This is a genomic window from Blautia sp. HCP3S3_G3, from assembly GCF_052063365.1.
GTDB lineage: Bacteria > Bacillota > Clostridia > Lachnospirales > Lachnospiraceae > Blautia_A.
Window position 1 is genome coordinate 1 of sequence record NZ_JBQHXR010000014.1, and the last position, 57,671, is coordinate 57,671.

The window sequence follows — 57,671 nt, forward strand, 5'->3', positions numbered from 1 at the left end:
AGATACAGAGAAATGTCCATTCCTATGGCTCCTTCTTCTGAGATATTTATTGATGATATATTGAAAAAATCCTTGATATTCAAGGAAAAAAGACTTGACTTAATAGGGAGGGTTGTTTTATGTCCAAATATACAGGCACCAAAACCAAACAGAACCTGAAAGCTGCATTCGCAGGAGAATCCGAAGCAAGAAACAAATATACATACTATGCTTCCGCAGCGAAAAAAGCCGGTTATGAACAGCTCGCAGCTCTTTATCTGGAAACCGCAGATCAGGAAAAAGAGCATGCAAAAATGTGGTTCAAAGAATTCCACGGCATCCATGATATCGCTGAGAATCTGGAAGATGCCGCTGCAGGTGAAAACTATGAGTGGACTGATATGTATGCCCGCATGGCACGTGAAGCCAGAGAAGAAGGCTTTGAGGCACTGGCACGTAAGTTTGAAGGCGTTGCCAGAGTAGAAGCAGCTCACGAGAAACGCTACAGAAAACTTCTGGAATCCTACAAAGCAGACAAAACCTTCAGGGGCGATGCTCCTCTCGGCTGGAAATGCCGCAACTGCGGATACATCCATATGGATGAAGAAGCACCGGAAGTTTGCCCGGTATGCGCACATCCGAAGGCTTATTTTGAAAGAAAAGTGGAAAATTATTAATTACTGCTGTTATGTCAAAATGCCTGAGAGTTTTTCTCTCAGGCATTTTTGTCGGTCAGTGCCTGCGCAGCTTCTCCCAGTCGGTTATATATTGTCACAGCATCCTGTACATGAAGCGGTTCTCCCGTATTACCCGGTGCTCCGGCCGTCACCAGTATATACTCTCTTCCTCCGATTTCCGCAAAGCTTGCAAGACACAGTCCGGCTTCATTGGTATAGCCTGTTTTACCGCCTAGGATTTTTCCTTCGGTAACTGTCGGATCATTCAGATTCTTAAACATGGTACTGTAATAGGTGATCCCGTCCGGATGTATATTGGTCACTCCCGTGGAATGCCTCGGAGTCTCTATAATCTCACGAAACGTATCATTTCGGATTGCGTATTTCAGAAGTACTGCCATGTCATAGGCCGTACTGTAATGGTTCGGGTCATGGAGGCCTGTCGTATCACAGAAGTGCGTATTTTCCATTCCGATTTTCTGCGCCTTCTTATTCATCAGCTCCACAAAGGCATCCTCTGAACCGGCAATTGCATCTGCAAGGCCAATACAGCATTCTGCTCCCGAGGGAAGGATAGCACCATATAGCAGATCTATGGCGCGGACGGCTTCTCCTGCCTGAAATCCCGCCTGCGTAGCATCTCCCGCATACAGTTCCGGAAAAATATCCGCATCCAGCATGATCTTTTCCTCCAGATCATCCAGCTCTTCAATAGCGACAATCACCGTCATGATTTTCGTCAGCGATGCCGGATATATTTGCTCTTCTCCGTTGATCTCCCCAATCACCTTGCCGCCATTGGCCGACATCAGCACAACATGAGAGCTGTTCACACCGCCGACATCCAGTTCTTTTACAACCGGCGTGGTGACTTCCTTCAGCCAGTCTTCCACTCCATAATCCCATCCGATGATAACCAGCAGAACCAGAACAACTATGATCTCCACCATCAGGCAGAGAAGCATTTTTGTCTTACTTGTTCTTTTCTTCTTTTTTCTTTTTCGTGCCGCCAATTTACATCCCTCATTTCCATTTGTGAATACACTATTTAATTCTGTTTGTTTCCTCATCCCGGCTAATACTCATTCATTATATCACGTATGCCGATAAATATTTTAATATCTTATATATCACAGGAAAGCTTTCGAATCTTTCACTCGTTAATCCTCACGCATGCCCGGCACACAAACTAAACGGACATGTCTGCTTACGCAGACATCACACATTTATGAAAGCCGATTGCTGGCGCAATCGTAATAAAAAAGGACATTCCGCTAAGAATGTCCTTTTCTCACAATCTATTAAGCCAGTTTCATCGGGTTGATCTTCACACCAGGTCCCATTGTCGGAGCAATTACTACGCTCTTCAGGAACTGACCCTTTAAGGTGCTTGGTCTTGCCTTCAGAATAGCTTCGATAAGCGTCTGGAAGTTGTCGCTTAACTGTTCCTCAGTAAAGGAAGCTTTACCGATCGGAACATGGATAATGTTGGTTTTGTCAAGACGGTATTCAATCTTACCTGCTTTGATATCATGAACCGCTTTTGTAACATCCATTGTTACAGTACCGGCTTTCGGGTTTGGCATTAATCCTTTCGGTCCAAGTACACGACCCAGACGACCTACAACACCCATCATATCAGGAGTTGCAACAACAACGTCGAAATCAAGCCATCCTTCATTCTGGATTCTCGGAATCAGCTCCTCTGCTCCTACGAATTCAGCGCCAGCTGCTTTTGCTTCTTCTGCTTTTGCATCTTTTGCGAATACTAAAACGCGAACCTGTTTACCAGTTCCATGAGGCAGTACAACTGCACCACGGATCTGCTGATCTGCATGACGTCCATCGCAGCCTGTACGGATATGAGCTTCGATAGTCTCATCAAATTTAGCAACTGCAGTTTTCTTAACTAAGCTGATAGCTTCTGCGGTATCATATAATGTTGCGCGGTCTACTGCCTTTGCAGCTTCCACGTATTTTTTTCCTCGTTTCATTTCTATAACCTCCTGTGGTATTGGCGGGGATTTCCCTCCCACTTCCTATTTGTATTAGTCTACTACTTCGATTCCCATACTTCTTGCAGTTCCTGCGATCATGCTCATAGCTGCTTCGATGGATGCTGCATTCAGGTCTTTCATTTTCAGTTCTGCAATTTCCTGAACCTGAGCCTTTGTCACTTTTGCAACTTTGGTCTTGTTCGGAACACCGGAACCGGATTTGATATTAGCGGCTTTCTTCAGAAGAACGGCTGCTGGCGGAGTCTTGGTTATGAAGCTGAAACTTCTGTCTGCATAAACAGTGATCACAACCGGGATAATCATACCATCCTGATCTGCTGTTCTTGCGTTGAACTCTTTTGTAAACTGAACAATGTTTACACCATGCTGTCCAAGAGCCGGACCAACTGGTGGTGCTGGAGTTGCTTTACCAGCCGGAATCTGTAATTTGATATATCCTGTTACTTTCTTTGCCATTTTCGGCACCTCCTATGTGGTATTGGCGGGGGTATTTCCCTCCCACTATAATGATAACCTGTTATAATTTCTTGACTTCTGCGAAACTTATTTCTACCGGTGTTTCGCGACCGAAAAGCTCAACATTCATGGTAACAACCTGTTTCTGCATGTTGATAGATTCGATAACGCCCACAGTATCTTTCCATACACCGCCTGTTACAACGATCTGATCGCCCTCTGCAAAATCCACATTCACTGCCTCGCTCTTGATGCCCATACGGAGCATTTCCTCTTCTTCAAGAGCTACCGGCTTGGAACCCGGTCCTACAAAGCCTGTAACACCTCGAGTGTTGCGGACAACGTACCATGTGTCGTCATTCATAATCATGTTGAGCAGCACATATCCCGGAAACAATTTTTTCTGTACCTGCTTGGCCACTCCGTTCCTCATCTCAATTTCTTCCAGAAGAGGAACTCTGACTTCCAGGATCTGATCTTCCAGGTGTCGGTTTTCGATTGTCTTTTCAATGTTGGCTTTTACTTTGTTCTCATACCCGGAATAGGTATGTACAACATACCATTTTGCTTCTGACATACAATCACCTTTTCCTTATTTCATTAAAAGATTAATGATTTCCAGAATACCGGCATCCATAACGCTGATGAGAACGCCCAGAATCACAGTAATCACTACTACTGCAACTGTCTGTTTCACCAGAGTATCGCGGTCTGTCCATACAATCTTTTTGAATTCTGATTGAAGTCCACGAAACCAACTGTTCTTCTGGCCTTTGCCAGCAGATTTTTCCTTTTCTTGCATAGCGTGACCTCACAATTCATGTGAGTAACTATCTGTCATAGTTACTTTGTGATTATTTTGTTTCCTTGTGCATTGTGTGTCTGTGACAGAACTTACAATATTTCTTGGTTTCCAATCTCTCAGGATGGTTCTTTTTCTCCTTAGTCATATTGTAGTTACGCTGCTTGCACTCAGTACATGCTAATGTAATCTTAACGCGCACAACTTCCACCTCCAGTGTTTTCATTTGCACAGTCTGTTCTTCTGCCGGGAAATGTATCCGTCTCATTTTCGGGCATAAAAAAAAGACCTAACTTCCATGTCGCCTGTCAATTTTAACACAGGATATACAGGTAAGTCAAGCCTTTTCCCTTTTATTTTTTATTTCTCGCCTTGCCAAGATATGCGGCTTTCACCGATTCATTCTCTGCAAGTTCCTGACCGGTGCCGGAAAGGGTAATGGAACCGACTTCCATTACATAGCCATGGTGAGCGGCATGAAGCGCCATATTTGCATTCTGTTCTACAAGAAGAATGGTTTTTCCCTGCTTATTGATCTCGCGGATAATATCGAACACGCCCTGTACCACGATTGGCGCAAGGCCCAGTGACGGCTCGTCCATCATAATGACTTCCGGGCGGCTCATAAGAGCGCGGGCAATAGCCAGCATCTGCTGCTCACCGCCGGATAACGTTCCGGCAAGCTGCCAGTGGCGCTCTTTCAGTCTCGGAAACAGATCATAACACCAGTTAATATCATCTTCCAGATTATCCTTGCGCATGTAGGCACCGATTTTCAGATTCTCCAGTACCGTCAGATCCGCAAAAACTCTTCGTCCTTCCGGTACAAGAGTGATTCCCTGAGCAACGATCTGCTCTGTACTTTTTCCGGAAATTTCCTTTCCGTTCATAAGAATCTTTCCTGCAGACGGTTTTACAAGACCTACGATCGAACGAAGCGTGGAGCTCTTTCCTGCACCATTGGCACCGATCAGCGTCACCACTTCCCCTTTCGGGACTTCAAAACTGATATTTTTTACGGCTTTGATACCGCCATAGGATACACATAAATTTTTTACTTCCAGAATATTACTCATCTGCGGCACCTCCCAGATATGCTTCGATAACCCTTGGATTGTTCTGAATTTCTTCCGGAACTCCCGATGCGATCATTTTACCGAAATCCAGTACATAAATCCTGTCAGAAATCTCCATAACCAGATCCATATGATGCTCAATCATAAAAATCGTCAGCCCGAATTCATCACGGATTCTTCCAATAAAGGCTGTCAGCTCGTCTGTTTCCTGCGGATTCATACCGGCTGCCGGTTCATCCAGCAGAAGCAGACTCGGTTCTGTCGCAAGTGCTCTGGCTATTTCCAGACGTCTCTGCTTACCGTAAGGAAGCGATGTTGCCAGTTCATCCTTGACATTTTCCAGTTCCAGAATCTTCAGAAGCTTTTCGGTCTCCTCACGCATCTGCGCTTCTTCCTTTCCATTCAGATGGAAAGTCGCGGTAAAAAGATTGCTGGTACGTCTGCAATGCTTGGCAATCAGAATATTTTCAAATACAGTCTGACTCTTAAACAGACGAATATTCTGGAATGTTCTTGCGATTCCAAGCTTCGTGATCTTATCCGGAGTCGGAGCAAGAGAAGTATGATACTTTCCGTTATTTTCTCCCCTGTAGAGCTTTTTCATCTTGCCCTGCGGATGATTTTCGATAATTTTGTTTTCATTGAAATATACGGCCCCGTTCGTAGGTGCATAAACGCCGGTAATGACGTTAAATGCAGTGGTTTTGCCCGCACCATTGGGTCCGATCAGGGATACGATCTCCCCTTTATTTACTTCCAGATTCAGGTTGTCCACAGCTACGACACCGCCGAACTGCATGGTGACATTTTCAACTTTTAATACATTACTCATTGGAGTCACCTCCCTGTACAGCATTCTTTCTCTGTGCTCTCTTCTTAAAGAAGTTATAAATTCCCCTTACAGAAAATTCTTTCGTACCCATAATACCTTTTCGGAAGAACAGCACGATGACCATAATAATGATTGAAAATACAACTTTTCGGAAACCAGCACGCAGAAGCGGCACTTTGAAATCTCCGATATACATTTCGCTGTCCAGAAAACGCAGCAGCCATTCAGACAGGATGATAAACAGGAAGGAACTGATACAGCTTCCCGTGATAGAACCGATTCCGCCGATTACCACGATCAGAAGGATTTCATAAGTCATGGCAGACTTAAACATGGATGCCTGAATCGTTGTCTGGTACATAGCCAGAAGTGCACCGGAAATACCTGCGAAGAAAGAACTGATGACAAACGCCAGTCTCTTATGGTGAGCAAGATTGATACCCATGGCTTCCGCCGCAACCTCATCATCACGGATTGCTTTAAACGCACGTCCATAGGTAGAATTGATCAGCATGACAATAATGGCAATACAGATTCCGGATACCACAAAAGGAAAAATCACACTTCTGAAAGTCGGATAGCTTTTCAGCAGGTTGGAGCCGTTGGTGACAGGACCAAGTTTATCCCACTGGAAAACTGCACGGATAATTTCCGCAAATCCCAGTGTGGCAATCGCCAGATAATCGCTTTTCAGACGGAGCACGGGAAGACCGATGAGATACGCAAAAAAAGCCGCAACCGCGCCAGCTGCAACAAGTGCTACAACCACCGGCACCGAAAAATGAATAATTCCGCCGTCATAATACATATATACAAATTCCCTCTGTTCCACAGGAATCGTCAGGATACCGTATGTATAAGCTCCAAGAAGCATAAAACCTGCCTGTCCGAGAGAAAATAATCCGGTAAAACCATTCAGCAGGTTCATGGAAACTGCTACAAGTGCATAAATGGCACCTTTTTTCAATACAGTAAAGATCATTGCTGTGGAAGGCAGTGTATGTTCCATTACATACAGTACCGCCAGCAGCGCCACAATCAGGGAAACGTTTATGATGGTTTCTTTTTTCTTTGTCATAATCACGCCTCCTTCTCAGACTTTATCCGTTGCCTTTTCACCGAAAAGACCTGTCGGTTTAAAGATCAGTACAATAATCAAAAGGGCAAATGTAAATGCATCGGAGAAAGTGGTCCATCCCATACCCTTGATAATGTTCTCACAGATACCAATGATAAATGCTCCGATCACAGCCCCCGGAATGGAACCGATTCCGCCAAATACAGCGGCAACAAAAGCTTTCAGACCCGGCATGGCTCCAACGGTAGGGGTAACGCCTGTATAGTTTGTAAAAAACAGAAGACTGCCCACTGCCGCAAGGAAAGAACCGATGATAAAGGTCATACTGATTACGGAATTGATTTTGATACCCATTAACTGAGAAGTTTCAAAATCCTTGGATGCTGCACGCATAGCCATACCAATCTTGGTATATTTGATCAGAACAACCAGTGCGATCACCAGAATAATTGTCAGAAACGGGGTAATGACTGTCACACGCTTGGTACTTGCACCAAACACACTCACCACATCGCTGATCCACGGTATTGCCGGATACTGCTGGGAAAGTCCGCCTGTGATATACAGAGCCAGATTCTGCAGCAAATACGAAACACCGATCGCAGAGATCATAATAGACATTCTGGGTGCCTGACGAAGAGGTTTGTATGCCACGCGCTCCACAAGAAAGCCAAGAACCACCGTTGCCACCAGAACAATCGGAATCGCAATGTAAACCGGCATAGTTGCCGATAAATATACCATCATCAGGCCCGCGACCATAAAAATATCTCCGTGGGCAAAGTTGATCAAACGCAAAATGCCATATACCATGGTGTATCCAATCGCAATCAGAGCATACTGACCGCCTACAGAAACACCCGCCAGCAGATATGGCAGATTTTTACTGAACCATTCCATGGAAATCCTCCCTTAACCTAAAATGTCGAGGCGGGATAGAACCCGCCCCGATCTGTATTTTTGCATTTCTTTTTGTTTCTTATTCTTCTACCTTCTGAGCTCCTACCAGATCCCATGCGCCGGTCTCTGTATTTGCACTCTTTACAAAAGCAGTATCTCTGACTGCGTCACCGTTTTCTTTGTCAAATACAACTTTTCCGCAGACACCGTCATATTCTACGTTCCACAGTGCTTCGTTCACTGCTGCCGGATCCGGAGAACCTGCTGCTTTCAGCGCTTCAAGAGCTACATAATACGCATCATATCCCATTGCGGATACAGCTGCAACGATGTCATCACCGCCGTTGTTTGCTTTTGCAGTAGAATCGGAATTGATATAGGCCTTGATACCTTCGTCAAATTCCGGATTTCCGCCTTCCTGATAGAAGGTTGTTACATAAATCTGAACGTTTTTGCCTTTTGCTGTGTTCAGGACAACGTTGGAATCCCATGTATCACTTGCAAGAAGAGGCATTTCCAGTCCCTGGGCTGCTGCCTGCTCGATGATCAGAGCTGCTGCTTCAATGGAAACCGGTGCGAAGAATACGTCAGCTTCTGCATTTTTTGCAGATGCGATATAGGAAGTAAAATCGCTGTTTCCTTCCTGGAAGGTTTCTGCTACAACTTCACCGCCGAGTGCTTCAAATGCCTTTGTGAAATAGAAGCCAACGCCTGTGGAGTAATCATCACCAAGTTTGGTAAGAACGTATGCTTTCTTTGCCTCAAAGTTTTCGTTTGCAAAATTTGCAAGTACGGTTCCCTGGAACGGATCAAGGAAGCAGATCCGGAAATAATGGGTATTTCCCTGAGTTACCTGCGGGTTCGTACAGGTAACGCCCATAGCCGGAACTCCGCCCTCTTTGAAAATATCAGATGCTGCGATGGATACACCGGAACCATAGGAACCAAGTACGATGGATACACCATCACTGACAAGCTGCGCTGCTGCGGATGGTCCTTTATCATTGGAAGACTCGTTATCTACGATATCCAGTTCTACATTGTATTCTGTTCCGCCGATCTCTACAGTTGGAGTAAGGCTGTTTGCATACTGGATACCAAGTGTCTCCTGCTTGCCGCCTGCGCCATTATCACCGGATGCCGGTTCGTAAACACCAATCTTAATGGTATCTGCTGCAAATGCCGGTACTGCTGTGACTGCAACCATGGCTGCTGCCATTAAAACAGATAATAATTTTTTCTTCATCTTTCTCTCCTCCTTGTTCTTGGGTCAAAGACATTTGTATTCATCTCTAAAACATGTCACAAATTATACCACGCTTAAACGCTTTAGGCAAGTAAAATTTCACAGTTTTTTCATATTATTTTCTTAAAATACGCAATATTTCCAACAGGCAAGACTGATCTTTTCGCATTGTTATCCAAAAAAGCATGTACCTTTTTCTTCGGTACATGCTTTTTCAAACACGCTCTAAAAGTAATCATATCCCCCATGGATATCCACGACGCTTCCATTCATATATCCATTCGTGAGGATACAGTACGCAAGGTCTGCCACATCTTTGATCTCGCCAAACCGGTGAAGGGCAATTTTTTTATTGATACGGTCATAGCTTTCCTGGCTGCGTGATTCATGCCAGGGAGTCTGGATAAATCCCGGCGCAATGGCATTGACTGTGATTCCTTTCGGCTCAAATTCCTTCACCAGAGATTTGGTAAGGAAATGAATAGCAGCCTTTGTCACACCATAAACCAGCGAGGAGGAATACGCCTGCACTCCTGCATAAGATCCCATAAAAAGAACCTTTCCCCCTTCCATCATCATGGGGCGGAGTTCTTTCACCAGAAATACCGGCACAGACAAATTCGTGTTGACGATTTTCGTCCATTCTTCAAAGGTATAATCCTCATATTTCGCATACGTACTGATACCGGCATTACTGATCAGCCAGTCTACATGACCGGCTTTTTCTCTGATTTCCTGTACAAAAGACAGCATAGCCTCATAGGATGACATATCTGCCTGTACCAGAATCACTTTTTGCTGGTCCTCTTCCGAAAGGCTGTGAAGAAACTCTTCCGCTCTCTCTCGATTGCTGGCATAATTTACAAAAATCCGGTCATCTTCCGCAGAATTGGCAAGAATCTTCTCCACGATTCCCCTGCCGATTCCGGAAGTCCCTCCGGTTACCACCGATACTCTGTTCATGTTTTTATCATTCCTTTCGCTTCACCCGAACATAAACAAGTTTTTATATTACAGGAAAATGCAAAACACTTTCCTGTAATATAAATCTTTGCTTTTCATTCTTACTCCTTATCACCATTTCCCTGCACTTCCTTACAACGCCAGCAGACGCTCATAGATTTCCTTCGGAATATAAGGCTGCTGATTGTGGATCGGTTCTCCGAGACAGGTCTTGGGATAGGCGAAGGTTCCATGTTCCATCAGAATCTCCAGAAGCATCGGTCCATCCTTTTCCAGAAATTCCGGTGCCAGCTCCGCTGTATCATCATAAGGAATACGAAGCGCCTTCACGCCATAGGCTTCTGCAACTTTACTGAAATCGCAGGAGGAAAATCCGCAGCCCTCCGTCGTTCCTGCAAAAAGGCAGTCAAAATAGTCTCTCTGTAAATGCCGGATCATTCCAAGTGCCCCATTATTCATCACAATCATTTTGATTGGAATATTTTCTCTTCTCACCCACTGCAGTTCCTGGATATTCATCTGAAAAGCACCGTCACCGCAAAGACACGCGACCGGTTTACCTGTGGCATAATACGCACCAATAGCTGCAGGCAAAGCAAATCCCATGGCTCCATGTCCGCCGGAAAACAACAGATTCTGCCCGCGTCTGTTTCTGAAGGACTGATAACTCCAGACCATGTGCTGTCCCACATCCACTGCAACAGCCGAAGTGCCCGAAAGGCAGTCACTCAAAGAAGCAATCATCCGGTTGGGATAACGCTCCGGTGTCTGATTATCGACAGCCTCCAGATTTTCTTTCATCTCTGTACAGATTACCGGCCATTCCTCTTCCTTGCCGATTTCCGGCAGTTTTGCTTTTTTGAGGAGTTTGATCACTTCCGCAGTATCGGCACAGAAGGTTTCTTCATTCTCTCCATTTTCGTGAATCTCTCTTTTTAGACTGAATGGGTCTATATCCACCCGGATTATTCTGGCGTTTTTGGCAAATTCATGCACTTTGACGCCGATCTGGCGGGTACAGAGAGAAATCCCAAAACAAAGCAGAAGATCACTCTTGACATTGGCGATCATATTGGCATAACGGTGGCCATAAGCTCCGCCGATACATCCGAAATTCAGCGGATGGTCATACGGAATCACTGATTTTGCAAGAACACTGGTGATCACAGGAATCTGATATGTTTCTGCAAATTTCAGAAGTCCGGTCTGGCTTTCCCGGCTATCCACACCATGCCCCATCAGAATAACCGGACGCCGGGCTTCTTTCAGCGCATCGCAGATTGTCCGAAAGGCCTCCTGCGCATTCTGCTCCAGGGATTCTTTTGTTCCCGCATCCTCTCCGTCTTCCGGAAACTCCATATCAAAAACCGGATGTTCCACTTCACTTCTCTGTATATTCATGGGAAGGTCCAGGAGAACCGGACCTTTCCGTCCTGTTGTCGCAATGTGATAAGCTTTGTTCAATTCTTCTACGATCTGCTCCGGTTCACGGATCTGTACACAGTATTTCGTAACCGGCTTTGCCATGGAAATAATATCAATTTCCTGAAATCCCTGCTGACGCAGTCCAGGAATCCCCTCATATTCATACGTATTCAGCTGCCCTGTGAGAAATACCACCGGTAGAGAATCAAAATAAGCATTCGCCACTCCCGAAAGCAGATTGACCGCTCCCGGTCCGCTCGTAGCATATGCACAGGCACAGCCGTCCTTTGCCTGCGCATAACCGCATGCTGCAAAAGATGCCCCCTGTTCATTGTAACAGGAATGATTATTTGCCTGCGGATTCTTCTCTACAGAATCCACAAAATGCGCGATCATGGTTCCCTGATATCCAAAGAAATCATGAATTCCCTTCCTCTGTAAAAATTCTACAATATAATCTGTCAGTTTCATGGAAACCTCCTGTTCATTTCCTGTAAGTCCGTATTTTTTCCAGAGTTTTCAAAGCACCTGTTTCTTCCAGATATCCAAGATAGATATCCAGAATTTCCGGATCCGGTTCAAAAATCTCCTCTGCATCCAGACAGCGGTTCATCATCTTCTTATATGGCTGGAATGCCTTTTCCAGACGCGCCAGATCCCGGTTCTCCCACAGGTTTCTGATATATTCCTTCTTGCCTGTATAATCCGCAGTCAGTTCTTTCCTGTCCGCACAGAGTCTTGCGTATTCCCAGCACCAGTTAAAATACTCTTTCGAACGATCCGCATAATTATCTGCAAGGAACTGTCTTCTTCTCGCCTTCACAAGTTTTTTCAGAGGACCGGCCTCCCTGAGAAAGTCCTCACAGCTGATTCTGGCACTGATCATCGTGGTCAGAGGGGACGGCTCATCACGAAAACTGCGGTTTTTATAATTTTTGCCAAATGTTGTCTTCAGGTAAGCATCTTCCTCACCGGGAATCAGAAATGTTTCTCCTTCCAGCATTGCGTCTTTTGCAGTTTCAAAAACAGCAGCCGGATAGGAGTAAGACATCCTTCTGCTCCAGCGGAGTTCATATTTTTTTACCTCTTCGGAAGCCTGACTCACACATAACCGGTCGTAAATTCTTTTTCCAAGACTGCAGCGGCCGAAAATCCCCAGCAGCCGCACCATCCAGCCACAGACAAAGCGATACAGATCCATTTCATACCGGTCATTGTCGCAGGTCTGCACCCAGCCGGTTTCCAGACGCTGATCCCAGGCACGCGTTCTTTTGGATGCATTTTTTACGCGAAGAGGAAGGATATTGATTCCGATTCCCGGATACTGATAATTCCGTCCTTCATATAACCGGTAACAAAGGGTATTTTTGTTCTCGTACCGCAGAAAAAATCCGGGAAAACGCGGATTGTTTTTCATGGACTCCAGCGCCCTTCCTTCCGGAAGTTCCGCTTCTGCTGCCTTTCGGAACCGTTCCATCTCAGAAACCTTCATCAGAATATTTCCGGATAACGGGTTGGACGGAAACGGCTTCCCCTCTGTGGCACACAGTGTCAGTCTGGGAGAAAGAAAATAAGTAATCTGATTTTTTCTGCAGACTGCATCAATTTCTTTCAGAAGTGCCAGCACTTCCTGTTGTTCTCTGTTTAATTGTTTCTGCTCCATTTATTCTGCCACTCCGTAATGATTCAATGTCCTGATAAAAAGTCCCTGCAGCGTTTCCAGATTTTCGTATTTCCCAAGCCAGTGATCCAGATACTCCATTGCATCTTTTTTCCGGGCAAGTGCTGCTGCTTTCTTTCCGCCTTTATACAGGTCCTCCAGTATCACATCCGCCAGTTCACCGCGGATTCCAACTGGAAGTTCTCCTTCCAGTGCCTTCCGGTAACAGGCAAATGCCTGTGCGGTACATCCCATTTTGTACTGAATATCGCCTGCCAGTTTATAACGGACAGCTTCCTTTTTCTCATCGTTATCAAATTCCAGTACCTGCACACAAAGCTCATCCAGAATTTTCTGGTCAGCGGTCAGGAACATCTGTATTTTCTTTTTTGCATATTCCTTCGGATAGCCGGTACGGCAAAGAAAAGCTTCCATTGCTTCACACCATACGCTGCTGTCTTCTCCGGACATCTTCTCCGGCTTTTCTTCATATTCTGCCATCTTTGCATACAGCAGTTTTTCCAGTTCGCTCAACTGTTCAGAATCTGTCTCAAATGTACTTCTTACCAGACACGCATATCCTCTGATGGTCTCATCTTCCGGAAGAAGACGTTCCCAGAGACTTGCCCAGGAAAGTGCCTCTTCCTTTTTCTCACGGTTAAGCAGTTCCCGGCAGTTTCGGATCGCTTCCTCTTTCTCTGTCTTCAGATATTTGTCAATTTCCAGATGCGTAATTCCGTTGTTGGTCTTTTCCCTTGCTTCTGCATAAAGAGGAAGGGCCTGAGCTTTTCCTTCTTTTTTCAGCACCAGGTCTGCCTTGTATTTGAGGAAATAACCGTCATCCGGATAGATATCCAGTGTATGGGCAACCAATGTTTCTGCCTGTGAGGTGTCTCCGCTTTCTGAAGCACGCTCCATCACCAGACGGCAGAGAAGCTTCAAAACTCCGGGATTCTCCGGATATCGTCCGAGAAGTTCCCGGCAAATTGCCCCGGCCTCATCCTTTTCTTTCATTTCATAATGGCAGGCAGCTTTCCGAAACAGGACAATATCATCTGCCATCTGCTGCATCTTCGGTGTCAGATGATCCAGTTTTTCCTTAAGCTGAAGCATCCGATGCGCTTTGGCTACTCTTTCCGTACAGATCAGTGTCATCATTGCCGCTTCAAATGCTTCATCAGAAATACTCAGAAGTACAGGATGATAAAACGGATAAATATTTCCAAAATCTTCTCTACCGATAAATTCTTTGCTGAGCTGGATCTGATAATACTGGCTGAAAATCTCATTCAGCGCGGCAAATTCCCGTTTCTCCACCATCGATTCCAGAGATTCCGGATTTTCCCGGATACGTGCTTCCAGATCCAGTTCCACAGCTTTTGCCTTCAGAAGATTACGTTTCCTCGACAGACGATGACGGCCCTTGGCAGTCAGCAGATGGTACATCTTGCGAAATACAGAGTTTCTGCGGATTTTTCCCGGATTCACTCTCTTCATATATTCTTCCCGCAGTTCCTCATAAGTGCTGTCTTCCAGAGTAATTGCTTCATGGGAAGAGCGTTCCTCATGAGGCGGGATATAAGACCACTCATCCCCATAATGCCAGATCAAATAATCGCTGACCCGGTTTGGCACCATCACCTGAAGCCCTTCAAATTCCATATATTTTACCGGAAACATCATGTCCTTATCAAACAGGAACGGGCAGCCGCCCCATCGCATGGCATAGCGGTCACACTCCTCTTCTTTATAGGAAAACATGATTTTTTCCAGTTTTTTCAGTGTTTTATCTCTTCCAAAAATCTTTTCATACAAAAGATATTTCAGATACATGCCTGCCGGAATTTCCCAGCGGCTTCCGTAAACAAATGCCACATTCACCAGCTCGGAATAAATCATCATGTGCGTTCTGTATTTCTCATACTCCCGGTCATCCGCAGGAATAGGGTCCAGAGTCAGTACATCCACGATTTCTCCTGCCTTATCTTTTCCTATGAGCTGATGTTTATGGATCGCACAACTTGCTGTATCCGCATATCTGGGAAAGGTATTCGTAAACTCCCTGTCCACATCCACAGCCTGTACCGCACGGTCCGGCGGCAGTTCCGTCCGGGCAATCTCCACAAATTTATCCCAGTCATCTCTCGGCATATAAATATCCACATCATCATCCCATGGAATAAATCCCTCGTTGCGGACAACTCCGATCAGGCTTCCGCCCGCCATTACATAACGCAGATGATGCTTTTTGCAGATTTCATCAATTTCCCGCAGAAGCTGCAGCAAATGTTCCTGTTTTTCCGTCATAATAATCCTTTCCTGTATCTGTCCAGAAATTCTGTCTGTTACATTTTTCTCTATCCGTCCGTTTTCCCGACTATCCCGTCACTTCATACCGGCAATTATTGTTTGCCGGTAATTGCCCGGAGAATATCCACAATTGCTTCCGATTCTTCATAAAACAGTCGGGTACATTCTGTTCTTTTGTCGCTGATCATAATCAGCAGTTCCTGAAGCAGATAGCGGAATCCGTTTCCTTCAAAATTAAAGCTGAACCGTTTCAGGAATTCACTGCCTTCCACCTTGGCTTCAAAATATCCGGTATTCCACCAGTCATTGGGAATCGTCACTCTTCCTTTTGTACCCAGAATCACCAGTTCGTTTTCCATATCTACCGCGGAACCGATCTCAATGGTTCCCAGCGCATCGGGATATTTCATTGTAATCACATCATACACATATTTTCCCGCATCGTTCTTCACTGCATTGCTGGATACCTCAGCACCGTCTTTCCCGAGTATTTTCAAAATCGCACAGATTGCATGAACTACTGTTTCATAAAAGCTTTTGCCGCCCTCAAAATCATCCTGGGAAATGGCACATTTCACACTGAGTACTTTTCCGATCATATCCCCGTGAGTCAGCCACACAAGCTGATTAAATGCCCGAAGATAAACAAGCATCAATTTTTCTACAAGAACCACTCCCTGCTGGCGTGCCTTGTAAAAAAGTCTCTTCAATGTATCCGGATCCAGGGTCAACGGCGAATCACTGATCACATATTTCCCCTGTTCTATCGCCCGTTCAATATAATCCACACGATGCTTCAGCCCGCACCGGACATATACAATATCGACTCCGGACAAAAATTTCTCATAATCCGTTTCACAGGAATTCAATTCATATTTTTCACAGAATTTCTCTGCGGTCTGCTGTTCCTGCGCAAAAACGCTTTCCACGTGAATACCGCTGACATACCGGGTTTCTTCCACGATTCCACCATCCTGATCATCTTCGGCCACAACTCCAACCCGGTAAATCGTCCCCTGATCCCGAATCTGTGTACTGGAAATATTCTTGGTTCTTGGAAGATATCTCACTTCACAATAGTTCTTCAGATAATCGAATTTCCCTTTCCAGTCAGAACCGATCACCAGAATGTCAATATCATATTTAATAATATCGTTGACCTTCTGTCCCTGATATTCCTCAATAATAATCTCGTCTGCCAGCCCTGTCCTGCGCACATTCTCGATTCTCTTCAGCAGGCTGTCCTGTACATTCAGTTTTCCCCGCTCAATATCATAACTCTCACTGGTCACACCAACGATCAGATAATCGCCCAGTTCTTTTGCCCGTTTGATAATATTGTAATGACCCTGATGAAAAAGATCAAAGGTCCCATAAGTAATGACTTTTTTCATGATTTCCCCTTTTTGCACGAACTTCTGATTCCACAAACCTCTTTTCGTATTATCTCCCGAATCACCCATACTATAACAAATCCCCCTACAACAGAAGATACCATCCTTCCATTGTAAGGGGATGTTCACCGCTTTTGTAAGTGACACCGGAACGTGTCTGAATATCCTCTATTCTTCGGATCGTTCCGGCTCATCAGGTATCTCAGGTGACTTCTCAAGCGATTTTTCAAAAGGCGCCTCTGATGATTCCTCAAGTGATTCTCTTGAAAGATTTCTCCGGATTTCTCTGGATTCTCCTGAATTATCCTGTGATGGTTTCTGCATGACATCCTGTGCAGGATCACCATTTGTTTCCGTCTCCAGAGTTGCCGCCAGTTCTTCTATCGCCTTGCGTCTCTGCTTCAGAACAAGTTCATACTGCAGTTCGTCATCACTGTCATATTCATCTTCCAGTCCTTCGTCCTTGATTTCTTTTTCTCTCTTAAAGAGACAGAGGGTCAGAATCTTCAATACTACATTATACAGAAAATCCACCGGCGGGCTTCCAAGAACCAGCACAAATATCAGGGAAAGTCCCAGCACTGCCCATATGGTACCAAGCTGAGGGATCTTAAAGATCAAAAGGCCGCTCATAACGATCATGACCGGATAATGGAAGAAATAAATCCCCATCGTATTTCTTCCGATAAACGTCAGCGGAAGTTTCCGATCCGGTAAAATTGCCAGAAAAGTCAGAATCAGCACAAAGGAAATCAGATACATCAGCAGTCTCATGATAATTCCCATCTCATCCGTCAGTCCGCACATGAGATAACTGTGATTCCCACGGAAAATATCCACCGGAATGCCGCTCGAAATCATATAATGAGGCACCGCAAACAAAAGTCCCACAGAAACCGGAAGCAGTACCCATTTGCCCTTAAATCTGCGCACAGCCTGTGTATGTCTGCTGTCCCAGAGATAACCCGCAACAAAAAACGGGAAAAATACTACGATTCTGGATGCCGACAAATAAGTAGAAAATTCCGGTCTGGTTCCTGCCCAGAGAGCAAACAGAATGCTCAGCGGCACCGCAAAACGAACCTTGCCAAGACCTTCAATGGTAAGGCGGTACATAAATAATGCCAGCAGATACCACATAGCACTTCCGGAAGGTCTCAGCAGTTCATAATCCATAGAATTGCCGCACCAGATATAGGCATACCAGGTCAGACTGTAACCCAGAATATATGGAATCAGCAGATTTTTCACATTCTTCAGTACGTTCTGCGGTTTCTTACACAGGTAGCCTGAAACAAAAACAAATGCCGGCATATGGAAGATCGTGATAGCATACCATACATGACGCACTGCCATATCATCCTTCACCAGCTGGAATGCGATCATGTGATTGAATACCACCAGATAAATAAGCAAAACTTTAATATTATCTACCAGATAGGAATACGGCAGTGCCGGTCCCTGATTTTTTTCTTTCATATGTTCCCCTTTTAATAAAATTATGAATAAATAATAACATACTTTTTGCTTTTTTGGAACAAAAATTTAAAAAGAATTGTAAAACAAATGTCATATCCTCCTGTTTTTTTCTCCGGAAATGCCGCAAAATATTTATCCAGAAAGTTTTTCCTTGCCATTCGTTTTGGCTTAGTGTATGATGATAGGGATTATTCAGACAATACGCCAGATATATTACAAACAGGAGATGAGATCATGTTTCAAAGATTTAAGGCGGATATGAAAAAATACTGGAAATATTCCATTTATGCCGCCAAGTCCCAATTGAAATCCGAAGTTGCCAATTCTTATCTGAACTGGCTGTGGTGGATTCTGGAGCCATTTTGCTATATGCTGATCTATGCTTTTATTTTTGGTGAAGTATTCGGAGCTAAGGAGCTTTATTTTCCTATCTTTATTTTCCTCGGAAATACGATATGGATCTTTTTCAGCAAGACCATGACCCAGAGTGTCCGCCTTGTGAAGCAGAATAAGCCGATCGTTTCCAAGGTTTACCTTCCGAAATACATCCTGCTTATCGATAGAATGATGGTCAATGCATTCAAAATGGGAATTTCCGCACTGATTGTTGTGGGTATGCTCTTCTTTTATAAGGTGCCGATGACCACAAATATTATTTACTTTTTCCCGCTGCTGATCGATCTGTTTCTGATCGTATTCGGTGTAGGATGCTACCTTCTGCATTATGGAGTCTACATTGAAGACCTTCAGAATGTAATCAACATTGTCCTCAGGCTTCTGCTCTATATGACCGGTATTTTCTGGGATATTATGAAGCGTCTGCCTGCACCTTATAATTCTTATGTCTGCAAATGCAATCCAATCGCATTCATCATTTCTTCAATGCGTGATTGTGTTATTTACGGCAAAACACCGCACAGAAAACTGATCCTTGTATGGTTTGTCATCGGGCTCGTCATCAGTATCCTCGGTGTGCGTAAGATTTATAAAAATGAAAACAGTTATGTAAAGGTGATCTGATATGGAAGAAAAACACGCAATCGAAGTCAAAGATCTGGTCATCAGCTACCGCAACCTGAAAAAGACTTCCATCAAACAGCTTCTTCTGCCTTCCAAACGTCAGAAGACAGATAATTTTGTTGCAGTCAAGGGGGTTTCCTTCTATGTAAGAGAAGGGGAGATTCTTGGTATTATCGGCAAGAACGGCAGCGGCAAGTCTACCACTCTGAATGCTCTGGCCGGAATTTTTTCACCAGACTCCGGCAGCATTGATCTGAAGGGACACAGCATTTCCCTTCTTTCCATCGGTGTAGGATTTCAGCGGGAAATGACAGGCCGTGAAAATATCGTTCTTTCCGGAATGCTCCTGGGCTTCAGCGAAGAACAGGTAAAAGCCAAGGAAGAAGAAATCATAAAATTCGCAGAGCTTGGCGACTTCATCGACATGCCGGTCCGCACTTATTCCAGCGGTATGTATTCCAAGCTTGCATTCTCCATCACAGCGATTCTGGAGACAGATATCATGCTGATCGATGAAGTCCTGAGCGTAGGCGACCAGAAATTCAAGAAAAAAAGCTATAACAAAATGAAACAGCTGATTTCCAACAAAGACCGTACCGTGGTAATCGTTTCACATAATATCAGTACGCTCAAAGAGCTCTGTGATACGATTATGTGGATGCATGACGGGGAAATCCGTAAAATCGGCAAACCCCAGGAAGTATTAGATGAATATGTGGACTTTATGGAAAAGAACTGATTACAAAGTCCCTGCCACCATGCAGAGCACTTTCTTATAACAAAAACACACCCTGGTCTGATTCTTCAAACCCGGGTGTATTTTATTTTTCTTCCTGTTTTTTTATTCTTTTCAGAACACGGCGGCAAATACTGCCGCAGCAGGGCTCTCTCACTTCATTTAACAGTGCATTCACTCTTCCGCGTTCCTTTTTCCACGGATCATTCTCCTTCAGACCTTCTTTAATACATTCGAAAAATTCCTCCATCGTCTCCGGCTTCGGTCCAGGCGTTACATCATCATAATCAAAATTCATTCCCCGCTCATCCAGATAAGCATCCCGATCATATGGAAGAAAAATAATCGGATGGTCTGTCAGCAGATAATCCACATAAATGCTGGAGTAATCTGTAACCAGGCAGTCAAATGCATTCAAAAAACCGGTCACATCCTCTGCCTGTTCATTTCCAAGATACCTTATACGTTCACCCAGATACCTGTTGACCTCTTCTTTTTCACTAATATGCGTCCTGAGAAACAGAATGATTTTTTCCTGCTCCAAAAAATCCTGCAGTTTCTCATACTCGTAATCTTCAAAAGGAAACAGCTTTACCCCGTTATAATCCCGGAATGTCGGCGCATACAGAATCGTTTTTTGATATTTGGGGAGCTCTCCAAATATTTCTCTAAGCCATACCGTTCTGTCCAATCTTCTGAAAAGCCCGTCATTTCTTGGCTGGCCCCAGATTTTCACCTTACTTTCCGGTACATCAAAACTCCTGGCCATAACAGGAACCAGAATACTGGAAGTCGTCAGAATACAAGAATAATTTTTTGAAAAAATCATTCTAAAATAGAGTCTTGCTGTTCTTCCGAGATTTGGATCAAGAAGAGCAATTTTTTTCAGAGGAACGCCGTGCCATAGATTAATAATCAAACGCCCCTTTTCCAGGCCGATTCCATAAACCGGAAGCCCTGCCGAAGTAAACCATACTCCCGCTTCCAAAACCTTGAGGACTCCTTCAATACTCTCTGTTTCAATAAAATATTTTTCTCCGTACTCCTCAGAAAGTTTCTGTCTCCGCTCAGGATTGTTAATCACAAAGTACGGTGTCACTTCCGGAATATGTTCCTTTACATATTCAAATAAGTATCTGGAATTATAATTATAATAGCAATTATCAACAGAAGAAAATATCCATGTATATGGATCCGTTTTCCCTCTTACCATGTGTTTCAGAACCTGCGTCATCAACAGACATTTTAACTTTCTCATTTCCCCCATATTTCTGACCTTCTTATAAACATATATGACTGTCTGGACAGATATCCTCATCAGCCATCACAGCAACATACAAGTTATCTGTCGCAATTATTTCGCCCTCTCTGTACCGCTCAAATCCACTGAACAGCTTCAGCGATATTTCCAGATGCCATGAATCACATAAGACCCAAAAAACAAAATGCTCTCTGCCATATTATATCCCATATAACGGTAAACCTTATACGTCATCAGGGCTGATTTCCATTTATTTCTGGATTTTCCGTCTTCACTCAGACGATATTTCAGATACGGTTCATTAATCCCTGCCCCGAATCCGAATTTCCGCAGTACCTTCAGCCATGTAAGATAATCCTCATGACTGTCATCATGTTCCATTGGAAATTCCAGAGCAGCTTCTTTTCTGATGAGAACAGAAGAACAGTTGATACTATTGTGTTTCAGAAGCTCTCTGTATGATATTTTTTGTTTTACAGGAATGTATTTACCGGTAGAAGTACCATCCGGATTCATCAGCTCCCGCCCTGTAGAGCACAAAACTGCTCCTGAATCTTTCAGAACCCGCAGCTGATGTTTCAGTTTTCCATCCGTCCACCAGTCATCTGCATCCAGAAATGCCACATATTCCCCTCTCGCTTCTCTAACACCTCGATTACGCGAAGCAGCCGCTCCTGTATTGTTTTTATTCCGCAGATAATGAAAATCATCTCTTCCCAGATATTCCTTTAAAATTTCCTCCGTATCATCCGAAGAACCATCGTCGACTACGATTAATTCCAGGGGAACATCCTGTCGAAATACAGACTCTACGGCCTGTCTGATATATTGTGCGCCATTGTAAACAGGCATAACCACAGATACCACCGGCTGATTTGTCATATTCTTATCCTCTGATCATTTAACAGTTTTTATTCTTCTTTGTTTTCAGAATCCGGGCTTACAGAATCTTTCAGAGCATTTTTCTGTCTGTCATCCACGCCCTCTGAAACTTCTTTCTGGAAAAAAATCTTAACTGTCATAAATAACAGTTTAATATCCAGAAGGAAGGAATAGTTCTCAATATAAAACAGATCCAGCTTTAATTTGTCATAAGGTGTTGTATTATATTTCCCATATACCTGTGCATATCCTGTAAGACCTGCTTTTACCTTCAGACGGTAATCAAATTCAGGAAGTTCCTTCTGATATTCACACATGATACATTCCCGCTCCGGTCTTGGTCCTACCATAGACATATCGCCAGCCAGGACATTGAACAGCTGCGGCAGTTCATCCAAATGAAGATTCCGAAGCACTTTGCCTACCGGTGTAATTCGCGAGTCATGCTTGGATGCAAGCCGGGCACCATTTTTTTCGGAATCTACACACATACTTCTGAATTTACAGATACGGAAGGTCTTTCCATTCAGAGTCAGTCGATCCTGGAAATAAAACACCGGTCCTCTGTCATACGCCTTGATCAGAACAGCAATCAAAATCATAAGAGGGGATGTTGCAATAATTCCCAATCCGGAAATCACAATGTCCAAAAGCCTCTTGGCTGCTCTCTGATCGATCGTAAGCCCCATATTTCTGGCAACCATAAGCGGCGTATCAAACAAATGAATACGCTCACTGCCCGTTACCAGCACATCTGAGATTTTCGGACTGAAATAGCACCTGATCGAATGGGAGAAACAATATTTCAGGTAAGAATTGCGGATCTGTGAAGGCAGCTCCCAGATTACCACACCATCGTATTCTTCCATCATTCTGTGAATCGTCTCTTCACCAACATTGACATGCACTTTCCCGCTGATCTGATATTTATCTTTTCTGGTGTTCATCTTCGCAATCAGCTCATCCGGATTATGATCCCACTCATCTCCATATATCACCAGAAGACGTCTTGCATGATAAATTCTGGAATAGATCCATCTGGAAAGCCATATCCAGACAATAATGATCACGATCTGGACAGCCGTCATTTCCAGCATAGGCAATACTGATAAAAACCAGCGGTTGATCAGCGTAATCTGAAAATACGCAACAATATTTGTACAGATTGTAGCAAGCGTCAGCGAATAAAACACATCAATTCTTTTCAGATAGCCGACCTTAAGTCCTCCGTAAAGCTGAGAAAACAAAGTATCGATCAATGCATACAATGCGATCAGCACCCAGTTTCCCTTTCTCCAGAAGGGTTCAAATATCAGCCCTCTGTAATAATCATACCAGACAAACGCAAATACCAGTGCCTGTGCCACAATCACCAGACTGGCAAGGCAAAATACAATCAGTCGTTTGTAATCTTCTCTTTTACTCATAAAATCCCTCTTATCACAATTTTCCAGCGAAAAGCTGTTCGCACTTCTTCCGTGATACCTGATTCATCAACTCATAATTCACATGAAGGACATGCACGTTTCCGCATCGATACTCCTCCATTGCATTCAAAAGTCCTTCCATGGAGCTTTCAACGATTAATCCGCCATATTCTCTCAGGAATCCTCTCGGCCCCGGTGCATCACAGGCAGCCACAGGAACCCCCAGCGTATCTGCTTCCAAAAGTACCAGACCCAATCCTTCATAATAGGAGGAAAGCAAAAACAAATCACATTTTTTCAAAACAGGCATCGGATTGCTCATACTTTTGATGATAATCATACGATCCGAAGATTTCTTTGTCCCGGCAAGCTTCCTCATATCCTCATACAAAGAACCGGTTCCGCCAATCATGAAGAGATATGCATTGCCATATTTCTCCCAGTACCGGTCAAATGCTTCGATCAGACGCTCCTGTCCCTTCTCCGGGGAAAACCTTCCAATATTGATAAACTTATCCGCATCACTCTCAAGGATTTCCTGCACCTTTTCCAGAGAAACATTTGACACAGTACTGTTATCAAAAGTCACCGGCGCTTCTGCCCGCTTTATAACCTCCTGATACTCATGAAAATTTCCAATCACCAGAACATTATCTTTTCTTCCGCTGATCCGGTATATTCCATCCAGGATATCTTCACTGACCGCAACCACATGGTCATACGTCTGATATGCCAGATGCAAAAGAGGCCCGCTCTGGTTCTGTTTTGTCCGGATCTCCTGCGGCATATCATTGTGAACCCAGATGGTTTTTTCACACGGTGCCTTCTGAAGCAGAAAAGTCATATACCGCTCATAACCATTGTAGTGAACCACATGACTAAAATCACAGCCGCCAAAATGCTTCCTCCATTCCCTGTCAAACAGTCGATCCAACAGTCTTTTTATACAGGGTATATTCCATCCGAATTTCATCCATAAAGCATAAGCGCTCATAGATAAAAAATCCATATTCATTTCGCTGGCAAGCGGATAAAAATCAACTTTGTCCGGAATCCTGTTCAGCCGCTCCGGGGCATCTTTCAGACAAGAAGACCGGAAAGAAACAAAATAATGATATTTTTCCCTGTCCAGTTCTCTCAGCATTGCACCAAGCGCTGTAGTAATACCATTAAGTGCCAGGTCACCTCCATAAATCAGGATATTTTTTTTGCCGTCTCCTTTATAAAGATGCTTTCTGCAGCAGGATTCTTTTCCAAAAACTTCCCGGCAGATGCGGGATGCACTGTTTCCATCTTCATATGTGGAATATCTCTGCATAAACAGCTCATCAGGCTCACCGCCCGGTCGTGAAAGACATTCCACAACCTCCCCGGCTGTATGAGCCATCTGAAACGGATAGACGGTAATATCATCGTAAATCCCTCTGCTGCCCATATAATCATCCAGATCATATGTATAAAGGATAATTTTCTTCCTGCTGTTGGCATAATCATACATCACACTGGAATAATCCGTAATCAAAACATCACATGCATTGAGCCCCTCATTGGTATCCCACTCTTCCGGAAATACCCGAATATGAGAATATTCACGAAAATCAATTTCCGCGCGAACAAAGGGATGAAGCTTTACCAAGATCAGATCCTGCTCCTGTAAATTACGGTCCCATGTTTCCAGGCTTTGCTTCAGAACATGAATAAATTCCTTTTCTTCAACCTGATTAAAATTCCCCCGAAATGTAGGGAGATATGCAATCAGGCGTTTATCTTCCAGACCTGACCTTTTTTTCAGCGCCGCGCCTTTCTCCGGATACTGAAAAATATCGTTCCGCGGATAGCCTTCCTGAAGAACTGTTCCTCTGTACAGTTCCTGCAGCATATAGGCACCTGCCATCTTTTCTTCCATATACTCATTGGGAAAAACAAGATAATCTGCACACAAAAGATTCCGCATCACATTTCCCATGGAAATAATCTCTGAGCGATTATCACGTCCCATCTTCTTCAGAGGTGTCCCATGCCAGGTATTTAAATAAACCTGTCCCTCTTTTTTTATAAAACGTCCCGGAAAAGTAGTATCATTTACCAGATAACCAGCTCTGCTCAGATAATAATAGTAACAGTGAGTTCCTGTATAAATCATCTTATCCACATGAATACCGTAATACTGCAATTTCTTTCTTATGGATTTTTCTGCCTGCTTACGTACAGATAAAATAATCTGAAAATGCTTATAACGGTCCTGATTCAGTTCTCTCAAAACAGCCAGAATATTACTCTCCAGTGCGCTTCCACTTCGTGATTCCAGCAAAATCATTCTGTCATTCAACGATACATGTTCGTAAAAGAAATTATAAAATGGATACCAGTTGCTAAGCTTTATCAATTTTTTTATCTTTGCTGCAAACTGCATTCTCGTTTTCCCTTCTAATATATGAATTTCCTGATGCTATACAATAAAATCCCAGTTATCATACTGTTAAAATACAGCTAATTATAACGCAAAGCCGGACAAGAGTCCAGTTTTTCACAAAAGCATCATAAAATGAACACAATTTTATTTCAATCTGTCATTTCTGACATCATCTGATTTTTCTTTTTTCTCTTCCCCGGAAACCTGCATCTGTTCCTTTACATTCTTTACAGATTCCGCAAGCTGCTCTTTACTGTTCTTCACGGATTCCGCAAGCTGCTCTTTACTGTTCTTCACAGACTCCACAAGCTGCTCTTTTCCGTTCTTCACAGATTCTGCAAGCTGCTCCTGGGCATTTCTCATGGTTTCTGCCAGCTGCTCCTGACCCTGCTGCACGGCCTCGACAATTTTCCTCTCATGCTCCTGCGCTGCAAGACGCAGTTTCTCCTGACGTTTTTTGAGATTGGCAAGAACTACTTCCGGACTGACTTTCAGGTTCGGATAGGAATCACCGATACGGCGCAGCAGTGTGGATTTGCTCCGAAGCAGTGCCCTGACACGAAGACTGACCTCTTCAGAATTATCCGCGTCCACTCCGTCAATTTCCTGTCTGACCATGTGAAACAGAACATGTGAAGCCACATAATCCAAAACCATAAGCACTATGATCAGTACCGCTGCCGTATAAAGCACTCTGAGCGGCCAGCGTCTCAGAATACCAAACAGCACCGGGTCCATCCATTTGACGATCAGTACCCCACCAAGGCCAAACAATATCAGATTTCCGATCCAGATACGCCCGCGAATATTCAGAGGCTTTCCGGTATAATCCCACCATCTGGCATGGAACATTTTTTCCATATACCAGCTTACCGCATATTCCAGTGCCCCGCAGACCACAAAAGCTGTAAGAAAAGTTTCCAGATAACCGCCATCCGCTCCTACGGTTCCCCCGATCACGACCGTGATCACCACAGCACCGCTTCCATAAATCGGACAATATGGTCCGATCAGAAATCCTCTGTTTATAAAACGATGAAACTGGCGGTATTTCAAAATAACCTCCATACACCATCCGGCAACAGAATATGCAAAAAATAAAATAATCAATTCTGCAGTCAAAATAAGCATTTCCTGATTCATCTTCTCCTCTTTCCTGACGCACTTGCTGCGTCAATAATGGTAGATTTGGAAGTTCACTTCCAAACTTATTCCCTTTCCATTTATTACCACTCTCGCCCGGATATCTGCCCTATGACTTTTTAATTACAGGAAAACGGGAGGCATTTCCCGTAAAAGAAATATACTGATTTATCATATCATATCTTTATTCTTATTAAAAGACCGGCCTTTTCTGAATATAAAAATCTCTCTTTGCCAAATATAATTTCCTCTTCTGCAAATACAAATCTCTCTCCTGAATAAAATCTCCGATTACGTTGATATTCCCAATAATTACCATTATTTTTTACATATTTTACACAAATTCTGTCGAATCTCGTCAAATAATTTTATATTTTTTTGCACAAAAATATGGAAAAATTAAAAAAATAATTGTATAATATATGCATATAAAAGGAAAGTGAGGGTTCACCATGAAACAAAACAATATGTTAGCAATGATTTTGGCCGGTGGCCGGGGAAGTCGTCTGCATGATCTTACCAATAAAGTGGCAAAACCTGCAGTTTCATACGGCGGTAAATATCGTATCGTCGATTTCCCTCTCAGCAACTGCGCCAACAGTGGAATTGATGTTGTAGGCGTACTTACCCAGTATGAATCTGTCCTCCTGAACAGCTATGTTGCAGCCGGACGCCGCTGGGGTCTTGATACCAAAGACAGCGGAGTATATGTACTCCCGCCGCGTGAAAAAGCAGATGCGAATCTGGACGTTTACCGCGGAACCGCAGATGCGATTTCCCAGAATATCGATTTCATTGACAACTATGACCCGGAATATCTCCTCGTTCTTTCCGGTGACCATATTTACAAAATGAATTATGCAAAGATGCTGGAATACCACAAAGAACACAATGCTGACGCTACCATCGCAGTTATTGGCGTTCCTATGAAAGAAGCAAGCCGTTTCGGTATCATGAACACCGATGAAACAGGCCGTATCGTGGAATTCGAAGAAAAACCGGCTCAGCCGAAGAGTAATCTGGCTTCCATGGGTATTTATATTTTCAACTGGAAACTTCTCCGCAAACTGCTTCTGGCAGATATGAAGAATCCGGATTCCAACCATGACTTTGGTAAAGACATCATCCCGACCCTTCTGAACGACGGCAAGACCCTTGTTGCATGGCAGTTCGAAGGCTACTGGAAAGATGTAGGAACCATCGATTCCTTATGGGAAGCAAACATGGACCTTCTTGATGGAAAAAATGAACTGGATCTCCATGACAATACCTGGAAAATTTATACAGAAGATGTTACCGCTCTTCCGCAGTACATCGGACCGGATGCATCCATTGATCGTGCATTCATCACACAGGGATGCCACATTGAAGGCGATGTTAAGAGTTCCGTTCTCTTTACAGGCGCAACCGTAGGTGCCGGTGCCAAAGTCATCGATACCGTTCTTATGCCTGGTTCCGTGGTAGAAGAGGGTGCCGTTGTTACGCGCGCTCTGGTTGCTGATGGTGTCAAAATCGGCAAGGGTGCAGTGGTAGGAAGCGCAGACAGCGAAAACATCCTGCTTGTTGCCAAAAATGTGAAGGGGGTAGAATAACATGAGTAGAGCATTTGGTATCGTAACTTCATCCGCAAACCATATTAAAGTCGAAGGAATGCAGGATTACCGTCCGATCGGTGCTTTTTCCTTCCTTGGAAGATATCGCGTTATCGACTTCCCGATTTCCAACATGAGCAACAGCGGCATTGACCGTATTCAGGTTTATACAAGACGTAATCCCCGTTCTCTGGCAGAACATCTGGGAACAGGACGTCATTACAACATCAACTCCAAACGCGGCAAGCTGCAGCTTCTTTTCTCTGAGAACAGCTCCGCAAATGATTTTTACAATACTGACATCAACGCATTCTGGGAAAATATCGAGATCATCGAAAGAATGCATCAGCCATATGTGGTAATCGCACCAAATTATATGGTTTATACCCAGAATTTTGAGACTCTTCTTCAGGCACATATTGATTCCGGCGCTGATATTACTCTGTTATATCACAAAGTAAACAACGCAAGAGAAGCATACCTGAACTGCGATGTTCTCAACCTGAACAAACAGAAGGGTGTAGAGTCCATTGAGAAAAACCGCGGCAACACAAAAGAGAGAAACATTTTCATGGACACTTATGTAATGTCCAAAGATCTCTTTATCAGCCTGATCAGAGAAGCGAAAAAATTATCCTCCATGTACACTCTGCCGCAGATCGTAAACATCAAAGCTTCTGAGCTCGATGTACGCGGCATTGCACATCGCGGATACTTTGCAACCATTACCGACTTCAAGAGCTATTTCGATGCCAACCTTGCACTGATCGATTACAAACAGGCAACAGATCTGTTCGATCCGGAATGGCCGATCTATACAAGAACTACAGATTCCTGCCCGACTCAGTATTTTGAGGGAGCATCTGTGAAAAATTCCGTAGTTTCCAACGGCTGCCTGATCGAAGGTACAGTTGAAAACTCCGTTATCGGCCGTGGCTGTGAAATCAAAAAAGGGGCTGTTGTCAAAAACAGCGTTATTCTCGCAAACTCTGTAATCGGAAAAGACGTACATATCGAAAATCAGGTAATTGATAAATGGGCACAGGTTATCCATGCCAAAGAAATCATCGCTGATCCGGAAAAACCGGGATATGTAAAACGTGACGATACCGTTTAAGCAAGAACCAAAATCTTTCCTGAAATAAAAAATCCCCTGCTGGCAGGCAGGGGGGTTTTTATTTCGATTTTTTATTTCACAGAAAAGCTTTCTTCCTGATCATAGAAATATGCGAGAGTACTCTTCTGTGTTTGTACTGGAATGTATTTGAAAATTCATCCTAAATTTGTATGATATTCAATCCTCCCATGGACGGATCCGGTAGGTAACGCCCAGTTCTTCACAAATCTGCGCACATTTTTTTTCTTCCTCTTCTGTCAGAGTTGTAGCTACCGTTGTCATAACCACATGGGGAACGTATTCTGTACATTTCTTTGCAAAATCAAGCATTGCCTGATAAGAAATCTCACCGAATTTCGGGCGTACCAGTTTCTGATATTCGTCTGCATCCGGAGTATTCAGACTGATGGATACGGTATCCACAAGACCTTTCAGAAGCGGTGCCACTTCCTTTTTGTTCACAAGATCTCCCAGTCCATTCGTATTGATTCTGACCGGTTTGTGATAGTTTTCTTTCACAAAGCGTGCTGTTTCCAGAAGATTATCCAGAGCCTCTGTCGGTTCTCCAAAGCCACAGAAAACCACCTCTTCATACTTGTCCATATCAAACTTTTCAAATTCTGCAAGCACCTCTTCCAGTGACGGAGTATGTTCCAGCCACAGAGATCCTGAATTTTCCATATGATCTCTGGTCTGGCGAAGACAGAAGGTGCATGCGCAGGGACATTTGTTGGTTAAATTTACATACAGATTATGATGAACCTCATATAAAATCGTATTCATAAACTTGTCTGTTCCTTTCTGATTAAATTTCTCTCTTGGAATTTTGGTTTCTATTGATATGATTCCTATTGATACGATTCCTGTTGCTTACCGTTCAGACGCTTTTTATTGATATTCCCATTTCTGAACTTTTCTTATCTATTATCTTTTCTTTCTTTTATATCTTGTCTTTCATATTGTCTTTCTTTTGAATCCTTCCGGCATCCGTTTTCACTTCAATGTCGCCAGAAGTTCCTCAAAACAAACCCCATCTGTCAGAGGCAGATCCATTTCAATGGATTTCATAATACATTTCTTCACAAATCGGGATGCTTTGCGTACAGACTCCTGAAAATCCACACCATTTACCGCATCAGCCGCAATAATGGCAGCAAACACATCGCCGGTACCGGAACGGGACGTTCCTACTTTGTGCGTGCGGAGGAATTTGGGTTCCCTGTCTTTCTCATAACAGAGGTTTGCAATAAACTCACCCTGCGGAATTCCGGTAATGACGATTTTGCCCGGACCTTTCTCTGCAAGCTTCTGCGCAAGTGTAATAATTTCCGCCTGTTTCCATTTGTCCTCATGATAAGGTGTGTCTGTAAGAATACAGGCTTCTGTCAGATTCGGAGTGATAATGTCTGCATGAGTCACCAGTTTCTTCATCTCCGTACACATTTCCGGTGTGTATGTAGGATATGTTTTGCCATAATCACCCATAACCGGGTCGATCACAACCACATTATCCTCTGTCCCAAAATCCTTCAGAAAACGAAGTACGATCTGAATCTGTTCTTTGGAACCGAGAAAGCCGGTACTGATTCCGCTGAAGGACAGGCCCAGTTTTTTCCATTCGTCAATATATGGCTGCATACGGTCTGTATAATCCTCGAAGAAAAAGCTCTCAAATCCGGTATGATTGGAAAATATTGAAGTAGGTACCGGACAGCACTGAATCTTCATAACAGAAATAATAGGAATAGCCACTGCCAGTGAGCAGCGGCCAAATCCGGACATATCATTAATAACTGCAATTTTTTTCTGATGATTATGATTGGGCAGCATTTACAAAATCCTTTCTTTCAAAACAACAGGTACTTTTGCTTTTTCCAGTGCAAAGCCAATCGCGTAAAAAATCACCATTCCCAGAACACCTTCCAGAGTCAGTCCCGGAATTTGGGTAGCGCCTGTATAAATACTTCCATACAAAATGGATCCCCCGATAAAGTATCCAAAAATCATAACCGCAATTCCGGCAAGACTTCCAAGAAATGTATGGACAGAAGTCATTCTCATGGTTCTTCCTTTGCCGCTGATGATCCAGCCGATCACAAATCCCATAATCCCTTTAATAATCAGAGTCGGCAGCACCCACTGGGTATAACCGGTCAGAAGATCTGCCAGTGCGGAACCGATCCCTCCTGCAAGAAGCCCTGATACCGGGCCGAACATTTCCCCGGCCAGCAGGATACAGGTATTTCCAAGATGCATATAGCCCAACGGGATAGGAATCTGAATGACCATCGTAGATACACATACCAGCGCGATCAGCAGAGCGTTCACTGTGATAAATATTACCTTGTTTTCTTTCATAATGCAATCTCCTCTTTTTCTGCTTTGATTTTTCTTATCATATATCACAACTGGTCATTTATAAATATCCAATTACCATTATATTTAAAGGGACAGTTTTTTCGCTTATGACTCCACACACGATTTTCATCCCGGAATTGCCGGAAGTCTGTGTCTCAAAAATATCATAAAAATGGCTCCATATCACATATCCTCAGATATATCATATGAAGCCATATTCTTTCATGCTATTTCCAAACACCGGTTACCTGTTATTCACTGTCCCGCCATTCATCGCCCGGTCAATATTCCGCGCAATCTTCGCGGCAACTGACGCAAGAACTTTCACCTCTTCCTCAGTCACTCCCTCAAAAACAATGCGGCTCATTTCGTTCCAGACTCCCGTAATATCCCTGCTTACCTGTTCCGCCTTTTGTGTGAGGCACAGATGCACACATCTGCGGTCGTTTTCATCCGGAATAAAGGTAAGAAGCTCCATCTTCTGCAGCCGGTCGACCGACTGAGAGATATGGCCCTTGGTAATTTTCGTATCATTTTTGATATCCTTGGACGTGTTCCGTTCTCCGCATCCGGACAGATAATAAAGGATTTCCACATCCACCTTTCTCAGGCCATACTGTTCCCGGATCTGTGAGATCCGGTCTTCCATAAGCTGCTTGAACTGTGATCCGTGCAGTAAATTGTCTATTTGTCTTTCCATGTTTTTCCCCTCAGTTTGGACGGTTTTTCCGTTCAGTTTTAAACAAATATACCACCGGGGGCAGAATTTTGCAACTGATTTTCCTGATTTTCTTATTCTTTATGCCATGCCCAGAAGCAGACCAATGATATGTACGACCCACGCACAGATCCAGGCAACCACGCACTGTCCGACTGCAACACCAATCGCCCATTTTCCGCCAAGTTCTCTTTTCACAGAAGCAATAGCTGCAACACAGGGTGTATACAGAAGGCAGAATACCAGAAGCGATGCAGCTGTCAGCGGGGTCAGAACAGCCGCCAGTTCTGCCATGCTTCCAAAAAGAATCGTCAGTGTAGAAACTACACTCTCCTTTGCCATGAATCCTGTGATCAGTGCCGTGGAAACCCTCCAGTCTCCAAATCCAAGAGGCTTGAAAATCGGAGCAAGTACACCGGACAACACTGCCAGAATACTGTCTTTGGAATCTGTAACCATACTCAGATGCAGGCTGAAGGTCTGCAAAAACCAGATGATAATGGTCGCCGCAAAAATAACGGTAAATGCTCTCTGCAGGAAATCCTTGGCTTTTTCCCACAAAAGCTGAGCCACATTTTTAAGACCAGGCATACGGTAATTCGGCAGTTCCATCACGAATGGCACAGCCTCACCTTTGAACATGGTACTCTTAAATATCAGTGCAACAAGAATTCCTATCACAATCCCAAGTACATACAGTCCAATCATCACCAGCCCGCCATATTTCGGAAAAAATGCCGCGGTAAAGAATGCGTAAATCGGAAGCTTTGCGGAGCAACTCATAAATGGTGTCAGAAGAATTGTCATCTTACGGTCACGCGCCGACGGCAGCGTCCGGCTTGCCATAACACCGGGAACCGTACATCCGAATCCGATCAGCATAGGTACGATGCTTCGTCCGGAAAGCCCGATCTTACGTAGAAGTTTATCCATTACAAAAGCCACTCTGGCCATATATCCGGTATCTTCCAGCAGTGACAGGAAGAAAAACAACGTCACAATGATCGGCAGGAAACTCAGCACACTTCCCACACCATTGAAAATTCCATCGATTACAAGCGAGTGAATGGCACTGTTCACATTCCAGGAGGTCATCGTGGCATCCACAATTTCTGTCAGCCACCCGATTCCCATTTCCAGAATTCCCTGCAGCCACGCACCGATCACATTAAATGTCAGCCAGAATACCAGTCCCATAATCCCGATAAATACAGGAATCGCTGTATATTTTCCGGTCAGAACCTTATCGATTTTGCGGCTTCTGGCATGTTCTTTACTCTCTTTCGGCTTCACTACCGTAGCATCAACCAGTTTCTGGATAAAATCAAAACGCATATCTGCAATTGCGGCAGCCCTGTCAAGTCCGCGTTCTTCTTCCATCTGGCAGATGATGTGTTCCATCATTTGCTGCTCGTTTTCCGAAAGCTTCAGACGTTCCAGAATGACCCGATCTCCTTCTACAAGCTTTGTCGCCGCAAAACGCACCGGAATTCCGGCAGCTACCGCATGATCCTCAATCAGATGCATAATCCCATGGAGACACCGGTGCACGGAACCATCATGCTCATCTTTATCACAGAAATCCGTTCTGCCGGGACGTTCCTGATATTTTGCAACATGGAGTGCATGGCGGATCAGCTCATCAACTCCTTCATTCCTGGCTGCAGAAATGGGAACCACCGGAATGCCAAGCATTTCCTCCATCTCATTAATGCGAATGGAACCGCCGTTTCCACGCACCTCATCCATCATATTCAAAGCCAGTACCATCGGAACATCCAGTTCCATCAGCTGCATGGTCAGATAAAGATTACGTTCAATATTTGTAGCATCTACGATATTGATAATACCCTTAGGTTTTTCATCAATAATAAACCGCCGGGTCACAATCTCTTCACAGCTGTACGGGGACATGGAATAAATCCCCGGAAGGTCTGTAATCTCTGTATTGTCATTTCCCTTAATCACACCGCTTTTTCTGTCTACGGTCACACCCGGAAAATTTCCCACATGCTGATTGGATCCCGTCAGCTGATTAAACAGTGTTGTCTTGCCGCAGTTCTGATTGCCTGCCAGGGCAAAGGTCAGAAGTTCCCCTTCCGGCAGAGGGTTTTCGTCCGCTTTTACATGATATTTGCCGCCCTCACCAAGACCGGGATGTTCTGCCTTATGCATTTCGCCGCTTTCCTCAAGTCCCCAGTCTTTTTCCTTTGCGGCAGAAACAGGTCTGATCTGTATTTTTTCCGCATCTGCCAGACGCAGAGTCAGTTCATACCCATGAATACGAAGTTCCATCGGGTCTCCCATAGGTGCAAATTTCACAAGTGTCACTTCCGCACCGGGAATCACTCCCATATCCAGAAAATGCTGACGCAGCGCACCTTCGCCGCCCACAGCAGTCACCACAGCCGTTTTTCCAATATCCAGTTGTTTCAGATTCATGGCTGTTCCTCCTTATCACAACCTCAGTTTTATCTTTTTGATAATTTTTTCATCAAAGTTAGTATAAGCTTACTTAATATAGATGTCAAGATATCCCAGGCAAAAAAAGTTTGTCTCGTTTTACTTTTTATTGGTCTGTTTAACAATCTAAATATGTGATACCGTTATTACAAAATTACTATTGATTTTTCTGAAAAAATCTGTTTAACTAATGGTGAATAAAATTCTAAAATATAAAGACTGGAGCAAGCCATATGAGTACTGAAGTAATGAAACCGATCAAAGAAGGTAAAGTCCGTGAAATTTATGACAACGGAGACAGCCTGATCATGGTTGCAACAGACCGCATCAGCTGTTTTGATGTCATCCTGAAAAACATCGTAACCAAAAAGGGAACTGTACTTACTCAGATGTCCAAATTCTGGTTTGATCTGACACAGGATATTCTTCCCAACCATATGATTTCCGTAGATGTAAAAGACATGCCGGAGTTCTTCCAGCAGCCTCAGTTCGACGGCAACAGCATGATGTGCAAGAAACTGGAAATGCTTCCGATCGAGTGTATTGTCCGCGGTTATATTACAGGAAGCGGCTGGGCAAGTTATCAGAAAGACGGCACTGTATGCGGCATCACCCTTCCGGAAGGTCTGAAGGAATCCGACAAGCTGCCTGAGCCGATCTATACACCGTCCACTAAAGCAGAAATTGGTGATCATGATGAAAATATTTCCTTTGAACAGAGTATTGCTCATCTGGAAAAATATTTCCCCGGCAAAGGTGAAGAGTATGCAACCAAGCTTCGTGACTGCACGATCGCTCTGTACAAGAAATGTGCAGATTATGCATTAAGCCGCGGCATTATTATTGCGGATACCAAGTTCGAATTCGGTCTGGATGAAAACGGAAATATTGTGATCGGAGATGAAATGCTGACACCGGACAGCTCCCGTTTCTGGCCGGCTGAAGGCTATGAACCAGGTCACGGTCAGCCTTCCTTTGACAAACAGTTTGCCCGCGACTGGCTCAAAGCAAATCCGGACAATGACTGGACTCTTCCTGAGGAAATCGTGGAGAAGACGATTGACAAATACCTCCAGGCATACGAAATGCTGACTGGTAAGGCGCTGTAAGACTGCAGAATTTTCCCAGATTTCCGCAGCATGATAACAAATGACTAAAATAACAAAACGGCTTTTACACTAAAGCGTAAAAGCCGTTTTGTTATTTTCTTCTATTTTCACACTGCATCAAAGCCGTTTCATCCAGTCACAGGCCAGCTGCATCCAGGACTGGCATTCTTCCTGCAGGCCATATCCATTTTCGCAGCTTGTTTCCTCATTGGCCAGTCCAAGTCCATGACCTCCTACCGGATAAATGTGCATTTCCACCGGAATATCCAATGCGTGAAGAGCCTGGAAAAACAGCAGAGAATTTTCTACAGGTACCACATCGTCCGGTGCGGTATGCCACAGAAATGTCTTCGGTGTATCTTTGGTAACGCAGAGTTCCAGAGACATGCTTTTTCTTTTTTCCTCGTCATTGTATTCCTCACCGAGAAGATTCTGGAAAGAACCCACATGAGCTTTTTCTCCGGAAGAAATCACCGGATAACTCAAAATCATCCCATTCGGGCGCAGCATTTCAGACTTCGTATTCAGACGTTCTGCAAGAAATGGTTTCTTCCAGAAGACACCCATGCTGGCTGCGAGATGTCCTCCTGCGGAAGAACCCTGAACCACTATTTTCTCTGTATCAATATGATATTTCTCCGCATTTTCGCGAAGGAACAAAATCGTCTGTGCCAGCTGAAGGAGTGCTTCCGGATATCGTGCCGGTGCCACACTGTAGCGAAGAACCACTGCATGAAATCCTCTGGCCAGAAACTGAACCGCAATTGCTTCTGCCTCTCTGTCTGAAGTCATTTCATATCCGCCGCCCGGACAGATCACAATTACCGGACGTTTTCTGTGAGGATGCATTTCCACAGAATTATCCAGAAAATACGTATACAAATCTGCTTTCCACTCAGAACCCGGCACCTGAATCTGTAATTTTTCGTGTACCATAACCTGTTATACCTCCCTGTAATTTTCCAGCAAACAGATGATTATTCAGTAAAATCGATACAAGTACATTTTTTAATGTACTATATAACGGACTGGTATCTGTATCGTTATGAACAAAAGTCTGTATACTTATTCTTTTTTAATCTGCCTTTAAAATCATTTCCAGCACTCGTCCTGCGCATCTCTCCAGGTCTGCTCTGGTAATCAGGCCTTTTTCCAGTGCCATCATGACGCGTTCCGGATAACCGGTTCCCATTTTGATATCATTTCCGGCTTTCAGTTCTTTATAATGCTCGCCCTTGGTCCACCAGTCGGTTGTAACCACACCCTGGAAGCCCCATTCTCCGCGGAGAATGTCTTCCAGAAGGTCTTTATTCTCGGAAGCACGGCAGCCATTGATCATATTATAGGAACTCATCAGAACCCATGGCTGGGATTTTTTCACGATGATTTCAAATGCTTTCAGGTAAATCTCGCGGAGCGCACGCTCAGATACACGGGAATCACTGTCTTTGCGGTTGGTTTCTTTGTTATTGCAGGCAAAATGTTTCACAGTAGCTCCGATTTTCTGTGACTGGATACCGGTTACCATAGCTGCTGCCATTTCTCCGGCCAGGAACGGGTCTTCGGAATAATACTCGAAGTTTCTTCCGCACAGAGGGCTTCTGTGAATGTTTACTGCAGGAGTCAGCCAGATGGAAATATTGTTTTCTTTGACTTCTTTTGCTGCGGCACATCCTACTTTTTCCACAATCTCACGGTTCCAGGTGCATGCCAGCATGGTAGAGCATGGCCATGCCGTCGTACAAACGCCGCACTCCGGCTTAATACGAAGACCCGCAGGACCATCTGCGGTCATCAGATTCGGCACGCCATATTCCGGAAGATTTCCAAAGCCAAACGTATTTGCCACCCCGACATTCGGCTGACCTCCCAGAAGCTCTGCCAGATCCCGGTCTGACATCTGTTCCATAAATTCTGCAAGTGTATGTCTGCCTTCTGCGACATCGATCAGTTTTATTTCGGCACCGTATGTATCCGGCCACAGATAATATCCGTTGATCTGACGGACAGAAGGAGCAAGACCTTCGGTTTCCTCTTTGCTCCAGCCGAGGCCGTTTTCCATATGGTCATTCGGTGTGCGTGCCGGAAGTTCCTCAAAGCTTCCATCAGCAAGCATACGATGTCTAAGAAGGGACGGTGCACCTTTTTCGGTAAGCTGCTCTGTAACGATATCCTCTTTTGCCTCCCAGACAAATGCCAGCTCTTCCGTATCTCTTACAGAATTTCCCACGAAGAAGCGATAGGTGCCTTTTTCCAGAACATAAGCGGATTTTGCCACTTTGCCCAGATCATCATAGGAAGCCATGGATGCAGCCGGGAAAGTCAGTGTCAGAACCTGTACTTCGCCCGGTTTCAGTTCTCTTGTTTTTTCAAAAGCAGCCAGTACTCTTGCCGGCTTGCCCAGAAGTCCCTGCGGAGCAGAATAGTAAACCTGGACAACTTCTTTTCCGGAAAAATCTCCGGTATTTTCCACCTGGACACCAATGGAAATCAGGCCGTCTTTTTCTCCTGCCCAGAGTGTCTCTATCTGAAAATCCGTATAGGAAAGTCCGAAGCCAAACGGATAATTTACTTTGTTTTTCGCAGCCTCGATCGTCTCAAAATAACGGTATCCCACATAAATATCTTCCGTATAATCCACATAATCCGGTGATTCATGGAAATTATAAGTAGACGGATAATCATCCAGACCGGATGCAAAGGTATCGGAAAGTTTACCGGAAGGGCTGACTTCTCCCAGAAGCACATCAGCTGTAGCAAGTCCGCCTTCCATACCGCCCTGCCATGCCATCAGAACAGAGGAAATTCTGTCATTATGAACAAACCAGGTGCTGTCCACCATACCGCCCACATTCAGGACAACGATTACTTTTGCGAAATTTTCGCTGACAGTATCTACCATTTTCTGCTCACATGCAGTCAGGTAATAATCGCTGTTTTCAAAAATACGATTGCTTTTCTCTACCATCTCAACGTCACTGGAAGACTGTCCTTCATAGGTTAAACTCTTTCTGTCCCAGCCTTCTCCGGAAAAACGGCTGATTACGATAATCGCTGTATCGGTAAACTGCTTCGCACCTTCCAGAAGTTCTGCCGGAATTTCCGGTTCTACGGTCATCCCCGGAACGGCTCCCTCACTGTACTGTTTTTCCACATTTTCTCTGTAGAAATCCACCAGCGGGGTAAACAGCTTCGGTGCATCTTCTCTCATGGTCAGTCCATCGTATAAATTCCGCACATGAGAAACGGTTACATCGCCGCTTCCGCCGCCGCCTTTTACATAATCAAATACACCTTTGCCGAAAAGTGCAAGGCTGGTTCCCTTCTTCACAGGAAGAACCCGGTTCTCATTTTTCAGGAGTACCATTCCCTCATGTCCGGCTTCCCGTGCCAGAGCAAGATGCTCCGGTGATGCTGTCACCTTTCTCTGATTTTCTCCTTCTCCCAATGGAAGATTCGGCTGATAAATTGATCTTGTCCACTTCTTCATTTTGTATGCCCTCCAATGTAAATTTATCGCGTCAAAAACGATTCACAAATATTTGGCTGCTGTTATCATATCATATTTGAGCGCAGATACCTAGAGTTATTATTATCCGGATTTTATCCGATATTGATATTATGTATTGACATGCAGAAAGCCGGCTGAAACTCCCAGCCGGCTTTCCTGCATTTTATTTTTTGTTTACTGCCTGTCCGATAAAGTAACATACAGCAGCTACCACCATACCATTGATGGAAGCAATGCCCCAGTTTACCAGATTTGCAACCACTGCGCCCAGTACTACGCCCAGTACGGCAAACCAGTCTACAACCTTCGTATTTTTGACTCCATCCACATAATCTTCCTTGTGCATAAAATAGCCAAAAACCAGAATAATTCCAACCGGCGGAAGTGTACAGTTGAGGATATTCAGCCAGTTACAGAAGTTGTAATAAAGCCATACAGAAGCAACCGTACCTACAACACCGGAAATCAAAACCATCGGTTTTTTCTTCTGGTGAAAAATGTTTGCCAAACCAAGACCTGCAGAATAAAGTGCATTGTCGTTGGTCGTCCAGATATTCAGGCCCAGTACCAGAACTGCCAGATAAAACAGGTTCAAATTGATCATAACTTCGAAGATATCATTTCCCCCTACAAAAATGGAAGAAACAGCTCCGAAGAAAAACATCAGGGAGTTTCCGATAAAAAATGCCACTACTGTAGTCACTGCACCAACCGTTCCGTTTTTCGCAAAACGGGTAAAATTCGGAGTAGCTGAACCGCCGGATACAAAAGAACCTACAACCAGTCCTGCGCCTCCGATAACAGTCAGAGAACCGCTGGATTTCGCAAACTGTTCAACAATCGTTCCGTCTCCTCTCTTTACAGCCAGAACCATGGCCGCTGTTCCAAGAACCGCAACCAACGGCACTGCAATATAACTGATGATCGTCAGTGACTTAATACCGAAATATGCAGATGCCGTCATGCAGATTCCGGCGATAATTACCAGTACCCACTCTGCGGTGGTGCTTCCTCCCAGAAGTTCATTGGCTACAGGAATCGCAAACATGGCGATGCCGACTCCGAACCATCCGATCTGTGTCAGGCTGATCATTGCAGACGGAAGATAAGAACCCTTTGTTCCGAAAGCTTTCTGTGCCAGAAGATCAAGACTGAGACCGGTTTTTCCACCGACATATCCCAGAAGTCCGGTATACAGTCCAAGAATCACGCCGCCAAGAATCAGCGCACCGATAAATCCGCCAAAATCCAGCCCGTCTGCCAGCTCCTGACCAACCCACATACTCGCCGAGAAAAATGTGAATCCCAGCATGATCATAAACATCGTCACAATACTTCTTCTGCTTTCCTTTGGCACCGCACACTCTGCATAATCTGCATCCGTTACGGCCGCCTTGTTTTGTGTCTCACTCATTTCCTTTTCCCCTTTTCTGTTTAGATAATATATTTCCGAAGCGCGGTCTTGAATTCCTGAATTCTCTGCTCACAGATTTCCCGGAGAGTCACTTCCTTCATACTCTCGATATATCCCTGCTCCTGTTTGTACAGCCATCTGGTCTGTACTTCCGGCAATTTCTCATAATGATTACATTTCAGCCAGTCTTCATAACTGATCGGTGTCGGATATCCCAGTTTTTCATCCAGAAGTTCCTTCATGTCGATCTGATCAGCACGCGCAAGGATTCCTTCCCAGAACTCCAGCACTTCTTTCACATGCTCATGAATTTCATATCTTCTGGCACCTCCGTCGTAAATAATACATTTTTCAAAAAGCGGATCACGCATGGACAGTGTCTGTCTGCGGAATTCAGGTGCAATAATACCGTTTTTCCAATAGAAATCCACATCCGGAAGATTAATTCCGGACACACCCTTATCCTGATAGGTGCTGAAAATCCCTTCATAATAAACAGTGATAAAACCTTCAAACTCCGGCCAGAATTCCCGGATTTCTCCAGTCAGACGCTCCAGTACTTCAATACCTGTCGTTCCCCCAATGGTAAAAATGATAATATTACGAAGTTTCGCGCCATTGCTGCGGTAAAAATCCGTCACATAACGCAAGCAATGAATCAGGGTCTCACCGGATGCAATAATATCTCCAATCAGAAGTGTACTGTCCGGCACCATGGTCAGCTTGCTGTATTTGATCTCCAATCCGGCAATTTCGTCATGGTCAAAAACTCTCTCACTGGACAGAAAACTGATATCATGTACCCGGATATGCTCCCGATAACAGCTCTCCTCCAGGGGATAATTCAGAGCACCTCGTAAAATAGACAGAATATTGGCAGTTGTCACTTTCTTCTGTTCCTTGAAATAATACATCATCTGTGCAGTTGCCGGAATCAGGCAGTGATATACTTCGTATCCCACAACTTCCGGTGTATTCAGAAGCTTCCGTGTTTCTGCCTCTGATACGACATAATATTCATTCTGATAATCCCCGCCCTCCAGGCGATAACAGTCCACACCCTGCTCGGAAAACTCCGGTACCAGGTACACCTCATTCCATTTCTCCATCTTTTTTCCCTCTCTTTGTGATTCATGTTCTTTTACCGTGTTCTCTGCGCCATCAAAAATGTCTGTCTACAGACAAAAATCGACATTCGCAAACAAAAAAAGAAGCCGGTCTCTCCAAAGGAAAGACCGACCGTCTCATTTACTGACTCTGCCTGTATTTCTCTGAAAAAAGGACATCATCTGTTATTGTTTCGCAAATCATATTTATACAAAATAATAAGATGAACTGCCCCTGTTGTCAAGGATTTTATCTGTAATTTTCGCTGGATTTTGTCAGCAGCTTTTACAGGATTATACAATGAATTTCTCAATTCCTCTGTGTGTACGAAATGCCGAAAAACCTGTCAGATGTCTATAGCTTTTACACTGAGATATTTCGGGTCCACATAATCTGTCAGCCATACGTCATTATCCGACAGATAAAACACCACACCATCCTCCGCCATTTGTCCTGCCTCTAACTGGAGAATCACCGGCATTCCCAGTTCTTTTCTTTTTCCTCTTCCTGCCACACTGCGTGCAGTCGATACATCTGCGGACAAATGCACTTTCTGCCTGCTCATAGGTTTGAGTCCTTCTTTCAAAATCGATGACAGGTATGCAGAGACTGTTCCGTGATACAGAATTTCCGGCGGAGTTTCCATACGATAATCCATCTCCAGCCAGGGAATGGAATGTCCCTGACGACACCGGAGCATCAGCACATCTCCCTCCCATTTCAATCCATAACGCTGTTTATTGTCCGTCCGTACCAGTTCCATAAGCACCGGAAGATTAAGAAAATACTTTCCCCCATATACCTGATTAAATTTTTCGATAAATTCTTCTGCACTGACCCAGGCCTGCTTATCCATAGCCACACCGATGGCTTCCGGATCATGCCGCAGTACCCCGCACATTCTGCTGCTCATCCGTGTTCCCTGTCTTTTCAGCATTTTCCGGTCCTCATCCGTCAGATTGTATAATGCGCCTGTTTCTTCAATGATTTTTGTGTTATCCAGCATATTTGTTCTCTCCTCTTTATATACGATATACGCAATTTAAAATAATTTATCCTGCCAGCACATTGAAATATACACCAGAGCGTGTTTGAATAGCATCTCCGTCATGTACGCTCCCCTCTTTGCTGTATATTGATCCCGCACTCGCTCAACCTCATCCTTATTGTCCCCCATATATCATCCGGTTTCCGCAAGATCGCATGTACGAATGCTCAGTTTTTTATATTTCATCCATTTTCGCACAAATTCCTGTGCCTTGCGATCAAGATGTCTGTTAGCAAAAGCTTTTGCCTGTATCAATTCATTTCTTCTGCTCACTTCAATCGTTCCAAACGATTTTTCCGGTTCATCTTTTTTTCGCAGAAAGACAATCCGTGTACTTCCTTTGCATACTGCATTGATATAAGTCCGCACACAATTATGCATCTGCTGTGATTCCAGAACCAGATCTCTGCTGTCTTTTGGCAGTATGATAACATATTCATCTTTCTCAAAAAAGTGTTTATCGGCATCTTCCTGGTCCGTCGCAAGCCTCTGGTATTCTTTCATCTGAAGCTTCTGGATAAACTGTTTCTGCATCATTTCATCTTTTTTATCTCTGAACAATCCCATAATCAGGTTGTGCGCATCATATACGTCATCAGGGGTCAGGCCGTCTGTGTACATATGCATCTGTCCGCACATATCCAGATAATCTCTGTAAAAACTGTAATTCAGATTCTGCTTTTCTCTCAGGTAGCGGAGAATTTTGAGAATCTCTCTGCTGCCCAGTTCTGAAATTCCTGTAATCCGGCACTCTCCTTCCTCACTGTAAAGATTACTGTCCAGATAAAATCGAATCATTTCTTCCGTAAAGTAATCAAAATCCACAAATGCCGGATTATGTTTCCGTAATCTTCTCAAAACTTCCAGAACCTGCGGTTCCATCATATCCTCGTCAAGCTTCCTCAAAAAAGATACCGGCAGACCGAATGCCTCCTTCAGATTTTTATAAACAAGCGGATCCTTCTCAAATACCGGAAGACGCCCCATATTGGCTACAACATTTAAAAGTCCGGCCTTTACTGCCTGTTCCACAAGTACATGATAATTTCCCGAAAGCAAAAGTATCAGAATATTTCCATTCCTGTTTTCTTCCATAAATGGACGAATCTGAAATTCCGGATATCTGTCTGCAAATATCATCAGCTTCTTCCGATCTTCCTCTCTGTACCATACATCGGTCTGGAAAATTTCATACAGTTCTGCCGGTTCCTGCGTATACACATAATCCCTGGAAAACAGAAATCCCCTTACGCCAAGAGGAGTTTCTTCCAGCACTTTTAAGATACAGGTATGTTCTTCATCCTTCAGATAATACAGTGAAATTTCCACCGGATAACGGTACTTCCGCCGGACATCGGGCATCCTGTAATCTTCAATCCTGTATCTGTCATTAACAAAATCATTTCCAAATCTCCTGCAGATACCGGTTTCTGCAATCACCCTTTTGCTCAGTGACTGCTCCTGAAGCAGTCCAAGAATTTTGTCTGCTGTTTTCTTCGGCAGAATCTTCCGGTACGTGTATCCTTTGGTTCGATAAATATGAACAAACATCTGGAGACTATGGATATCGATTACCGCGGGAAACACACCGTGAATGATCGATCTGTCTGATTCCCGGTGTATTTTTACCACTTTTTCTGCCCGGATCAGCGCCAGCCACGTATCAAGAGGAATATCTGTCTTCCGGCATGTTACCTCAATTTCTTTTGTATCACTGGCAAAAACAGCCTGAAAAACCACAGACCATCCTCCTCCGGAAAACTTATCCCGAAAGCCACGGATCGGTATCAGTTCCGGTTTACAGATAGAAAAAACAAGAGAATTCTCATCTTTATGAAGCCGGTATCCGTAACTATCCATCCTGACAGGATGAAAATTATCATTTTTTGCAAAACCACACTTCTCACCATGCAGTTTATAATTATAAGAATCCTGCATTACACGCTTTCCGCATTTTGAACAAAAACATCCCGGCACTTTGTCTGATATAATAAAAAAATTCCTGTCCATGGTACTCCTCCGTCTTCTGTACATCGGTTCATAAATCGCTCTATCAGGTACAATCATTGTAAATAGTGATATCCGTATATCGACTCACAAATAATTTGTTACTATCCACTCTATCCTCGGTAACGCAAATTTCTTCCGTGTCTCATACAGTTTACCATTGGTAACAGAAATTATTTTAATCTTTCAAACATATCCATTACTTTTTATATTACAGGAAAATGCAACGCACTTTTCTATAATATGAAAAAACTCCCGGTTTTTCTTTCGGGAGTTTCTTCAAACATATTTAGGAAAACTCAAGAGTTTATTCATTTTTCAGAAAATCCTGCAGATATACCTCCACCGATCGTGTCATTTCCCGGGAAAAATCCGACTGATATTTCCGGTTACAGAATGCCTGCATCCACTCTTCATAAGTTTTCACGCCCTTTTTGACCTGGAACATTTCTTCCAGTTCCTGCGCATCCATCTGGCGATATGTATTCTCATGGACAATGTGTTTCATGGAAACACGCTCCGGTTTTTTCCTCCGTTTCTGCTGCTCAGTTGGATATCCGAACACCAGCATCACGGCCGGGAACACATACTCCGGAAGCCCCAGAATCTCCCGCTGCTGCTCGCAGTTCTCCATAATATCTCCAATATAACAGGAACCGATTCCCAGACTTTCTGCAGCTGTCACGGCATTCTGCGCAGCGATTGCCGTATCTGTCACTGCCAGCATCAGATCACCCGCACCCGGCAGCCTCGGCTCACACCCGCAGGCAGAAAAAGCATCATACCACTTCCTGCAGTCTGCGCAAAATACAAGAACCATTTTCGCAGAAGCAATAAACGGCTGATGATCACAGGTTTCTGACAGGCGTTCCTTTTTGCTCTGATCTGTGATATCCAGAATCGTATAAAGCTGCTGATTTCCTGCCGTTGGCGCCATTACAGCAGCCTGAAGAATCGCCGCTTTATCCTCTGCTGAAATTTCTCTTTCTTCAAAAACTCTTACTGATTTTCTGTCATTTAACTGCTGTAAAACTTCGTTCATTCTGACTCTCCTTTATAGATTTTCTTCTCTGCGGAATCGGTTTCTTTATACGTCTCCTGTCGTTTTTTTTACAGTATAAAGATTATAAAGTGCTGTAACATAACGGAGCTCATCATCAGTCACCGGAACGTCAAAATATTCGCTTGCTTTCATGGCCGGATCCCGCATTCCGAACTGCATCCAGGTACCGATTTTGTTATGGCTGATATACAGATCTTCCTCTGTCAGTCTCTGCTTTAGTTCTTCTCTGGTAAAGACTCTTCCCATCGTCTCACGCACATGATTTTCAAGCACCCGGTATCCATATTCGCTGTCGTCAATCTCCACAATATCATCCAGCAGCACCTGAAGCCGATCATATCTTTCATTCACATGATAATGTCCTGCAAACCATGCGGTATATGCAGTCATCTCTTGAATATTCTGCAAAACTGCACAGATATTGAGGTACTTTTTTTCATAATTTCCCATGATACGCGGACTCACACCATGAAATCCCATTCTCATATTATACTTCAGAGGGACATCATGAGTAATCAGATAATCGACTCTGAACTCATGCGCTGCAAGCTGATCCAGCGCATGATCATACTCACTCTGCACCGGAAGCTCTTCCATAAACCAGTCATAATCTTTCGTACGAGATTCTCTGTCATGGCTGAATGCACCGCCAAAAAAGAAATATGTTCTTCCATCCAGTTCCATAATTTCTCCGCGCTTGATATGATAAAGAGAATCCGAGATTTTGTGAGCTTTTGCTCCATAAAAATCCACCTCTTCATACTCCTCAAACAGCGGAAATCCTTCATGATTGCCATCGCAATATACTGTTGTAAAAGGCCGGCTGCTAATCCACTGAATCTTTCTCCTGTCAGCCGCTGCTCCTGCCCAGACCAACCCGGCATCCCCACAGATCATTACAATATCTTCTTTCGTAAGTGTATTTCCTTCAGGAAAATTATCCGAATTCAATTTGTCAATATCATGCCATCCATGAGTATCTCCGGTAATAAATACTCTGTGCTTTTTCATATGTTTCCTGCTCCCTTCTAACTGGCAAATCCTTATCACTTTTTATCTGGTAAATCACCTTTTATCTGGCAAATTACCTTCTGATTAGTCTCATTCTGTGCATTACCATCATACTCTTATGTGATCTTTATTTTTTAATTTTCCGGATTATTTCGTTAGTGGTGTTGGTGCCTGTCTCTCTAAGGTGTTGGTGCCTGTCTCTCTAAAACTCGGTTTCTTAATTATTTATTCTACTTTCATTAAGTTTCCGCTCTGTTTTGGCTGGCAGGCACCAATGTTTGTGATTTTCAAAATGCTTTCTCGCATTTTGCCCTCCTCAAAGATGAAATTGTCGTTAATTCTTCGTGCAAAGTATTGTGTTTTTCGTGCAGATAGAATATACTATAGCTACCAGCACGAAAGGAGATGGTTATATGGCTGGCTCTACCACAAATATCAGTATCCGCATGGATTCGGATTTGAAAGCACAGGCCGATGCCCTCTTTGGAGAACTCGGCATGAACCTTTCTACGGCGTTCAATATCTTTGTCCGCCAGTCGCTCCGCGAGGGCAGGATTCCGTTTGAGATTTCCCTGAATCAGCCCAACAAGGAAACGATTGCCGCCATGTTGGAAGCGGAAAGGATTGCGAAAGACCCGTCCGTGAAAGGGTACACCGACCTGGATGAGCTGTTCGCAGACCTAAAAACATGAGAAAAACAAAATACACGGTCAAGCCCACGACACAATTCAAAAAAGATTACAAACTGGCGCTGAAGCGCGGGCTGAAAATCAAATTGTTAGAGGATGTGGTTTCAGCCCTTGCAATGGGCGAACCGCTCCCGGATAAGAACAAGGACCATGCCCTGACTGGGAATTGGATTGGACACCGCGAGTGCCATATCCAGCCGGATTGGTTATTGGTCTACCGCATTGAAGACGATGTGCTGGTGCTGACGTTAGCTCGCACCGGAACGCACAGCGACCTGTTCGGCAAATAGCATACTGGCAGCCGTATGGAAGAAATTTCTGTACGGCGGTCTTTACGGTAAGGCCATTGGTGCCTGTCTCTCTAAAAATCGGTTTCTTAATTATTTATTCTATTTTCATTAAGTTTCCGCTTTGTTTTGACTGACAGGCACCAATATCGCTGCTGCTTCGTGGGATATCCGAACACCAGCATCACAGCCGGAAAAACATATTCCGGAAGGCACAGGATTTCCCTTTGCTGCTCACAGTTCTCCATAATATCCCCGATATAACAGGAGCCGATTCCCAGACTCCAGGCTGCAGCAACCGCATTCTGGGCTGCAATCGCGGTATCCGTTACTGCCAGCATCAGATCTCCTGCTCCGGGAGTACGGGGTTCGCATCCGCAGGCCTTAAATGCTTCATACCACTTCCGGCAGTCTGCACAAAATACCAGGACCATCTTTGCAGCTGCAATAAACGGCTGATGATCGCAGGTTTCTGCCAGCCGCTCTTTTTTCTCCGGATCTGTAATATCAAGGATCGTGTACAGCTGCTGATTTCCCGCAGTAGGTGCCATTACTGCAGCCCGAAGAATTGCGTCCCTATCCCCTGCAGAAATCTCTCTGTCCTCAAAAACCCTTACGGATTTTCTGTCATACAATTGCTGTAAAACTTCATTCATATTGATGCTCCTTCATTCTTCTGCTATTTGTTTCATACGTAAGCGTATTTCCAACAGGAAAATTATCTGTATTCAGTTTATCAATATCATGCCCTCCGTGAACATCACCGGTAACAAATCCTCCGCGGTTTTGCTTTTTTAATTGCGCTGTCATTTATAACGGATATTTTTCTTCGCGTTCCGATTCATTTTCCTGTTTGATACACAGCAATGGAGGCAGCCGGAAAAGGCACTCTTCATGATCATTGATGATCTTTCCTTATCACTGATTCACAATATCCAGAATTCCATCAAACGCATCTTCCAGCGCATCCAGTACATCTGTGAGGACATCCATGGTCTCTTCATCTGCATCTTCACTTTCATACTCATCCACGATTTCCACAAATTCATGCTTCAGTTCCTCCAGATACTCCAGAATCTCTTCCAGCTTATCTTCTTTATCCGCAAACGGAGAAATATTAATTAGTTCTGACATTTGTTTTCCTCCCTGATACCATACTGTATTTCTGCATATGAGACTGAAGCCGGAAGATGTTTTGCCCCGGCTCCATCTATATAATAGCACGCTGTCAGCAGGAAAACCATTCCAATTTTCAGTTCTAATGTTTCATATAAAAAAGACTTTCGTTCAGTTTCTGTCACCAAACAAAAGTCCTTTTCTGTTCATATTCTGTTTGCTATATAATCGCCAGTGCTTTAGCAGCAATAATCATTAAAACACCCATCAGCCAGAGATATTTAAAAGAAAATTTTACATTCTCATTCATCGAAATTCCAGCCAGTCCTACCGTCATGTAAGGAACAGGACCGACAAACGAAACACTGGCCGCCATACTGCTGGTAATAATTATTGAACAGGCAGCCTGCATCATACCCCCGCCATAATACGTGCTGATCGTACCAAGCAGTGGTGCTAACACACTGTAACAGCAATCGCTTCCAATCAACATAGAAACCGGCACACCAATCAGACCATAAATAAAAGTAACCAGATGCCCCTTTCCTTTAGGAATCAGGTTCATCAAAGACCTTGCAATCGCATCAATGGCACCCGTGCCCTGCATAATTCCAAGCATAACACCAATTGCCAGTATCGTCAGGACCAACGGATATGCCGTTTTACTGAATTTTTTGATTACTTCATCCTGTTCTTTAATCGTAGGATAGTTTACCACAAGAATCACGCCCAAACCTACCATAAATCCAACCGTGGTTGTAACCATCCCCCTGAGAAGCAAAGCTATTAGGGCAAACGTAAAACACACATCAAAAAGTGCTGTTTTCTTTGACACTTTCAGTTCCACCGGTTTAGACATTTCAGAGCGCATTTTTTCAAATTCGCCATTTGCAATACCTGCCCCCCGCCTCTTTTCCAGTATACCAATCAATGCGGTTACCATAATCCCAAAGAAAAACGTCACGCCCTGTACAGGCAGCAGATTCTTCCATATCTCCTGTGCATCCAGACCTGTTCCGGCAGACACACGAAGCATAGCAGAACACCACGGGAGCATATTCATAACACCTGCACCCATTGCACATTCACACACAAGTACTTCCCTGCGTATCTTCATACAATCATACAACGGAAGCATCATTGGTATTGTAATCAACATTGTCATTGCACCAGAACCATCCATCTGAATCACCGTTGCCATGACATAAGTAATCAACAACAATATAAAAATGTTATTTCCCATATGTCTTACAAGAAACCTTGCTAATACATTAAAAATGCCGATTTCTCCAAGAATACTAAAATATAAGATTGAAAAAGCAAACAGTATTGCTGTGTTTAATACAGAATTAATTCCTGATGCAACAAAATCACAAATATTACTCAGCGAAAAGCCGCAGACCAGTGCTCCTGCCACAGGAACCAAAATAAATATTGGGGGAAGTGATGCTTTCTCTTTTATCAGAAGAAAGACAATCAAAGCAATCATTCCGTATCCGACAACCGTCAAAAGCATCCTTTTATCCCTCCCTTAATGTTTTTTTATTACTTTTGCTCTATGAATCACGCCTTCTCCCAATGGGTCAACATCATTAAAAACTTTTGTTGCCACAATTCCATCCGATACTCTTTCAAAACTTATTTTTGCACTGTAGCAGGTTTCCAGCCAGCGAACCGATAATACCAGTTTTTCTTTATCAAATGCAGCTGTTGCATACATTTTATCGCATGGATAAGGCGGTGTTGATATGTGATTTAATCTGGGCAGCCCATCCATACCGGCTTCTATTTCATGCCATCCGACAGAATTATGTATTCTTAACTTTACACTGTCCTCTGTGAAACTTATTGAAATTTCATCCACTTTATGAACAGGAAAAAGTACTTGCATAATACCGCCGCTTGTCACATCAAAATCAAGTTCTCCTTCTGCCACCTGCCAGTTTCCCAGAAAAGCATCTCTATTTCCATAAGGCTGACATATGTCTGCAGGCAAAGAAAGCGAAGCAAGTTTCTTACACAGGAATTCTGTATCCTGAGGCGTTCCCAGATCCCTGTCTACACCTGTGTCAAGAAATTCCCAGAATTTTCCCAGTAAAGTGTCTGAAGCAGCCTGTTTTGCATCATTTGTTCTTCCGCTAAAAGATATAACAATATCTTCATCAGGACACATATACGTATATTGGCCCCATGCCCCACACATTCCATAGGTATGATGATGCATTCCCATCCACATCTGGAACCCATATCCCATAGCTCCATCTGCCGGAATACAATCTTCTCTGGAATTGTCTATTTGCTTTTCAGATGCCAGTTTACAGAATTCGCGATTAATAATCTGTCTTCCTTCCCAGGCACCGCCATTCATATATAAAAGACCAAGTTTCGTGTTATTTTCAAGTGTGGAATAAAGTCCACTGCCGCCAATTTCCAAACCATCCGGCAGACAAAGCCATTTTATCCCTTCCGGATCCATTCCAATCTGTCCGTAAAGGTTTTTCTCAAGGTATTCATCCAGAGTATCCCCTGTCTTACGCCGTATGATTTCTCCCAGAAGAGTAGATCCTACACTATTGTAAAAAAACATAGTTCCTGGCTTATCTATGATAGGATTATTCAGAAAATTCTCAACCCAGTTTCCTTCGAATCCAGACATCTTTCGCATTCCAGTGCTCATAGACAATACATGTCTCACTGTCAGTTCAGGAAGATATTCCTGAGAGGCCTTACCGGCCTCATCAGGAAAAATGTCTATAATTTTTTCATCAAGTTCTATTATTCCCTGCTCTATCGCAATCCCGATAGCTGTTGCAGCATATGTTTTTGTCAAAGACTGCATCCCGTGTATCATGCCTTTGGCATAAGGTTTCCAATAGCCTTCCGCAATTACTTTTCCGTGTCTGGTGATCAGTATACCATGCGGCTCTGTAATACTGTGTTCCAACTTATCAATTAATTGAAGCAGCGCCTTACTGGAAACACCCACTTTTTCTGGAATTGTATATTCCAAATGTCTATACATTTATGTCACCTATTTCCATGTCCATTTATTAATCAGAGGATAATCCTGACATTTCCATTCTACATTCAAATCTGCACTATAAGCATTCAAACGACATTCATCATAAAGACCAAAAATAGGAAGCATTTCATACATATCTGTCATTAATACATCCATCTTTTCAGCCACTTCCTCTTCTGATGCAGACATTGCCTCTCCAATATCTCCCATAATTACTGCGGATTCATCTTCCGGTAAATGCGGATAATCACTTCCAATAAAAGTATTTAATGTAGCCAATCCACTCTGCGCAGGATAATTGGTCCAGCTCCAGAGAGTGAAGTCCCAATCCTCCGGCTGATTTGGTGTCACAATATTCTGCGTATCCGGATAATATAAAATTTCAACATTTAATCCAAGCTCTGAAAGCGCAGCCTGAATTACCTGTCCTGCAACATCAAATCCCGGCTGATTTCCAATTAAAAGTCTCAAAGTTGTACCTTCCGCAACTCCCGAAGCTTCAAAACATTCTTTTGCCTTCTCCATGTCAAATGCATAATTGTTCGTATCAGAAGCAATTTCCACATAACTATCGCTGTAATCCGAGAAATTTCTGGAAGTACAACAGGAGCTTATCTCTCCAAATCCGCCAACAGCAGTAGCAATAATCGCTTCTTTATTAGTTGCATAAGCTACTGCTTTACGCAGTTCCAGATTCTTTGAGAACGGAGAAGTCTCATAATTATTAAAAATCATAACTGTAGAATTCAAAGATGTATCATGTGAAAATACCACATTCTCTGCATCTTCCAAGGCCTGCGCATCCATGAAGGATACACACCATGAAAAATCTGATTCTCCGGTCAAAGCAACATTTGCTCTCTGTGAAGCTTCCTGTACAAAATTTACAGTGACCTTATTAATAGCTTCCGGCTGTCCATCCCAATACTCCGGATTTGCAACTAAATTAACATGAGAACCTGTCACATATTCATCCAGCATGTATGGACCACTGCCTACAGGCGTAGTTACCATACCATCCGGACTTGCCTCATAAGAAGCCTGAGTGACAATATTTACCATGGACAGTGCTTTCATCTGGAAAGAACACGGTTGAGTCAATGCCACTCTGACATTTGTATCATCAATAACTTCACTGTTTTCTATATCAATATAACGAGTTGCTCCCGGATAACCTGCAGCGCCATTTTTGGCTAACTCTATTGAAAACAATACATCTGATGCTTTAATTTCATTTCCCGCTGTATCTTTAATACCCGGCTGAATAGTAATTACATAATGTGTATCATCCTCTACCTCGTATCCGGTTGCAATACGCATCACCAGTTCTCCATCGGTAAGATTCCACAGCTGGTCATAGATCTGAGCATATGTCCAACCGTCCCCAGATGTTCCATTTGGTGCCAATGTGGTAGGATCCGATCCAACAGAAATTGTTACAGAATCCTGTTCTCCAGCCAGTACTGTATTACTCCAGAACAGTGTTCCAGCCATTGCAGTAACTGCCAGCATTGCAAATAACTTCTTCATTTTCATTTGTTTTTCCTCCTTAAAAGTATATTTAAATTTTATTACTTTCATTTGAAATCAACTATTCGAGATAATTGTTTTAATTCCAATCCTCTCTCTTAAAATCCTATGTTTGTTGAACCATCACTCATGGATCTTCAACATGCAGTTATTAATGATTTAATTCATTCACACGACAGCAGCTTACAAAATGCCCAGGGCTTACTTCTATCTGAGTCTGCGGCGCCCTGCACTTCTCCGTCGCATACCGGCATCTTGCAATCAGCCTGCAGCCAGGTTTCGGTTCCACGGGAGAGGTAATTTCACCCTTAAGAATCACACGCTCTCTCTTAGCATGAACATCCGGAACAGGAATTGCAGAAAGCAGCGCTTGAGTATACGGATGCATCGGGTGTGCAAACAATTCTTCCGAAGGTGCTTTTTCCACCAGCTGGCCAAGATACATAACCACAATATCGTGCGAAATATACTTAACCACTGAAAGATCATGTGTTATAAACATGTAACTAAGCTTCCGTTCCTCCTGCAAATCCTGCAGCAGATTCAGCACCTGCGCCTGAATAGATACATCCAGAGCTGAAACTGGTTCATCACAGACAATGAATTTGGGTTCCAGCGCCAATGCACGGGCAATTCCAATACGTTGTCTTCTCCCTCCATCCAATTCATGAGGATATGAATTCTCAAGCCTTGCAGCAATACCAACTGTATTCATTAATTTACGAACTTCTGTCAGTATCTCATTCTTTTTCAGTTTTCTCTGTAAACGCAAAGGTTCCGCTATAATATCACTCACTGTCATTCTCGGATTCAGCGAAGACATAGGATCCTGGAAAATAATCTGCATATCGTCTCTTAAATTCTTCCACTGGGTTCTGTTCACTCTGGAAATATCTTTTCCATCAAATACTATTTTGCCCGATGTAGGCTCAATCAGATGCAGAATCGTCCTTCCAAGAGTTGACTTTCCACAGCCTGATTCACCTACTACACCCAGAGTTTTTCCTTCCTCAAGTGAAAAAGAAACATCATCTACTGCATGAAGCTGTCCACGAGGTGTATCAAAATATTTTTTCAAGTGCTCTACTTCTAAAATCCGGTTCATCTAACCACCTCCCCAGCGCAAAAACAGCTCACAGAATGTGTATTTTCTATCGTCCTCTGCTTCGGATGTTCATTCCTGCATTGATCCGTAACATATGGGCATCGTTCTGCAAATGCACAGCCTTTGGGAAGTCTTGTCGGATCTGGCATCATTCCATTAATAGGCTTCAATCTTTTCCCTTTGCTGCTCATATCCGGCAAAGAACCAAACAACCCAATCGTATAAGGGTGCATGGGATGATCAAAAATCTCCTCCGCAGATCCGTATTCCACAATTTCGCCTGCGTAACATACCGCAACGGTATCGCACACTTCCGCAACAATACCCAGGTCATGCGTAATCATAATCATTGATGTGTGAAATTCCCGTTTCAAATCTGTCATCATATCCAACACCTGTGCCTGAATAGTAACATCCAGTGCAGTAGTCGGTTCATCCGCAAGCAGAAGTTCCGGATTGCAGGCAAGTGCTATCGCAATAACCACCCTCTGCTTCATACCACCTGAGAACTGATGTGGATAGTCTCCATAGCGTTCTCCCGGAATCCCTACCTTTTCCAGCATTTCTATCGCTCTTCGTTTAGCCTCTTCCGCCGAACAGTCATTATGGAGTTCTATCGCTTCCTGAATTTGCCTGCCTACCAGCATAGTTGGATTCAACGCTGTCATAGGATCCTGAAATATCATGGATATTTTGTTTCCGCGTATTTTCCGCATTTCTTCTTCTTTTATCTTCAGCAGATCAACACCATCCACAAAAATTTCACCGCTTCTAATCTTCGCAGGAGGATCCGGAAGTATTCGTAAAACAGACTTTGCTATCGTTGTTTTCCCTGCACCTGTTTCTCCTACCAGCCCCAGTGTTTCTCCTCTGTTCAGCGTCAGACTCACACCATTGACTGCATGTACAGTTTCATCATCCGAAGTATATTCCACAACCAGGTTCTTGATATTCAGAAGTTCTTTTTTTGTTGTCTCACTCATTCTCTTCCGCCTCCTAGTTCTTTAACTTCGGATCAAGTGCATCACGCAATCCGTCTCCAAGAAGATTAAATGCAAGCACTGTGATAATAATTGCAATACCGGGAAATAAAACCATATAACCATAATCTCTCATATATGCTCTGCCATCTGCCAGCATTGTTCCCCACTCCGGAGCAGGAGCCGGTACACCAAGTCCCACAAAACCAAGCATTGAACCCAGAAGGATAGCTCCTCCTATTCCCATGGTCATCTGAACAATCATCGGTGAAATTGCATTTGGAATAATATGCTTAACAATAATATGCAAATCACTTCCCTTTACAGCTCTGGCTGCTTCAATATATTCCGTCCCTTTAATTGTTAAAATAGAACTGCGCATCATTCTGGCATAACCAGCCATGGTTGTAACACCAATTGCAAGAATAGACTTATCCACTCCGCTTCCAAATGCTGCTGCCATTGCCACGCACATAACAAGTCCGGGAACTGACTGATAAATATCCAGAAAACGCATAATGAGATTATCAGCCATACCTCCGTAATATCCTGCAATACTTCCCAGAATACCTCCCAGGATTGCAGCCAATATTACAGAAAACACTCCTAATTGAAGGGAAAGCCTTGCTCCGTATATCAAACGGCTCAATATATCACGTCCCAGATTATCCGTTCCGAGCAGATGTTCCTTGCAGGGTCCTTTTAAAAGAGACATATAATCCTGTTGTTCATAACTATATGGTGCAATATAATCTGCAAATACTGCAACCAGAATCAGAATTATCACGACCACAAGGCCAACTACTGCAAGTTTATTCTTTGCTAAACGCTTTAAGATTGCAGCAAATTGAGATTTCTTTTTACCTGTATTTTCTTCTTTCATACCGCAATCTCCTTTTTTGTTGTTTTTTTCTTTGTCGCAAACATGGTTTTCAGCCTCGGATCCACTACAGTATAGAGGAGATCCAATACCAGCATAGTAAGACTGAAAATAAACGCAAGTACAATAACACAGCCAAGAGCCACCGGCATATCTCTCTGATTTACCCCTGTAATCATATAAGAACCAATACCCGGAATCGAGAAAATGGTTTCACATACAAGAGAATTCCCGACAAGAGCTGCCATATTACCCCCAACTACTGTCAGCACCGGTATCATACCGTTTCTCAGACAATGAGCGGTAATCACTTTCTGTTCCTTCTGACCTTTTGCTCTGGCTGTCGTTACATAATCCTGACGTATCA

Annotated in this window: 51 protein-coding genes and 1 pseudogene (1 of these 52 running past the window's edge); 8 read left to right on the forward strand and 44 right to left on the reverse strand. The window is 43.7% G+C overall.

The genetic code is table 11. From position 1 onward, the window contains the following. Positions 1-119: 119 nt before the first annotated feature. Positions 120-656, forward strand: coding sequence for a rubrerythrin (gene rbr / locus ACTNEW_RS11510; protein ID WP_441061027.1), 537 nt, complete (start codon positions 120-122; stop codon positions 654-656). 38 nt (positions 657-694) lie between these two features. Here the strand turns inward: rbr and ACTNEW_RS11515 are convergent, their stop codons facing one another. From ACTNEW_RS11515 to ACTNEW_RS11595, 17 genes are all read right to left on the reverse strand, one after another. After that, complete coding sequence (locus ACTNEW_RS11515; RefSeq protein ID WP_441061029.1) at positions 695-1,669, reverse strand: D-alanyl-D-alanine carboxypeptidase family protein; 975 nt, start codon at positions 1,667-1,669, stop codon at positions 695-697. 288 nt (positions 1,670-1,957) lie between these two features. Further along, positions 1,958-2,650, reverse strand: coding sequence for a 50S ribosomal protein L1 (gene rplA, locus ACTNEW_RS11520; RefSeq protein ID WP_441061032.1), 693 nt, complete (start codon positions 2,648-2,650; stop codon positions 1,958-1,960). A gap of 54 nt (positions 2,651-2,704) precedes the next feature. Then, positions 2,705-3,130, reverse strand: coding sequence for a 50S ribosomal protein L11 (gene rplK, locus ACTNEW_RS11525; RefSeq protein WP_178733754.1), 426 nt, complete (start codon positions 3,128-3,130; stop codon positions 2,705-2,707). Positions 3,131-3,191: 61 nt separating this feature from the next. Continuing rightward, on the reverse strand, positions 3,192-3,707 hold the full coding sequence (gene nusG, locus ACTNEW_RS11530) for a transcription termination/antitermination protein NusG (RefSeq protein WP_441061036.1): 516 nt from the start codon (positions 3,705-3,707) through the stop codon (positions 3,192-3,194). A 15-nt stretch (positions 3,708-3,722) separates the two neighbouring features. After that, the gene (gene secE / locus ACTNEW_RS11535; RefSeq protein WP_441061039.1) at positions 3,723-3,932 is read right to left on the reverse strand and encodes a preprotein translocase subunit SecE; all 210 of its coding nucleotides are present in this window, start codon (positions 3,930-3,932) and stop codon (positions 3,723-3,725) included. A 52-nt stretch (positions 3,933-3,984) separates the two neighbouring features. After that, positions 3,985-4,134, reverse strand: a complete 150-nt coding sequence (gene rpmG, locus ACTNEW_RS11540) for a 50S ribosomal protein L33 (RefSeq protein ID WP_441061176.1) — start codon at positions 4,132-4,134, stop codon at positions 3,985-3,987. Between the two features lie 151 nt (positions 4,135-4,285). After that, positions 4,286-5,008, reverse strand: coding sequence for an ABC transporter ATP-binding protein (locus ACTNEW_RS11545; protein ID WP_441061042.1), 723 nt, complete (start codon positions 5,006-5,008; stop codon positions 4,286-4,288). Continuing rightward, entirely contained in the window at positions 5,001-5,840 is an 840-nt protein-coding gene (locus ACTNEW_RS11550) for an ABC transporter ATP-binding protein (protein ID WP_441061045.1), read from the reverse strand. The genes ACTNEW_RS11545 and ACTNEW_RS11550 overlap by 8 nt, the downstream gene beginning before the upstream one ends. Continuing rightward, positions 5,833-6,918 (reverse strand): branched-chain amino acid ABC transporter permease, encoded by a 1,086-nt coding sequence (locus tag ACTNEW_RS11555; RefSeq protein WP_441061048.1) that lies wholly within the window; start codon positions 6,916-6,918, stop codon positions 5,833-5,835. Before ACTNEW_RS11555 ends, ACTNEW_RS11550 begins: the two co-directional genes overlap by 8 nt. 15 nt (positions 6,919-6,933) lie before the next feature. Beyond that, positions 6,934-7,818, reverse strand: a complete 885-nt coding sequence (locus ACTNEW_RS11560) for a branched-chain amino acid ABC transporter permease (RefSeq protein WP_441061051.1) — start codon at positions 7,816-7,818, stop codon at positions 6,934-6,936. Positions 7,819-7,897: 79 nt separating this feature from the next. Next, complete coding sequence (locus tag ACTNEW_RS11565; RefSeq protein ID WP_441061054.1) at positions 7,898-9,064, reverse strand: ABC transporter substrate-binding protein; 1,167 nt, start codon at positions 9,062-9,064, stop codon at positions 7,898-7,900. A gap of 225 nt (positions 9,065-9,289) precedes the next feature. After that, on the reverse strand, positions 9,290-10,027 hold the full coding sequence (locus ACTNEW_RS11570; protein ID WP_441061057.1) for an SDR family NAD(P)-dependent oxidoreductase: 738 nt from the start codon (positions 10,025-10,027) through the stop codon (positions 9,290-9,292). Positions 10,028-10,159: 132 nt separating this feature from the next. Then, a complete protein-coding gene (locus tag ACTNEW_RS11575) occupies positions 10,160-11,923 on the reverse strand; it encodes a thiamine pyrophosphate-binding protein (RefSeq protein WP_441061060.1) in 1,764 nt (587 codons plus the stop codon). A gap of 13 nt (positions 11,924-11,936) precedes the next feature. Continuing rightward, a complete protein-coding gene (locus ACTNEW_RS11580; protein WP_441061062.1) occupies positions 11,937-13,115 on the reverse strand; it encodes a LicD family protein in 1,179 nt (392 codons plus the stop codon). Next, positions 13,116-15,419: a LicD family protein gene (locus tag ACTNEW_RS11585; RefSeq protein ID WP_441061065.1), complete on the reverse strand. Its 2,304-nt coding sequence runs from the start codon at positions 15,417-15,419 to the stop codon at positions 13,116-13,118. It lies immediately after the preceding gene. 95 nt (positions 15,420-15,514) lie between these two features. Beyond that, entirely contained in the window at positions 15,515-16,816 is a 1,302-nt protein-coding gene (locus ACTNEW_RS11590; protein WP_441061068.1) for an adenylyltransferase/cytidyltransferase family protein, read from the reverse strand. Positions 16,817-16,984: 168 nt separating this feature from the next. Next, positions 16,985-18,295, reverse strand: a complete 1,311-nt coding sequence (locus ACTNEW_RS11595) for an acyltransferase family protein (RefSeq protein ID WP_441061071.1) — start codon at positions 18,293-18,295, stop codon at positions 16,985-16,987. A gap of 234 nt (positions 18,296-18,529) precedes the next feature. Between ACTNEW_RS11595 and ACTNEW_RS11600 the strand changes: the two genes are divergently transcribed. Beyond that, entirely contained in the window at positions 18,530-19,315 is a 786-nt protein-coding gene (locus tag ACTNEW_RS11600) for an ABC transporter permease (RefSeq protein WP_441061073.1), read from the forward strand. Between the two features lies 1 nt (position 19,316). Continuing rightward, the gene (locus tag ACTNEW_RS11605; protein WP_441061076.1) at positions 19,317-20,054 is read left to right on the forward strand and encodes an ABC transporter ATP-binding protein; all 738 of its coding nucleotides are present in this window, start codon (positions 19,317-19,319) and stop codon (positions 20,052-20,054) included. 82 nt (positions 20,055-20,136) lie between these two features. Here the strand turns inward: ACTNEW_RS11605 and ACTNEW_RS11610 are convergent, their stop codons facing one another. From ACTNEW_RS11610 to ACTNEW_RS11630, 5 genes are all read right to left on the reverse strand, one after another. After that, complete coding sequence (locus ACTNEW_RS11610) at positions 20,137-21,318, reverse strand: CDP-glycerol glycerophosphotransferase family protein (protein WP_441061078.1); 1,182 nt, start codon at positions 21,316-21,318, stop codon at positions 20,137-20,139. A 129-nt stretch (positions 21,319-21,447) separates the two neighbouring features. Further along, positions 21,448-22,194 (reverse strand): glycosyltransferase family 2 protein, encoded by a 747-nt coding sequence (locus ACTNEW_RS11615; RefSeq protein ID WP_441061081.1) that lies wholly within the window; start codon positions 22,192-22,194, stop codon positions 21,448-21,450. 29 nt (positions 22,195-22,223) lie between these two features. After that, a complete protein-coding gene (locus tag ACTNEW_RS11620) occupies positions 22,224-23,621 on the reverse strand; it encodes an exopolysaccharide biosynthesis polyprenyl glycosylphosphotransferase (protein WP_441061083.1) in 1,398 nt (465 codons plus the stop codon). A 13-nt stretch (positions 23,622-23,634) separates the two neighbouring features. Continuing rightward, positions 23,635-26,034 (reverse strand): CDP-glycerol glycerophosphotransferase family protein, encoded by a 2,400-nt coding sequence (locus tag ACTNEW_RS11625; protein WP_441061085.1) that lies wholly within the window; start codon positions 26,032-26,034, stop codon positions 23,635-23,637. Positions 26,035-26,178: 144 nt separating this feature from the next. Beyond that, positions 26,179-27,177: a putative ABC transporter permease gene (locus tag ACTNEW_RS11630; protein WP_441061087.1), complete on the reverse strand. Its 999-nt coding sequence runs from the start codon at positions 27,175-27,177 to the stop codon at positions 26,179-26,181. A gap of 452 nt (positions 27,178-27,629) precedes the next feature. Between ACTNEW_RS11630 and ACTNEW_RS11635 the strand changes: the two genes are divergently transcribed. Continuing rightward, the gene (locus tag ACTNEW_RS11635) at positions 27,630-28,769 is read left to right on the forward strand and encodes a glucose-1-phosphate adenylyltransferase (protein WP_441061090.1); all 1,140 of its coding nucleotides are present in this window, start codon (positions 27,630-27,632) and stop codon (positions 28,767-28,769) included. Between the two features lies 1 nt (position 28,770). Then, on the forward strand, positions 28,771-29,886 hold the full coding sequence (glgD, locus tag ACTNEW_RS11640; protein WP_441061092.1) for a glucose-1-phosphate adenylyltransferase subunit GlgD: 1,116 nt from the start codon (positions 28,771-28,773) through the stop codon (positions 29,884-29,886). A gap of 177 nt (positions 29,887-30,063) precedes the next feature. Here the strand turns inward: glgD and ACTNEW_RS11645 are convergent, their stop codons facing one another. The 5 genes from ACTNEW_RS11645 to feoB all read right to left on the reverse strand — a co-directional run bounded on the left by ACTNEW_RS11645 (position 30,064) and on the right by feoB (position 35,404). Continuing rightward, a complete protein-coding gene (locus ACTNEW_RS11645) occupies positions 30,064-30,669 on the reverse strand; it encodes a TIGR04100 family radical SAM protein (RefSeq protein WP_441061095.1) in 606 nt (201 codons plus the stop codon). A 210-nt stretch (positions 30,670-30,879) separates the two neighbouring features. Next, complete coding sequence (locus ACTNEW_RS11650; RefSeq protein WP_441061097.1) at positions 30,880-31,716, reverse strand: pyridoxamine kinase; 837 nt, start codon at positions 31,714-31,716, stop codon at positions 30,880-30,882. Further along, entirely contained in the window at positions 31,717-32,244 is a 528-nt protein-coding gene (locus tag ACTNEW_RS11655; protein WP_441061100.1) for an ECF transporter S component, read from the reverse strand. Between the two features lie 244 nt (positions 32,245-32,488). After that, complete coding sequence (locus ACTNEW_RS11660) at positions 32,489-32,944, reverse strand: MarR family winged helix-turn-helix transcriptional regulator (RefSeq protein ID WP_441061102.1); 456 nt, start codon at positions 32,942-32,944, stop codon at positions 32,489-32,491. 99 nt (positions 32,945-33,043) lie between these two features. Next, on the reverse strand, positions 33,044-35,404 hold the full coding sequence (gene feoB, locus ACTNEW_RS11665; protein ID WP_441061104.1) for a ferrous iron transport protein B: 2,361 nt from the start codon (positions 35,402-35,404) through the stop codon (positions 33,044-33,046). A gap of 254 nt (positions 35,405-35,658) precedes the next feature. On the opposite strand from feoB, the gene ACTNEW_RS11670 reads away from it, so the two are divergent. Further along, the gene (locus tag ACTNEW_RS11670; RefSeq protein WP_441061107.1) at positions 35,659-36,534 is read left to right on the forward strand and encodes a phosphoribosylaminoimidazolesuccinocarboxamide synthase; all 876 of its coding nucleotides are present in this window, start codon (positions 35,659-35,661) and stop codon (positions 36,532-36,534) included. 117 nt (positions 36,535-36,651) lie between these two features. Here ACTNEW_RS11670 and ACTNEW_RS11675 read toward each other — a convergent pair whose 3' ends face one another. The 8 genes from ACTNEW_RS11675 to ACTNEW_RS11710 all read right to left on the reverse strand — a co-directional run bounded on the left by ACTNEW_RS11675 (position 36,652) and on the right by ACTNEW_RS11710 (position 47,695). Further along, entirely contained in the window at positions 36,652-37,470 is an 819-nt protein-coding gene (locus tag ACTNEW_RS11675; protein ID WP_441061110.1) for an alpha/beta hydrolase, read from the reverse strand. Between the two features lie 139 nt (positions 37,471-37,609). Continuing rightward, positions 37,610-40,024: a glycoside hydrolase family 3 C-terminal domain-containing protein gene (locus ACTNEW_RS11680; RefSeq protein ID WP_441061112.1), complete on the reverse strand. Its 2,415-nt coding sequence runs from the start codon at positions 40,022-40,024 to the stop codon at positions 37,610-37,612. Between the two features lie 184 nt (positions 40,025-40,208). Next, positions 40,209-41,459, reverse strand: coding sequence for a cytosine permease (codB, locus tag ACTNEW_RS11685; protein WP_441061115.1), 1,251 nt, complete (start codon positions 41,457-41,459; stop codon positions 40,209-40,211). Positions 41,460-41,479: 20 nt separating this feature from the next. Next, a complete protein-coding gene (locus ACTNEW_RS11690; RefSeq protein WP_441061117.1) occupies positions 41,480-42,568 on the reverse strand; it encodes a hypothetical protein in 1,089 nt (362 codons plus the stop codon). A 344-nt stretch (positions 42,569-42,912) separates the two neighbouring features. After that, positions 42,913-43,572, reverse strand: a complete 660-nt coding sequence (locus ACTNEW_RS11695) for an RNA 2'-phosphotransferase (protein WP_441061120.1) — start codon at positions 43,570-43,572, stop codon at positions 42,913-42,915. A 174-nt stretch (positions 43,573-43,746) separates the two neighbouring features. Continuing rightward, positions 43,747-45,624 (reverse strand): PcfJ domain-containing protein, encoded by a 1,878-nt coding sequence (locus ACTNEW_RS11700; RefSeq protein WP_441061122.1) that lies wholly within the window; start codon positions 45,622-45,624, stop codon positions 43,747-43,749. 304 nt (positions 45,625-45,928) lie between these two features. Beyond that, a complete protein-coding gene (locus tag ACTNEW_RS11705) occupies positions 45,929-46,663 on the reverse strand; it encodes a nitroreductase family protein (RefSeq protein WP_441061125.1) in 735 nt (244 codons plus the stop codon). 45 nt (positions 46,664-46,708) lie between these two features. Beyond that, entirely contained in the window at positions 46,709-47,695 is a 987-nt protein-coding gene (locus tag ACTNEW_RS11710; RefSeq protein ID WP_441061127.1) for a metallophosphoesterase, read from the reverse strand. A gap of 413 nt (positions 47,696-48,108) precedes the next feature. On the opposite strand from ACTNEW_RS11710, the gene ACTNEW_RS11715 reads away from it, so the two are divergent. Together ACTNEW_RS11715 and ACTNEW_RS11720 are read left to right on the forward strand one after the other, a co-directional pair. Next, positions 48,109-48,387: a type II toxin-antitoxin system RelB/DinJ family antitoxin gene (locus ACTNEW_RS11715; protein WP_441061130.1), complete on the forward strand. Its 279-nt coding sequence runs from the start codon at positions 48,109-48,111 to the stop codon at positions 48,385-48,387. Further along, positions 48,384-48,674 carry a type II toxin-antitoxin system YafQ family toxin gene (locus ACTNEW_RS11720; protein WP_441061133.1) on the forward strand — a complete coding sequence of 97 codons (291 nt, stop codon included), beginning with the start codon at positions 48,384-48,386 and terminating at the stop codon, positions 48,672-48,674. The genes ACTNEW_RS11715 and ACTNEW_RS11720 overlap by 4 nt, the downstream gene beginning before the upstream one ends. 146 nt (positions 48,675-48,820) lie before the next feature. Here the strand turns inward: ACTNEW_RS11720 and ACTNEW_RS11725 are convergent. The 9 genes and pseudogenes from ACTNEW_RS11725 to ACTNEW_RS11765 form a co-directional block, all read right to left on the reverse strand. Then, a pseudogene (locus tag ACTNEW_RS11725) lies at positions 48,821-49,327 on the reverse strand (nitroreductase family protein); the annotation flags it as partial. A 262-nt stretch (positions 49,328-49,589) separates the two neighbouring features. After that, entirely contained in the window at positions 49,590-49,805 is a 216-nt protein-coding gene (locus ACTNEW_RS11730; RefSeq protein ID WP_441061135.1) for a hypothetical protein, read from the reverse strand. A gap of 202 nt (positions 49,806-50,007) precedes the next feature. After that, a complete protein-coding gene (locus tag ACTNEW_RS11735) occupies positions 50,008-51,303 on the reverse strand; it encodes an SLC13 family permease (RefSeq protein ID WP_441061138.1) in 1,296 nt (431 codons plus the stop codon). Positions 51,304-51,318: 15 nt separating this feature from the next. Beyond that, positions 51,319-52,809, reverse strand: a complete 1,491-nt coding sequence (locus ACTNEW_RS11740) for a serine hydrolase domain-containing protein (protein WP_441061140.1) — start codon at positions 52,807-52,809, stop codon at positions 51,319-51,321. 9 nt (positions 52,810-52,818) lie between these two features. Further along, a complete protein-coding gene (locus tag ACTNEW_RS11745) occupies positions 52,819-54,345 on the reverse strand; it encodes an ABC transporter substrate-binding protein (protein WP_441061143.1) in 1,527 nt (508 codons plus the stop codon). Positions 54,346-54,490: 145 nt separating this feature from the next. After that, a complete protein-coding gene (locus tag ACTNEW_RS11750; protein ID WP_441061145.1) occupies positions 54,491-55,444 on the reverse strand; it encodes an ABC transporter ATP-binding protein in 954 nt (317 codons plus the stop codon). Further along, the gene (locus ACTNEW_RS11755) at positions 55,441-56,427 is read right to left on the reverse strand and encodes an ABC transporter ATP-binding protein (RefSeq protein ID WP_441061147.1); all 987 of its coding nucleotides are present in this window, start codon (positions 56,425-56,427) and stop codon (positions 55,441-55,443) included. The genes ACTNEW_RS11750 and ACTNEW_RS11755 overlap by 4 nt, the downstream gene beginning before the upstream one ends. A 13-nt stretch (positions 56,428-56,440) precedes the next feature. Next, positions 56,441-57,307: an ABC transporter permease gene (locus tag ACTNEW_RS11760; protein WP_441061150.1), complete on the reverse strand. Its 867-nt coding sequence runs from the start codon at positions 57,305-57,307 to the stop codon at positions 56,441-56,443. After that, positions 57,304-57,671, reverse strand: partial view of an ABC transporter permease gene (locus ACTNEW_RS11765; protein ID WP_441061152.1) — the 3' portion only. It continues 598 nt past the right edge of the window; only the last 368 of its 966 coding nucleotides appear in the window; the start codon falls outside the window, past its right edge; its stop codon occupies positions 57,304-57,306. Before ACTNEW_RS11765 ends, ACTNEW_RS11760 begins: the two co-directional genes overlap by 4 nt.

What these genes read in the sequence shown, in the direction of transcription:
- ACTNEW_RS11560 (WP_441061051.1), bottom strand. Translation starts at nt 7,818, where the DNA reads ATGGAATGGTTCAGTAAAAATCTGCCATATCTGCTGGCGGGTGTTTCT.
- ACTNEW_RS11700 (WP_441061122.1), bottom strand. Translation starts at nt 45,624, where the DNA reads ATGGACAGGAATTTTTTTATTATATCAGACAAAGTGCCGGGATGTTTT.
- glgD (WP_441061092.1), top strand. Translation starts at nt 28,771, where the DNA reads ATGAGTAGAGCATTTGGTATCGTAACTTCATCCGCAAACCATATTAAA.
- ACTNEW_RS11720 (WP_441061133.1), top strand. Translation starts at nt 48,384, where the DNA reads ATGAGAAAAACAAAATACACGGTCAAGCCCACGACACAATTCAAAAAA.
- nusG (WP_441061036.1), bottom strand. Translation starts at nt 3,707, where the DNA reads ATGTCAGAAGCAAAATGGTATGTTGTACATACCTATTCCGGGTATGAG.
- ACTNEW_RS11670 (WP_441061107.1), top strand. Translation starts at nt 35,659, where the DNA reads ATGAGTACTGAAGTAATGAAACCGATCAAAGAAGGTAAAGTCCGTGAA.
- ACTNEW_RS11705 (WP_441061125.1), bottom strand. Translation starts at nt 46,663, where the DNA reads ATGAACGAAGTTTTACAGCAGTTAAATGACAGAAAATCAGTAAGAGTT.
- ACTNEW_RS11575 (WP_441061060.1), bottom strand. Translation starts at nt 11,923, where the DNA reads ATGAAACTGACAGATTATATTGTAGAATTTTTACAGAGGAAGGGAATT.
- ACTNEW_RS11570 (WP_441061057.1), bottom strand. Translation starts at nt 10,027, where the DNA reads ATGAACAGAGTATCGGTGGTAACCGGAGGGACTTCCGGAATCGGCAGG.
- ACTNEW_RS11585 (WP_441061065.1), bottom strand. Translation starts at nt 15,419, where the DNA reads ATGACGGAAAAACAGGAACATTTGCTGCAGCTTCTGCGGGAAATTGAT.
- ACTNEW_RS11600 (WP_441061073.1), top strand. Translation starts at nt 18,530, where the DNA reads ATGTTTCAAAGATTTAAGGCGGATATGAAAAAATACTGGAAATATTCC.
- ACTNEW_RS11715 (WP_441061130.1), top strand. Translation starts at nt 48,109, where the DNA reads ATGGCTGGCTCTACCACAAATATCAGTATCCGCATGGATTCGGATTTG.
- ACTNEW_RS11730 (WP_441061135.1), bottom strand. Translation starts at nt 49,805, where the DNA reads ATGTCAGAACTAATTAATATTTCTCCGTTTGCGGATAAAGAAGATAAG.
- ACTNEW_RS11615 (WP_441061081.1), bottom strand. Translation starts at nt 22,194, where the DNA reads ATGACAAATCAGCCGGTGGTATCTGTGGTTATGCCTGTTTACAATGGC.
- rplA (WP_441061032.1), bottom strand. Translation starts at nt 2,650, where the DNA reads ATGAAACGAGGAAAAAAATACGTGGAAGCTGCAAAGGCAGTAGACCGC.
- ACTNEW_RS11610 (WP_441061078.1), bottom strand. Translation starts at nt 21,318, where the DNA reads ATGGGGGAAATGAGAAAGTTAAAATGTCTGTTGATGACGCAGGTTCTG.
- ACTNEW_RS11595 (WP_441061071.1), bottom strand. Translation starts at nt 18,295, where the DNA reads ATGAAAGAAAAAAATCAGGGACCGGCACTGCCGTATTCCTATCTGGTA.
- ACTNEW_RS11755 (WP_441061147.1), bottom strand. Translation starts at nt 56,427, where the DNA reads ATGAGTGAGACAACAAAAAAAGAACTTCTGAATATCAAGAACCTGGTT.
- ACTNEW_RS11675 (WP_441061110.1), bottom strand. Translation starts at nt 37,470, where the DNA reads ATGGTACACGAAAAATTACAGATTCAGGTGCCGGGTTCTGAGTGGAAA.
- ACTNEW_RS11545 (WP_441061042.1), bottom strand. Translation starts at nt 5,008, where the DNA reads ATGAGTAATATTCTGGAAGTAAAAAATTTATGTGTATCCTATGGCGGT.
- ACTNEW_RS11735 (WP_441061138.1), bottom strand. Translation starts at nt 51,303, where the DNA reads ATGCTTTTGACGGTTGTCGGATACGGAATGATTGCTTTGATTGTCTTT.
- ACTNEW_RS11660 (WP_441061102.1), bottom strand. Translation starts at nt 32,944, where the DNA reads ATGGAAAGACAAATAGACAATTTACTGCACGGATCACAGTTCAAGCAG.
- ACTNEW_RS11630 (WP_441061087.1), bottom strand. Translation starts at nt 27,177, where the DNA reads ATGAATCAGGAAATGCTTATTTTGACTGCAGAATTGATTATTTTATTT.
- ACTNEW_RS11580 (WP_441061062.1), bottom strand. Translation starts at nt 13,115, where the DNA reads ATGGAGCAGAAACAATTAAACAGAGAACAACAGGAAGTGCTGGCACTT.
- ACTNEW_RS11620 (WP_441061083.1), bottom strand. Translation starts at nt 23,621, where the DNA reads ATGAGTAAAAGAGAAGATTACAAACGACTGATTGTATTTTGCCTTGCC.
- feoB (WP_441061104.1), bottom strand. Translation starts at nt 35,404, where the DNA reads ATGAATCTGAAACAACTGGATATTGGAAAAACGGCTGTGGTGACTGCT.
- ACTNEW_RS11655 (WP_441061100.1), bottom strand. Translation starts at nt 32,244, where the DNA reads ATGAAAGAAAACAAGGTAATATTTATCACAGTGAACGCTCTGCTGATC.
- ACTNEW_RS11650 (WP_441061097.1), bottom strand. Translation starts at nt 31,716, where the DNA reads ATGCTGCCCAATCATAATCATCAGAAAAAAATTGCAGTTATTAATGAT.
- ACTNEW_RS11710 (WP_441061127.1), bottom strand. Translation starts at nt 47,695, where the DNA reads ATGAAAAAGCACAGAGTATTTATTACCGGAGATACTCATGGATGGCAT.
- ACTNEW_RS11565 (WP_441061054.1), bottom strand. Translation starts at nt 9,064, where the DNA reads ATGAAGAAAAAATTATTATCTGTTTTAATGGCAGCAGCCATGGTTGCA.
- secE (WP_441061039.1), bottom strand. Translation starts at nt 3,932, where the DNA reads ATGCAAGAAAAGGAAAAATCTGCTGGCAAAGGCCAGAAGAACAGTTGG.
- ACTNEW_RS11740 (WP_441061140.1), bottom strand. Translation starts at nt 52,809, where the DNA reads ATGTATAGACATTTGGAATATACAATTCCAGAAAAAGTGGGTGTTTCC.
- ACTNEW_RS11605 (WP_441061076.1), top strand. Translation starts at nt 19,317, where the DNA reads ATGGAAGAAAAACACGCAATCGAAGTCAAAGATCTGGTCATCAGCTAC.
- ACTNEW_RS11695 (WP_441061120.1), bottom strand. Translation starts at nt 43,572, where the DNA reads ATGCTGGATAACACAAAAATCATTGAAGAAACAGGCGCATTATACAAT.
- ACTNEW_RS11680 (WP_441061112.1), bottom strand. Translation starts at nt 40,024, where the DNA reads ATGAAGAAGTGGACAAGATCAATTTATCAGCCGAATCTTCCATTGGGA.
- ACTNEW_RS11760 (WP_441061150.1), bottom strand. Translation starts at nt 57,307, where the DNA reads ATGAAAGAAGAAAATACAGGTAAAAAGAAATCTCAATTTGCTGCAATC.
- ACTNEW_RS11550 (WP_441061045.1), bottom strand. Translation starts at nt 5,840, where the DNA reads ATGAGTAATGTATTAAAAGTTGAAAATGTCACCATGCAGTTCGGCGGT.
- ACTNEW_RS11635 (WP_441061090.1), top strand. Translation starts at nt 27,630, where the DNA reads ATGAAACAAAACAATATGTTAGCAATGATTTTGGCCGGTGGCCGGGGA.
- ACTNEW_RS11750 (WP_441061145.1), bottom strand. Translation starts at nt 55,444, where the DNA reads ATGAACCGGATTTTAGAAGTAGAGCACTTGAAAAAATATTTTGATACA.
- rbr (WP_441061027.1), top strand. Translation starts at nt 120, where the DNA reads ATGTCCAAATATACAGGCACCAAAACCAAACAGAACCTGAAAGCTGCA.
- ACTNEW_RS11590 (WP_441061068.1), bottom strand. Translation starts at nt 16,816, where the DNA reads ATGAAAAAAGTCATTACTTATGGGACCTTTGATCTTTTTCATCAGGGT.
- ACTNEW_RS11690 (WP_441061117.1), bottom strand. Translation starts at nt 42,568, where the DNA reads ATGGAGAAATGGAATGAGGTGTACCTGGTACCGGAGTTTTCCGAGCAG.
- ACTNEW_RS11555 (WP_441061048.1), bottom strand. Translation starts at nt 6,918, where the DNA reads ATGACAAAGAAAAAAGAAACCATCATAAACGTTTCCCTGATTGTGGCG.
- codB (WP_441061115.1), bottom strand. Translation starts at nt 41,459, where the DNA reads ATGAGTGAGACACAAAACAAGGCGGCCGTAACGGATGCAGATTATGCA.
- rplK (WP_178733754.1), bottom strand. Translation starts at nt 3,130, where the DNA reads ATGGCAAAGAAAGTAACAGGATATATCAAATTACAGATTCCGGCTGGT.
- ACTNEW_RS11645 (WP_441061095.1), bottom strand. Translation starts at nt 30,669, where the DNA reads ATGAATACGATTTTATATGAGGTTCATCATAATCTGTATGTAAATTTA.
- ACTNEW_RS11625 (WP_441061085.1), bottom strand. Translation starts at nt 26,034, where the DNA reads ATGCAGTTTGCAGCAAAGATAAAAAAATTGATAAAGCTTAGCAACTGG.
- ACTNEW_RS11745 (WP_441061143.1), bottom strand. Translation starts at nt 54,345, where the DNA reads ATGAAAATGAAGAAGTTATTTGCAATGCTGGCAGTTACTGCAATGGCT.